Raw genomic sequence first — 57,671 nt, 5'->3', positions numbered from 1 at the left:
GCATGCAGTCCGACACGATCTACGTCGAGGACCTCGAGCAGACCGCCATCTCCGCCACCGCCGGGACCTTCCGGCTGGCTGACCTGAGCCTCGGCATCAGCAGTGGGAGCAACGAGTGCTTCTGAGGTCCTTCCGGAGCCTGTGGACCGCCTGGCGCAACTGGTCCAGGCGGCGACCCTTCGCGGGAGGGCTCCTGATGATCCTCGCCGGGATCGAGATGGGCGCGCTCGTGGCGATGCCGGTGGAACTGATGATCCACACCGGTGTCGCCGGGGTGTCCTCCCTGGTGTTCAGCGGGATGCTGATCGTCCTCGGAGCGGTCACCTGGTTCACCCCGAACCAGCACGTCATCACCGGTTCGCTGGCCGGGTTCCTCGGGTTGGGCGCACTCATCCTGTCCAACCTCGGCGGCCTGGTGATCGGCACACTCCTGGCGTTGGTCGGCGGCGGCCTGGCCTTTTCCTGGCGGCCCGTCGCACGCCCGCCCCGGAAACGGCGGTTCGGGCGGAAGGGAACCCGGAGAAGGGGGCGCGGGGGAGAGTCGTCGGAGGGTGAAGCCGAAACGGTGCCCCTCCCGGCCTCCACCACGGCCGAAGACTGACCGCTCCCTGTTTCCGGGCGCTTCGGGGCTACTGATCCTCCGGAGGCGCGCGGGGCAGTATCCCGCCCCGTGCGTCTCCGGTTGTCCTCCGGCAAGTGACATCTACCTACGTCGGCGCGAACAACACCCCCAGTTGCCGCCGGGCGCCCGCAGTGTGCCGTCCGGCCGTCACACACAAGGAGTACTCATGTCGGTTCCGCAACCGAGATCCCGCAACCGCTCCTGCCTCGCCGTCGCTGGTGCCGGGGCGCTCGTCCTGGCCTGGGGCGGCCCCGCCCTCGCCGCGCAGGCGAACCCGACCACCGTCGAGCCCGCCGGCGCCGCCTTCTCCGCGTCCATGACCGGAACGGCGACCCTCTCCGCCGGTTCCACCATCGTCACCTGCGAGGTCTCCGCCACCATGCCCGGCGGCGGGCACAACCTCGTCCCGGACGCCCCGGACAACCACAACCCCGACGGCCCTGTCTCGGGGACCATTCAGGCACCGAACTTCGACGACTGCGACACGAACATGGCCTTCGTGGGCGCGGACGTGACCGTGAACGACGCGGTGTGGGAGATGTCGATGCAGGCCGGATCGCCCTCCACCGGAACGATGATGGTTCCGGCCGGAGGCATCGTGGTCACCACCAGCGGCCTGGCTTCGTGCACCGCCACGGTCAGCCCCGAGGCCGAAGCCGCCATCAGCGGCACCTGGACCAACGGCGACCCGGCCTCCACGCTGGCCTTCGACACCTCGGCTCCGGTCGTGGTCGAGGGCGGTTTCGGGTGCCCGACCAACGCGACGGAGTCGGACTTCACCGCCACCTACGAGGTGACCAACGCCGACAACCCGTCCGCGCCGATCACCGTTTCCTGAGAAGCCGTGTTCCGGGGCCGCTGACGTGAGTCAGTGACCCCCGGAACCGGTCACCCGGGACCATGGCTCCTCGGCCCCGTGCCGAGGAGCCATGGGACCGGCGCGGCGTCAGCTGTCGTCGTCCATCTCCTCGTCCATCTCCTCGTCCATGTCCTCGTCCATGGACTCCTCGTCACCCATGCCGTCGTCCATGGAGTCCTCGTCCTCCCCGTCCTCCATGGAGTCCTCCTCCATGGAGTCCTCTTCCTCCATCTCCTCGTCCTCCATCTCCTCGCTCTCCACAGCGGGATCGTCGGAGGAGGTGTTCTCACAGGCCGCCATGGTCAGGGCCGCGGTGAAACTGATGGCCCCGGCGACGAGGAGCCGGCGCACAGTGCTGGTGGCGGAAGCGGTCATCATCTCTCCTGCTGTTCGGTTCTCGTACCTTCGTACCGGTTCTTGGGCCGGCACTCCCCGCGCCTGGTGCGCGGGAGCTCTGTGGGGACGCCGTCATTCGACGGTGACCCGGACGGTGTGGTGGCCGGTCGCCCCGTCGGGGGCCGGGGGAGCGGAGTCGGCGGTCTGGGTCCTGTCCCGCCGGTCGGTCGCACGCACGGTGATCTCATGCTCCCCCGGTTCGGCAGCCCAGTCGAAGACCCACTGGCGCCAGGTGTCGGCGGTGTCCTCCGCCGCCAGGCCCGCCCGCTGCCACTCTCCGCCGTCCACCCGGACCTCGACCTCGTCGATTCCGGTGTGCTGCGCCCAGGCCACCCCCGCGACGGTCACCGTTCCGGCCCCGACGGTGGAGGACGCACGGGGCGTGTCGATGCGCGACTGCGTCTTCACCGGACCCCGCGCGGACCAACCGCGCGGTACCCAGTAGGCGTCGAACGCGTCGAACGTGGTCAGCTCGATCTCGACGATCCACTTGCACGCCGACACGTAGCCGTAGAGGCCCGGGACCACCATGCGGGCGGGGAATCCGTGCTCGTGGGGGAGCGGGCGTCCGTTCATGCCGACAGCGATGAGCGCGTCCCGGCCGTCCATCACGTCGGCGACGGGCGTTCCGATGGTCATCCCGTCCTGTGAGCGCGACACCAGTTGGTCCGCACGCCCGCCGTCCCGGGGAGAACGCACCCCGGCCTCCGCCAGCAGGGCCGCCAGGGGGACCCCGATCCACCGGGCGTTGCCCACGTAGTCGCCGCCGACCGGGTTCGAGACACAGGCCAGGGTGATGTCGCGTTCGGTGAGGTCGTTCCGGGCGAGCAGGTCGGCGAAGGTGTACACGCGCTCCCTGGCGCCCAGACCGTGGATCCGCAGCTCCCAGGCGGCGGCGTCCACGCGGGGGACCGACAGGGCGGTGTCGATCCGGTAGAAGTCCGAGTTGGGCGTCAGGAAGGGGGCGAGCCCGTCGATCTCCAGGTCCGCGCCGTCCGGGACGGGTGCCGCCGGGAACGCCGGGCGCGGCAGCAGGACGTCTGATCTGGACAGCTCCGCACCGGAGCCGGCGAGTGCCCGGGCCGCGGCTCCCGCGCCCGCCGAGGCGGCAGCGGCGACACCCGCGACGAGGGCGAACCGTCGGCGGTCGAAACCCTGAGGGGGTGGTCCGTCACCGGTCGGCTCGGCCGGGCCGGTCCCGGCGATCCGGAGGAGCCAGAGCAGGACGGCGGCGCAGGCGAGGGCGCCCGCGAGGGTCGGTAGTGCGTCGAGCACGTCGCTGTCGGGCCGGGTGAGCGCGGCGGCCAGGCCCACGGCCGCGAACACAGCGATGCCCGCGTATCCGATCCGGCGCCGTTTCCCGGACCAGGCGCCCAGAACGGCCGCGAACGCGAGGAGGATGACGCCCATACCGACGAACAGGGCGATCTTGTCCGCGGTGCCGAAGGTGTCGACGGCGAACTGCTTCAACGGCTGCGGCGTCAGGTCGACGACCGCGTCACCGACTGCCAGGACCGGGGTCGACCCCGACCGGGAGACGAGGGCGCCCACGACCTCGGCGACGGCGAGTGCGGCCCCGGTCGCGACGAGACCGGCGATCGCTCCCGGGACCGGGCCCGTGGTGCGGTTGGTGTCGAACATGCCCCTGGTTCGGAGCCGTCGGCGCGAAGGAGACGTACCATATGATCACGAAAAGGTAACCATCCCTCTCCGGGGGCGTCTCCTCCGGGCGCCTGGCACCGAATGCCGGGGTGACGGCGCTGGGAGGAAGATGGCAGTGGAACAGGTGAGTGGTATCAGGACGGGTGCCAGAGGGCCCGGCCGCGGATCCGCCCTGTCGGACGAGGACCTGGCGTCCTTGGTGCGGCAGACGGCCCTCGGCGACTTCGCCGCGTTCGAGCGTGTGTACCGGGAGCTGAGCGGCCCGGTGTTCGGGGTGGTCCGCAGGGTGCTCCTGGACGAGGCTCAGTCCGAGGAGGTGGCCCAGGAGGTCTTCCTCGACGTGTGGCGGAACTGCGGGCGTTTCGCTCCGGAACGGGGCACCGCACGTTCCTGGGTGCTCGTCATAGCCCACCGCAAGGCGGTCGACCGCGTGCGGTCGGAGGAGTCGGCGACCGCGCGGGTGGCCGCGGCCGGCCGGCTGGAACCGGAGACGACACCCGCCGACGGTGTCGAGAGGCACGTGGAGAACACCCTCGAACGGGAGAAGGTCCGGCGCTGTCTGCGCCGGCTCACGCAGTTGCAGAAGGACGTGGTCCGCCTCACCTACTACACGGGGCACACGCAGCGGGAGGCGGCCGAGCTCCTCAAGGTGCCGCTGACCACCGTGAAGGGTCGTCTGCGGGACGGCCTGATCCGGCTTCGGGACTGCTTGGGGGTGATCACGTGAGCGACATGCGAGCGCACGGCCTGATCGCGGGTTACGCGGTCGACGCGCTGGAGCCCGAGGAGCGGGCCGAGGCCGAACGCCACCTTGCCGCCTGCGACGAGTGCCGCCGCGACCTGGAGGAGTTCCGCGAGACCCTGGTCCGTATGGCCTACGCGGAGTCGGAGGAGCCCTCGGCCGAACTGTGGTCGCGGATCAGCGCGTCCGCTCGGCGGACCAGGCAGAACCCCCCGCCCACCGTTCCCGAAGGGGTCGTTCCGGGACCGGGCCGCTGGTGGTACGGGCGGTTCCCCTGGCTGGTGGCCGCCGCGTGCGCCCTGGTGGCGGTGGTGCTCGGCGCCGCCCTGGTGGCGGTCGACCGCCACCGGGACGACGTGAGCCGGCACACCGCCGAGGTCGAAGCCCTCCTCGCGGCGCCGGACACGCACATGCACGAGGGCTCCCTGGGGGACGAGGCGAGGGCGACGGCCTTCACGTCCTACGAGATGGACGCTCTGATGCTGGTGGTGGAGGGTCTGCCCGACACCCCGCCAGGGATGGCCTACCAGGTCTGGTACGTGGACGAGGACGGTATGCGTTCCGCGGGGATGCTGGAGCCGTCTCCGGACGGGCGGTACTCGGCGATGTCCCACGACATGGGCGAACCCGTCCAGGTGGGTGTCACCTTGGAGCCCGAGGGAGGCATGCCCGAACCCAGTAAGCCGCCGATGAAGTTCGACCTGTAGTGACAAGTACGCGCGGGTAGTCACTCACTCCGAGGAGAAGAAACGGTACGGGTCCCTCGCCTACGGTCGCAGTACTCCGTGGAGTCACGAGGCGAAGGCTTCCCGGAGGGCGCGGACCGCTTCGCCCGTCCCATACGCCCCTTCGGAGTCCCCATGGCCGCCCAGACCGGCAGTCCGCCCGCACCGTCGAAACTGCGCCACACCCTCCGGGTCGTGAGGGTGCTCGTCAGGGCCGGGGTCCTCGCCCCCGGCCGCCCGGACAGGGTGGTCCGCCAGCTCCGTGCGCTGCGGACCTGGGGGGCCACCATCGCGGGCGGTTACGCCGCCGCCGGTGAGCGGGTCCCCCGGCAGGTCTCCGTGATCGACGACGCGGGGAGTACCACGTTCGGGCAGATGAACCTGCTCGGCCGTGCCCTGGCGCGGGAGCTGCACGGCATGGGGGCGGGGCAGGGAACCCGGGTCGGGATCCTGTGCCGCAACCACGCCGGGATGGTGCAGACCATGGTGGCCTGCGGGCGCCTGGGCGCCGACGCCGTCCTGCTGAACACCGGTCTGGCCGCCGGGCCGCTGGTCGACGTGGTGGAGCAGAACGAGATCTCGCTGCTCGTCGCGGACGCCGAGTTCGAGGAGCTGTGCGGCGGGCTGCCGCCGGAGCTCCCGCGGGTGACGGCCTGGGGGGAGTCGGGCGCCCCCGGGCCCCGGTTCCCGGAGGGGGAGCGGGGGTCCGACGCGGTGGACCCCGAGCCTCCGGAGCGGCCGGGCAGGCTGATCGTGCTGACCTCGGGGACGACGGGGACGCCGAAGGGCGCGCGCCGTCCCACCCCGAAGGGTCCGCAGGACGCGGCCTCGGTGCTGTCCCGGATTCCGCTGAACTCCAGGGACCGGATCCTGGTGTCCGCACCGGTCTTCCACACCTGGGGGCTGGCCGGGGTCCAGCTCGGCATGTCGATGCGGGCGAGCCTGGTGATGCGCCGGTTGTTCGAACCGGAGGACGTGCTGCGGACGATCCAGGAGCACAGGTGTACGGCGCTGTTCGCGGTGCCGGTGATGCTGAGGCGGATCATGGACCTGCCGAGGTCGACCCGGGACAGGTACGACACCTCCTCGCTGAGGATCGTGGCGTGCAGCGGTTCGGCGATGAGCCCGCAGTTGATCAGTGACTTCATGGACGTGTTCGGGGACGTCGTCTACAACCTGTACGGGTCGACCGAGGTGTCGTGGGCGACGATCGCGACCCCGGAGGACCTGCGGTCGGCCCCGACCACCGCGGGGCGGCCGCCGCTGGGCACCCGGATCGCGGTACTGGACGAGCAGGGCCGGGAGGTGCCGCAGGGGAGCAGGGGTGCCATCCACGTCGGCAACGAGATGCTCTTCGACGGCTACACGAGCGGCCGGAGCAAGCGGATGGCCGACGGGCTGATGGAGACCGGGGACCGCGGTTACGTCGACGTCCACGGGCTGCTCCACGTGTCCGGCCGGGACGACGACATGATCGTTTCGGGCGGCGAGAACGTCTTCCCGCGCCCGGTGGAGGAGGCGATCGTGACGATGCCCGCGGTGCGCGAGGTGGTGGTGACGGGGGTCCCGGACGAGGAGTTCGGGCAGCGGTTCGCGGCGTACGTGGTGCCCTACGAGGGTTCCTCCGTCGATCCGAACGAGCTCCGCATGCACGTGCGCGAGGTGTTGGGCCGGTTCTCCGTTCCGCGCGACGTGGTGGTCCTGGCGGATCTGCCGCGCAACGCCACCGGCAAGGTGGTCAAGCGCCGGTTGCCGAGCAGCGTGCGGGCTCGGGAGTAGTCGGGCAGGGTCGAGCAGGCCCCGTTCGGGGTGTGGCGCCGGTGCGGTCCGTCCGCACCGGCGCTTTCCTGTGTACTTCTGAACACTTGTGAACACCCCTGTTCCCGACGTCCCTTTTTTGCTTGTGCACAAGGCAATTGTGGGCTTTGACATCGGGTGCGCGGTTACTACGATGTTGTGTGATGCCCGACCGATCCCCAGCCCCCGCGGGCGACTTCGAACTCCCGGCAGTCGACGAGCAGATGTGCTTCGCGCTGTACGCCGCCTCGCGTGCCGTCACGAACCTCTACCGTCCTCTCCTGGCTCCGCTCGGCCTCACCTATCCGCAGTACCTCGTGATGATGCTGCTGTGGGAACGCGGGGAATGTTCGGTCAAGGAGATCGGGGCGGTGCTCCAACTCGACTACGGAACGCTCACACCGCTGCTCAAGCGCCTGGAGACCAACGGCCTCCTGCGCCGGGACCGGGATCCCGCCGACGAGCGCTCGGTGCGGGTCCTGCCCACCGAGGAGGGGGCCGCGCTACGGGTACGCGCCCGCGGCGTCCCGGAGGCCGTCGGGCGGGTCATCGACCTGCCCGAGGAGGAGTTCGAGGCCACCAGACTCTCCCTGCGCCGACTGACCGCCCACGTCCTCGCGGGGGAGGCCCGCGTCGTCGAGGAGCCCTGAGGGCTGGGCGTTCCCGCTCCGCGGCCGCCGTCGGGGGACGCTGACGGCCGCGGACACGGCAGGAGACGGACACCACGGGGGTCGTGCCCGTCCTCTCCCTGCCTGCGGAAAGCCGGTGCGGGCGGACTTCGGAGCCCGCCCGCACCGGTTCTTCCGGACCGTTCCGGGTTAACGTGGTCACATGTCGATCTGGGCGTCAGACAACCGCACCGGCCACGTCCGCGAGGCCCTGACCCTCCTGCTGTCCCAGGGGGTGATCGACGACTTCCGGATCCGACCCGAGGACGACTTCCCGTTCAGGGTCCAGATCCCCGCGGGGATCGTCCCGATGACCGAGCACCAGGCCGCGCACTTCGCCCTGGGGGCCGCGGTCGCCCACTTCGGCGAGCTGGCCCGGGACGCGGAGGGTCTCTAGGGCTTGCCGCCGTCGGGTGCGCCGCCTCCGCCGGGACTTGACCTCAACATTGGTTTAGGCAGTTGTGTGGTCCGTGGGCGCCTCCGGGGCGCCCGGCCGGGGAGACCCCTCCCGGCCCACCGAGAGGAGACGGACCATGACACAGCCGATTCTGGTCACCGGAGCCACAGGGAACACCGGACGCCACGTGGTGTCGGGGCTGCTCGCGGAGGGCGTCCCGGTACGCGCCCTGACCCGGGACCCGGCACGTGCGGGGCTACCGGAGGGGGTGGAGGTGGTCGCGGGTGACACCACCAGCCCCGAGGACGTCTCCGCCGCCGCCGAGGGCGCTTGTGCCGCGTACCTGGTGTGGCCCGGAACCGACGAGGCCGCCGAGGGCGCGGCGGAGGTCGTCGCCGCTCTGGGCGGGCACGTCGACCGGGTGGTCCACCTGTCCTCGACCGGCGCGACGGAGGGGGACGGCGGGGTCTGGGGGAGCGTGGAGCGGGCGGTCCGGAAGTCGGTCCGCGAGTGGACCTTCATCCGCGGCGGCGGGTTCGCCGCGAACGCGCTGGCCTGGTCCGACCAGGTCCACCGCGGGGTGGTCCGCGCGCCGTTCGGAAGCATCCGGCGCTCCGTGGTGCACGAGCGGGACCTGGCCGCGGTGGCGGTACGGGCGCTGATCGACGACGCGCACGTCGGCCGGGCCTACGTGGCCACCGGACCCGAGGTGATCAGCCAGGCCGAGCAGGTGCGTGTGCTCGGCGAGACGATCGGCGTCCACGCGCGCTGGGAGGAGCAGCCGCTGGACGAGGCCCGGGCCGAACTGGCCGAGGCGGTGGGCGAGGACTTCGCTGACCAGATCATCGGGCACTGGTCCGAGAACGGCGACGTCCCGGAACCCGTCTCCGAGGACGTCTCCCGGGTCCTCGGCCGCCCCGCCCTCACCTTCCGGGACTGGGCCCGCGACCACGCCGCCGACTTCGCCCCCGGGGGCTGACGCCGGACCCGTGCCGCGGTGGACGGCGCGGCGGCCTCAACAGGGCCCCTGGTCGGACCAGGCACCCCACTCCCCGCCGACGGTCGGCGGAATCCCCTGGATCCACCAGCGGGCCTCGTACACCCGGCCCCCGAAGTGCACCCGGTCACCCTCGTCGTAGACCGTCCGGGGGTCCCAGGACTCACCGGAGCAGGAAGCTCCCTGAGACTCCTGCTCAGCGTCGTCGTCCGGCCCCTCCTCGGGCTCAGCCGGCTCCTCCTCCGCTTCCTCGGGCTCCTCGGGTTCCACCACGACCTCCTCGGGCCCGGTGGAGACGGTGATCGTGACCGTGCCGTCCTCGGGCAGGATCGCGCCGGGTTCGGGGTCCTGACCACTGATCCCGCCCTCGGGGACGGAGCCGCTGGGGGCCTCCACGACGGTGACGGACAGACCGATCCCGCCAAGCGCGTCGGACGCCTCCGTCCGCCCCATGCCCATCAGGTCGGGGACGATGACACCCTCACTGACGTGCAGGGTCACCGTCTCCTCGCGGTCACCGGTCTCGCCCGCCTCCGGCTCGGAGGACAGCACGGTCCCCGGGGTCTCCTCCGCCGAGTGCTCCTGCACCACTTCCACAACGGTGAAACCGGCCTCCCGCAGGAGGTTGCGGGCCTCGTTCTCGGTACCGCCCACGACGTCCGGGACCCCGACGTGCCGGGGGCCGACGGAGAGCGCCAGGACGACCGACCCGCCGGCCTCCAGCTCCGTGCCCGCGGCGGGGTCGGTGGAAGCCACCTCGCCGGGTTCGACACCGTCGCTGTAGGCGTCCTCGTAGGTGAAGGAGAGGTCGAGTTCGAGGGCGGCCAGTTCCGCCTCCGCCATCTCCGGGGAGAACCCGGCGAGGTCGGGGAGTTCGACCGCCTCGTCGGGGGCCAGGGCCCACCCCGCGGCGAAGAGCGCCAGCACGAGGACCCCCGCGGCCGCCAGTACCGGGAAACGGCGCCAGGGGGCGGGGCGGTCCTCGTCGGTACCGTCCCCGGCCCGGTGCGCGGACGGCCCGGTCTCCGCGTCGGAACCCGCCACCGGGATCGGCTGGGTGGCGGCGGCCGGGTCCTGGGGCCGGGGGAGTGACCTCAGGACCTGCTCGACCAGGGTGAGGTACTGTCCGGCGTCACGCGGACGGTAGCGCGGGTTCGGTTCGGTGGCGTTGGCGACCAGCATGTCCAGGTCCGGCGGCAGGCCGGGGACCGTGGCCGAGGGGCGCAGCGGAGCGCTGTCCGCGGCCCGGAGCGCTCCCGTCAGCAGGGTGTGCAGGAGCATCCCGACGGCGTGCACGTCCGTGCGCGGGGTCGCCTCCTCGACCCCCACCAACCGGAAACCGGTGACCGTCACCCCGCCGTCGTCGTCCAGGACGACGTTGTCCGGGCTCAGGGCGCCGTGCACCAGCCCCTCGTCGTGCGCCGGGTGGAGGGCCGCGAGAACGTCGGCGACGATCGAGAGCGCCATGTGCGGGCTGTAGCGCAGTCCCCGCTCACCCCCGCCGAGCACCTCGGCGAGGGTGTCCCCCGGCGTGTGCTCGGTAACCGCGTACACGTGCTCCCCGTCCTGTCCGTCTCCCAGGACACGCACGAGGTTGGGCGCGGTGAGGCCCGCGAAGGTCTGGGCACGGCCGAGGAAGGCGTGCGCGATGGCTGGATCGGCGGCCGGTTCCGGACCGAGGAGGGTGACCGTGACGGGCTGGTCCGCCACCGTGTCGTGCCCTTCGTGGACGGAAACCGAGCCGTCGCCGCCGACCCGCGCGCCGATGAGCACACGTCCGTGCAGCGTGACGCCGGAGAGGGGGGAGGGGGTGGGGGACTCCATGTGTCGGATTGTACGGTGACAAATCCCCGCACAGAGCCCTCTATCAGGCCGGATACGGACAGTGAGCGTCTCGGTGGAGTCAACCCGCGACCACCCCGCCCTGGTCCTGCTCGGCGCCGCATCGCGCCCCGCCGCGTGCGGCATCATGGTGGCGCACGGAAGCGGGAACGCGGATCGGTACGGGAACGGGGAGCGGCCATGGCGGAGCGGATCGAATGGGTAGCGGCACACGACCACCCGGAACTGACGGCCGAGCCGGTGCGCGAGGCCATCGCCCCCTTCGACGGTTCGGTCCGGGCCGCCTCGATCGACCCGGACCTCGCGGACACGGCGGAGTTCTGCGAGGCCTACGGGCTGGCCCTGGACACCAGCGCGAACTGCGTGGTGCTGTCCGCCAAGCGCGGCGGTGAGGTGACGTACGCGGCGTGCATGGTGCTGGCCACGGACCGGGCCGACGTCAACGGTGTCCTCCGGCGCCACCTGGGCGCACGGAAGGCCTCGTTCGCCCCGATGGACGAGGCCACCGGACTGACCGGCATGGAGTACGGCGGCATCACCCCGTTCGGGGTGCCGCGCGGCTGGCCGATCCTGGTGGACAAGAGGGTGTACGACACCCCGTGGGTGGTGGTGGGCAGCGGGCTGCGCGGGTCCAAGCTGCGGGTCCCCGGGCCGCTGCTGGCCGAACTGCCGGGCGCCGAGGTACTGTCCCTGACACGTTAGGGACCGCGCGGGTACGAGGCGCCCGGACGGGGCGGGGGAGGGAACCCGCCGCCGGGGGTCCTCTCCCGGTCGGTTTGTCGACAAATCCATGAATGGTTTCGGCTTGGTCGTCCCGGTTTTCGGTGCGCCCCCTTGCCTGCTCGGGCACCGGGTGTCGCCGCCTTGCCCGTGCAGGTACCCGGTCCGTGCGAGTACCCGTAGCTGCGCCGGACCCGGGGGCGCCCTCACACGGTGCGGTGGTCCGGGACCCGCCGGTCCCGGGGCCCGTCGTCGGACGCTCGGCGAGGCCCTACGGCTCCGGCGTCCTCGGCCGGGACGGGGCGTTGAGCCGGGCTCCCACCAAGAGGACCGCTCCGATCACGATCAACGCGATCGCCCACGACCCCGCCGGAGCCATGGCCGCTCCACACGTCACCATCACCAGGTCGGGCGCCTCCCCCATGACGAACCACCCGTGGAGCTCGTCAGTACCGGCCGGGAGGGTCAGCCACCCCGACCCGCACGGCCCGCTGGGCACCAAGCCGAGGGCTGCACCACCGGCGACCAACGCGAGGGCCGCCAGGCGGATGATCTGGACGGGGGACATGGGACTCTCCTCGGCTTCGGGGGTGTCCACGTAGGACGACCGCGTCACCCTCACGGTTGCCCCACCGGAAGGCCTCCGGGTCATCCGGTCCCCTCCGCGGTCCGCTGAGCCGTGTCGAGCCCCTGGAAGCAGCCGATGTCGACAAAGAGATCGAAGGCGCCCAGGTCGGCCGCGTCACCGACGACGTAGGCGACCTCCGTCGGCCCCTTGCGCCGGGCGGCCCCGATCGCCTCGGGCACGAGGTCGGCGCCCACCGCCTCCCAGCCGTACCGGGCGATCTCGGGGGTGAACTGCCCGTGTCCACAACCGATGTCCAGTGCCCAGCCGGGGCCGTTCGGGCGCTCCTCGGCCTCGCGGTCGAGCCAGGACCGGAGCTGTGCGTCGGCTGCGGGGCCGTAGCGCTCCCAGGGCGTGAAACCAAGACGGTACATCCGGGCGTAGCTGGTCACGGGGCCACGCCAAGCACCCCTGCACGGGCCAGGCGGGCAGCCCGGACCTGTTGGTGAAAGTGCTGGTGAGGCGTACTTCCGCAGCTGCGGGGCTATTTACTGACCGATCGGTCTGTAATACTGTTCCCAGAGACCCACACCGAGGAGAGGACCGTCACGTGTCCGAAGTACTGGAGAGCTACGCACAGGGGTCGTGGTTCGCCCCCGCGGACGAGGGCGCGCCCCTGGCCGACGCGAACACCGGTGAGACCGTCGCACGGATCTCGAAGAACGGCCCCGACGTGGCCGCGATGGTCGGGTACGCGCGTGAGGTCGGCGGGCCCGCGCTGCGCGCGCTCACCTTCCACCAGCGGGCGAACGCCCTCAAGGAGGTCGCCAAGCACCTCATGGGGTACAAGGACGAGTTCTACGCCCTCTCCCACCGGACCGGCGCCACCAAGCGCGACACCGCGGTGGACGTCGACGGCGGTTTCGGCACCCTCTTCAGCTTCTCCAGCAAGGGCCGACGCGAACTCCCCAACTCCACCGTCATCCTCGACGGGCCCCTCGAACCCCTCAGCAAGGGCGGCACCTTCGTCGCCCAGCACGTCTACACCTCCCGCCCCGGCGTCGCGGTGCAGATCAACGCGTTCAACTTCCCCGTCTGGGGGATGTTGGAGAAGCTCGCGCCGGCCTTCCTCGCGGGCCTGCCCAGCATCGTCAAACCCGCCGGCCAGACCGCCTACCTAACGGTCGCCGTCGTGAAGCGGATGGTCGAGTCCGGTCTCATGCCGGAGGGCTCGATCCAACTCCTCGTCGGCAGCCACCGGGGCCTGCTCGACGCCCTCGGCCCGCAGGACGTCGTGGGCTTCACCGGGTCCGCCGCCACCGGAGCGATCCTGCGCAACCACCCGAACGTGGTCAGCGGCGGCGTCCAGCTCAACGTGGAGGCCGACTCCCTCAACTGCTCGATCCTCGGCCCGGACGTGACCGTCGAGGACCCCGAGTTCGACCTGTACGTCAAGCAGGTCGTGACGGAGATGACCGTCAAGGCCGGACAGAAGTGCACCGCCATCCGCCGGGTCATCGTGCCCTCCGCCATGGCCGGAGCCGTCACCGAGGCCCTCACCGACCGCCTGTCCAAGGCCGTGGTGGGCGCCGCCGACAACCCCGACACCCGCGTGGGCGCGCTGGTCTCCCTCGACCAGCGCGAGGAGGTCCGCAAGGCGGTCAAGGCCCTGCGCACCTCCAGCGAGCTGGTGTTCGGCGACCCCGAGCGAGTCGAGGTGACCGGCGCCGACGACGAGTCCGGCGCCTTCATGTCGCCGATCCTGCTCCGTGCCGAGCCCGGCGCGAAGGAGCCGCACGAGGTCGAGGCCTTCGGCCCGGTCAGCACCGTCATCACCTACGACACCGTGGACGAGGCGGTCGAGCTCGCCGCACGCGGCCGGGGCAGCCTGGTCGGCTCCCTGGTCACCAACGACGAGGACGTCGCCCGCGAGGTCGTCCTGGGCGTCGCCCCCTGGCACGGCCGCATCCTGGTGCTCAACCGGGAGGACGCCAAGGAGTCCACCGGCCACGGTTCACCGCTGCCCGTCCTGGTGCACGGCGGCCCCGGCCGCGCCGGCGGCGGCGAGGAGATGGGCGGTGTGCGCGGCGTCAAGCACCACATGCAGCGCACCGCCGTCCAGGGTTCGCCCGACATGCTCACCGCGATCACCGGGCACTGGACCACGGGTTCGCGCCGCATGGTCGGCGAGGTGCACCCGTTCCGCAAGGACCTGACCGAGCTGCGAATCGGCGACACCGTCGAGTCCGCCGAACGCACGGTGACCCGCGCGGACATCGACCACTTCGCCGAGTTCACCGGTGACACGTTCTACGCGCACACCGACGAGGAGGCAGCCGCCGCCAACCCGCTGTTCGGCGGGATCGTGGCACACGGGTACCTGGTGGTGTCGCTGGCCGCCGGCCTGTTCGTCGATCCGGCCCCCGGGCCGGTCCTGGCCAACTTCGGCGTCGACAACCTGCGCTTCCTCACCCCGGTGAAGGAGGACGCGGTGATCAGGGTGAAGCTGACCGCGAAGCAGATCACCCCGCGCACCAACGCGGACTACGGCGAGGTGCGTTGGGACGCGGTCGTCACCGACCAGGACGGTGAGGCGGTCGCCACCTACGACGTCCTCACCCTGGTGGCCAAGGGCGAGGAGTAGACACGGGGACAGGTCGACCCGTCAACTGATCGACCTGTCGCCTCGTCGCCCTGTCGACAAACCGACAGGGCGGTATGGCTGCGTGGCGGTATGACGTCAGGTCCACGGACCGCTGTGCGGACACGGCGGCGCCCCCGGGACCGGGGGGCGCCGTCGTGCTCGGAACCGGGCGCCGAGGGCCGGTCAGACGAGGCCGCCGACGTCCCACTCGGTGAACACGTTCTCGGCGTCCACCGTGCGCAGGGCGCCGCCGTCCTCAGTGAACGCCACCGGTGCGGGTCCTTCGGGGACCTCCATGGTGGCGACCCGCTGCGCGGACGGGACGTGCCAGACGTTGACCGCGCCGGTCTCCCCGGACGCGGCGGCCAGGGTCCCGTCAGGGCTCAACGCGAGCGATCCCACGACACCGTCGCCCGCGCCCCGGGGCAGGGGTTCGGCGGTGTCGTCACCGGTGTTCCACCGGAAGACCGCCGTGCCGACCGCGAAGACCACCACCGCGCCGTCGGGGCCGATTTCCATCGCGGTGACCTCGTCACCCGCGTCCGAGGCCTCGCCGGGCCCGCCCGGGCTACCGTCCGCCGCCTCGCCGGTGGGCAGGAGTTCGGCTTCCCGGACCTGTTCCGGGCTGACGTACAGATCGTCTCCCGCGTTGCGGTCCTGCCCCTCCAACGGCACCACCCGGATGCTGCGGTCGTTGCCCACCGCGGCGGCGCCGGCCATGTACTCGCCCTCCCGGTCAACGGCGACGGCGTCGACGGCGGCCGGCACGGCCCGGGATCCGTCCGGGTTCCGGTGGGTGTGGGCCAGACGGCCCTCTCCGAACCTCGTCCCGAAGGTGCCGTCCCCGGCGCCGACCACCGGAACATGCCCGAGGGCGTCGATGTCGACAGCGGTGTACCCATGGTGGGCGTCCCCGTCGTCGGACTCGGGATAGCCGTCCGAGGATATGTTCATCACGGAGGAGCCGTCCTCGTAGACCGTGCCCCAGAACCAGGGGCGGTCGGCTACCGCGAGGTGGCGCGGGACTTCGTAGGAACGGTTGTTACCCGCCGTTTCCACCTCTGGCACCGAGGGCAGGGAGACGAAGTGCACCGGCTCCAGTTCTTCCGGTGGAGCCCATGCGAAGACCTCGCCCGACGGTGAGATCCCCCGGGTCAGGTCCGCGTCGAACTCCACGTCCAACGGGTTGGCCTCGACCGGTTCCAACACGCTGAGGGGGAGTTCCGGGTACTCGACTTCCTCGTCCCCGGCCCCGTTCCCGGCATCGGCCTCTGCTTCGTTCCCGGCTTCGGGTCCGGAATCGGCCTCGGCTCCGACCGGTTCCGGAACACCGTCGGACGCGAGGGAGACCACGAGCGCGACCGAGACGACCACGGCCAGCGCACCGTCGGCGTAGGCCGCGGCCCGCCCCCTTCCGACCCGTGGTCCGGGCGTTTGTCCGGTGGACCGGTCAGTCGGCCGGACCGGCTCCGGCGGAGGCTCGGTGAGCCGCTCGGTCTCCCACTCGCTGTCCACGACCAGGCGGTCGACCGCCCCCTCCGGTTCCCAGCGAATCGCTTCCGGGGCTCCGCCCAGGGCGCGTACCGCTTCACGAGCGCTCGGCCGGTCCTCGGGATCCTTGTCGAGAAGGGCCGCCAGTGGTGACCGCAGCCCCTCCGGCACGCGTTCCAGGTCCGGTTCCCGGTCCACGATCCGGTGGATGACGGAGGCCTGCGGTGCGGTACCGAAGGGCGGCTCGCCCGTCGCGGCGAAGAACAGTACGGACCCCAGCGAGAACACGTCGCTGGCCTCGGTCGCCGCACCACCCAGCGCCTGTTCCGGTGACACGTAGGCCAGGGTCCCGAACCCCCGGGCCGTGTGGGTGGCCTCCACCGCGTCGAGCGCCTTGGCGATCCCGAAGTCGATCACGCGCGGCCCGTCCCCCACGAGCACGATGTTGCCCGGCTTGAGGTCGCGGTGGACCAGACCGGCACCGTGGATGGCCGCGAGTCCTTCGGCCAGGGCCGCCGCCAGCCCGTGAAGCTCCCGCTTCCGCAGGGGGCCTCCCTCGACCACCGCCTGCCGCAGGGTCGGCCCGGCCAGGTACTCGGTGGCCATCCACGGCACCTCGGCTTCGGGGTCCGCGTCCACGACGGCGGCGGAGAACGCTCCGCTGACCCTCCGTGCGGTCGCCACCTCGCGGGCGAAACGGGAACGGAAGCCCGGTTCACCGGCCAGGTGCGGGTGGATCACCTTGAGGGCGACCTTCCGATGCCCCGGAGTCCTGGCCAGGTAGACGCGGCCCATCCCGCCCGCTCCCAACCGCCCCAGAACCAGATAACCGCCGATCTCCCGGGGATCGTCCTCGTCGAGCCGCTCCATGCGTGTCAGTTCTCCCCGTCAGACCCGTTCCCAGACGTACAGGTGGTAGTCGTCCAGTTCCTCGTTCTCCTCCTGCGGTCGGTGCCCCAGGCGCACCAGAACTCCGCCGTCGGCGGACAGGCCCACGCCGGAGGTGTTGGCCGCCAGATCCGCACGGGCACTTTCCTCCGGCACCGTCACCGGCCCCAACGAGACACGGGCGTCGAGATCCACGTCCACCACGGTGCCCCCGAGCGACCAGGCCAGCAGCCTCCCGGTCCCCTCGTCGACAGCACCCCGCGGCGCGATGCCCAGTTCGTGCTCGAAGCCACCCAGCTCTTCTCCGGTGGTGGCGTCCCACATACTCACACTGTTCTTGCCGATCGCGGTCAACTGGGTCGTGCCCGGTTGGAAGGACAGGTGTCCGTAGCGTTCGTCCGCCGTCGCGTCGATCTCGGCCACCTGTTCCCCGGTCGAGGTCCACACCTCGATGCGCGCGGGTTCGTCCGCCGAGTCCTCCATCAGCGTCGGCTCCCTGAGGAAGGCAACGAGGGAGCCGTCGGAGCTGAGTGCGAGACTCTGACCGCCGTTCGGCGCGATGACCCTGACTCTCCCGCCGTGCTCCGTGTCCCACAGGGCGGTATCGCCCCAGGGACTGGTGACGACGAGCCGGCCCTCGGGGGTGAAGGCGACCTCACCTCCCCTCGCCCCCACCGTCGTCCGCGCAAGGGTCGCACCGCTCTCCGGGTCGATGACGACGACGGGTTCCGCACTGTCCCACGTCCCCTCACGGGGCATGGTCTCCCCCCAGGCCTGGACTGCCAGCATCGTCCCGTCCGGCGCCACGGTGATCGCTCCGGTACCGGAGAACTCACTGGCGTGGAGGGGAGCGCCGCTGCCCGTGTCCACCGCGAGCACCGGGGTGGACGACCCCTTCATGTAGGCGGTGCCGCCGTCGGGGGAGAGCGCTATGGACTGGTACCAGGTCGTCTCCGGAATGGGGACGTCGATCTCGTGCGCCGCGACCAGGGTGTACGCGGCGGGTTCACCGGGCGGCTCAGCGCCCTCCGAAGGGGGAGCGAGGCCGCCTGCGAACGCAGGATCGCCGGAACCGGAGCGGGCGCCCGAGTCGCTGATGCCGGACCACACACGGGGGATCAGGAACCCGGCCACGACCACCAGCGCGACCACGGTCGCGGCCACGATGAGCGCGAGGCCGGAGGGGCGCCGCCGGGGCCGGGCGGGCGGCCGTCCCGCGCCCGGCTCCTCGTCCTCCGGGTTCGTCTCCCCCGGCACCTGCCCCGGTGTTCCGGGGGTCGGCGAAGCGGGCCCCGGTGGTTCCCCGTACGGGACCTCCGCCAGGCGCTCCGCCGCCCAGGCCTCGCGTTCGGCGATCAGGTCGGTCACCGTGTGGGGCAGCGGGGCGGGCCCGCCGCCGGTCCCGGTGCCGCCGAACGCGCCGAGCAACTCGTCAGTACGCGGTCGCGCCCCGGGGTCGACACTCAGGCAGGCGGCCAGGAGCTGACGCAACCCGGGCTCGATCCCCGCCAGGTCCGGTGGCTCCCGCAGGACCCGCCGCAGGATCGCCACCACCGGACCCTCCCCGTAGGGATGGCGCCCGGTCGCGGCGAAGGCGAGCAGCCCGCCCAGGGCGAACACGTCCCCGGCCGGACCGGCCTCCCCGCCCTCCAGGACCTCCGGCGGCAGGTACCCGGGGGTGCCCACGGCCTGCCCGGTGTCCGTCAACGCGGTGGCGTCCTCGGCCCGGGCCAGGCCGAAGTCGATGACCCGCGGCCCCGAGGCGGACAGCAGCACGTTGCCGGGTTTGAGGTCCCGGTGGGTCAGCCCCGCACCGTGGATCGAGAGGAGCGCCTCGGCCAGTCCGGCCCCCACCGTGCGGACCGAACCGCCGGGCAGGCGGCCGGCTGCCGCGACCGCGTCGGTGAGGGTGGGCCCGGCGACGAAGGCCGTGGCCAGCCAGGGCACGGTGGCTTCGGGATCGGCGTCCAGCACCGGGGCGGTGAAGGTCCCGCCGACCCGTGCGGCGGCCTCGGACTCGCGGGCGAATCGGCGGCGGAACTCCGGGTCCCGCGCGAGGTGGGCGTGCACCGTCTTGACCGCGACCGCCCGGCCGCCCGCCGAACGGGCCAGGTACACCTCGCCCATGCCCCCGGCTCCCAACCGGCTGACCAGCCGGTACTCGCCTGCCCACCCGAAGTCGCCGGACTCTGCCACTACTCCTCCAGCACCTCGTCGCGGTCGTCCCGTGCCGCGCGGTTCATGGCGGGGCGAAGCGACAAGACCCTACCAACCACGCGAAACACCGGCCCGGGCGAGCTCTCCGGCACGGTGCTCCCTGCCATGCTGGAGCTCGGTCCAGGAGACGGGGGAGGGCATCCGTGCGAGGACGTGACCCGAGGGTTCGGCCGAGGCGCACCACGAAGCTGCGGGTGGTCGAGGACTTCGACGCCCCGGCCGACCGGGTGTTCGCGCTGATCCTCAGCAGGGCCGGATTCCTGGACGCCATGCCGCCGGGGGTGGAGGTCCTGCGCTGGCCCGAGCGCTTCGGGGAGGGCGAGGTCCTGGACCTGCGCTGGGGCGCGGCCGGGTTCCACCCCGTGCGGTGGACCGCCGTCATCGACGGCTACGAGGCAGGGCGCTCGTTCAGCGACCTCCAGGTGCGCGGACCGTTCCGGTACTGGCGGCACACCCACACGGTCGAGCCGCACGGGACGGGCACCCGGCACACCGACCTGGTGGAGATCAGCACCGGGCTGGGCCCGGCGGGCGACCTCGCCGCCGCGATCGGCATCCGGGGCGCTTTCGGACCGAGGCTGCGCCGGATGCACACCGCTCTGGAGGGTTGACCGGAGCGCACGGACCCCGGACACGGGAAACGCCTCGGGGGTGCCGACTCCCCCGAGGCGCTCCGTTCCGGGGCCGCCGGGTTCCCCCGGCGGCCCCGGTCTACAGGCGGGCGATGGCCCTGGCCGGGTTCTCCATGGCGTCGGCGACCACGCGCATGAAGCCCGCCGCGGCTCCGCCGTCGCAGACGCGGTGGTCGAAGGCGAACGACAGCTGGGTGATCTTGCGGACCGTCAGCTCACCGTCCACCACCCAGGGGCGGTCGATGATCCGGCCGATGCCGAGGATGGCGACCTGCGGGTGGTTGATGATCGCGGCACTGCCGTCCACGCGGAGCGACCCGAAGTTGTTCAGCGTGAACGTGCCCCCGGTGAGCTGGGCGGGGGTGGCCTTCCCCGCCCGTGCCAGCCGGGTGAGCTCCTTGATCTCGGTGTCCAGTTCGGCGGTGGTGAGCTTGTGGGCACCCATGACGGCGGGAGCGACCAGGCCGCGGTCGGTCTGGACGGCCAGGCCGAGGTTGACGCCGTCGTACTGGACGAGCTCCTCGCGCTCGGTGTCCACCAGCCCGTTGAGCTCGGGGTAGGCGTGCAGGCCCGCGAGCACGAACCGTGCCACGTAGGCGAGCAGGCCCGGCCCCTCCGGGTCGGACCGGCGCAGACGCACCAGTTCCGTGGCGTCCACGTCCACCCACACGGTGGCCTCGGGGATCTCGCTGCGGCTGCGCGAGAGCGAGGTGGCCACGGCCTTGCGGAAGGCGCCCATCGCCTCCCGCTTCGACTCGGCCAGGCCCGTGCGGGCGTCGACGGCACCCGGCTCCGCCTGGGCGGGGGCCGCCGGGGTGGAGGCCGCGATCGGGGCGGACGGGGCCGGAGCGGTGTTGGCACCGGCCGCCTCGATCGCGGAGCGTACGTCGCGGCGGGTGATGAGCCCACCCGGGCCGCTGCCCTCGATGTCGGCCACGCGCAGCCCGGCCTCCCGGGCCAGTTGGCGGACCAGCGGTGAGGTGACCAGCGGGACCCGGCGCGCCGGTGCGGGGACCGGAGCGGCCGCGGGGGCCGACGGCTGGGAGCCGTGCGACGGCGGACGGTTGCGCGGACGGCGGCGACGACCCGAGCCCGTGGACTCGGGGGTGCCGTAGCCGATCAGGACGTTGCCCGAACCCGCGCGCTCCTCCTCGCGGTAGCGCTCACCAGCGGTGTCGGCCTCGGCCCCCGTGGCTGCCGGGGCCGGTGACTTCGTCTCCGCGTCGGGTTCCTCCGCCGCGGGGGGCTCCGCGGCCGGAGCCTCGGCCGGGGAGCCGGATCCGACGGTGATGAGCGGCTTGCCGACCTCCAGGACCTCGCCCTCCTCGCCGTGCAGGACGCTGACCGTCCCGGCGAAGGGGGAGGGGACCTCGACGATCGACTTGGCGGTCTCCACCTCGGCGATCGGCTGGTCGACGGCGACGGTGTCGCCGACGGCGACCAGCCACTTCACGACCTCGGCCTCGGTGAGGCCCTCTCCCAGGTCGGGGAGGTCGAAGGTCTGGGCGGTCACTGGTCCTCCCACTGCAGGTCGTCGACGGCGTCGAGGATGCGGTCCACGCTGGGCAGCTGGAAACGCTCCAGCTTGGGCGGGGGGAAGGGGATGTCGAAGCCGGTGACCCGTCGGACCGGGGCGGCCAGGGAGTGGAAGCAGCGCTCGGTGACGCGGGCGACGATCTCCGAGGCGACGCTCGCGTACCCGCTGGCCTCGGCGACCACCACGGCGCGGCCGGTGGAGCGCACCGCCGCGCACACGGTCTCGTCGTCGAAGGGCACGACCGAGCGCGCGTCCACGACCTGGAGGCTGCGGCCCTCCTGGGCCGCGGCCTCGGCGGCCTCCAGGGCGGTGGGCACGGCCGGCCCGTAGGCGATGAGGGTGGCGTCGGTCCCCTCGCGGCGGACCACGGCCCGGCCGATCCCGGGGGAGGGGCGGTCGAAGTCCACCTCGTCCTTGGCCCAGTAGAGCTTCTTGGGCTCCATGAAGACCACGGGGTCGGGGGAGGCGATGGCCTCGCGCAGCAGGTGGTAGGCGTCCTCGGGGGTGGCGGGGGTGACGACCTTCAGGCCCGGGGTGTGCGCGTAGTAGGCCTCGGAGGAGTCGCAGTGGTGCTCGACCCCGCCGATACCGCCCGCGAAGGGGACTCGGATGACCATCGGCAGCCCGACCCGGCCGCGGGTGCGGTTGCGGGTCTTGGCGACGTGGCTGACGATCTGTTCGAAGGCCGGGTAGGCGAAGGCGTCGAACTGCATCTCGACCACCGGGCGCATGCCGTTCATCGCCATACCCACGGCCATGCCGACGATCCCGGACTCGGCGAGCGGGGTGTCGAAGCAGCGGTCCTCGCCGAACTCCGCGGTCAGGCCGTCGGTGATCCGGAAGACACCGCCGAGAGGGCCGACGTCCTCACCGAAGACGTACACGGCAGGGTCCTCGGCGAGGGAGTCGCGCAGCGCCCGGTTGAGCGCCTGCGCCATGGAGAGCTTCTCGGTCGCCATGTCAGTTGCCCTCTCTGCTCAGTTCGTCGGCCAGGAAGGCGGCCTGTTCGGTCAACTGCGGGGTGGGGGAGGCGAACACGTGCGCGAACAGCTCGGCGCCGTCGGGCTGCACGTCCCGGTTGACCCCCTCGCGCATGGCGGTGGCGACGGCCTCGGCCCTCTCGGTGATCTCGGTCTGCCTGGCCTTGGTGAGCACCCGCTTCTTCCGGAGGTAGGCCTCCATCCGCAGCAGCGGGTCGCGGGCCACCCAGGGGTCCACCTCGTCCTCGCTGCGGTAGCGGGAGGCGTCGTCGGCGTTGGTGTGCGCCTGCATCCGGTAGGTGTGCGCCTCGACCAACCGGGGGCCCTCGCCGGAGCGGGCGGCCCCGACGGCGTCCTCCAGGACGGTGAGGACGGCGGCGGCGTCGTTGCCGTCCACCCGCTCGCCGTTGACTCCGTAGCCGACGCCCTTGTGGGCGAGGGAGGGGGCGGCGCTCTGCTTGGCCAGGGGGACGGAGATCGCGTACTCGTTGTTCTGCACGAAGAACACGACCGGGGCTCTGAAGACGGCGGCGAAGTTCAGGGCTTCGTGGAAGTCGCCCTCACTGGTGGCGCCGTCGCCGCACAGGGCCATGACCACGGTGTCCTCGCCGCGCAGGCGGGCCGCGTGGGCCACGCCGACGGCGTGCAGGAGCTGGGTGGCGAGCGGGGTGGCCTGGGGCGCGACGTTGTGCTCGTAGGGGTCGTAGCCCGCGTGCCAGTCGCCCTTGAGGAGGGTGAGGACCTCGACCGGGTCGACGCCGCGCGCGACGACGGCGGCGGTGTCGCGGTAGGTCGGGAACAGCCAGTCGCCGTCGGCCAGGGCGAGCGCGGCGCCGGTCTGACAGGCTTCCTGGCCGTGCGAGGAGGGGTAGACGGCGAGGCGGCCCTGGCGGACGAGGGCGCTGGCCTGGTCGTTGACACGGCGGCCGATCACCAGGGAGGCGTAGGCCTCGAGGAGGCGCTGGGAGCCCGGCATCCGCAGGTCGGTCTCGCTGACCGGGACTCCGGACTCGTCGAGCAGCCGTAGCGGCTGCTCGGAGGGGAGAAGGCCCTGGTGTTCAGCCATGCTGCAACCTCCTGGTTCACGGAAGATCTGTACAGGGACATGGTGCTATTTACGACCATCTGTTCGCCACAAACCAGGAGAGATCAAGAAAATGTCATGGGAGTTCGCCGATATCCGAGCATTTTGTCCATGCATGTGACCCGGGACACGGGGTGCGGTGGACATGTGGCCGGGGACACCTGCCCCCGTGACCGTGGTCGCACGGGTCGACCTGTCGACCTGTCTCCATGCCGACTCCCCGACCGTCCGCCCTCCGGGGCCCGCCCCGCCGCCGTTCGGGCCCGGTCGTCGTTAGCATGTACCGGTGCCGCGAGCGGCCTGACCTGCGAGGCGCCGGGCGCACTTCACACCGAGAACACCGGGGGGACCAGACCGTGAGCGACGAGCGCGAGAACCTGAGCTACGAGCTCTTCGGCACCGCGATGCGTGACATGGCCCAGGCGATCGCCGACGACGGGTACGAGCCCGACATCATCCTGTCCATCGCCCGGGGCGGCCTCTTCGTCGCCGGCGGACTGGGGTACGCACTCGACGTCAAGAACCTGCACGTGATGAACGTGGAGTTCTACACCGGGGTCGGCACCACGCTGGACATGCCCGTCATGCTGCCGCCGGTGCCCAACGTGGTCGACCTGAGCAAGAAGAAGGTGCTGGTCGCCGACGACGTCGCCGACACCGGCAAGACGCTCAAGCTGGTGCACGACTTCTGTGCCGAGCACACCGCCGAGGTGCGCAGCGCGGTCATCTACGAGAAGCCGCAGTCACTGGTCAAGTGCGAGTACGTGTGGAAGCACACGGACCGCTGGATCAACTTCCCCTGGTCGGTGGAGCCCCCCGTCGTCCACCGCGAGGACCAGGTGCGCGACGCCTGATCCGCACGGCACCCTCCCGCCGGCCGGCTCGGCGCCCTCTCCGCCCTCCGGCCGGAGGGCACGGCACCTCCGGTGTTTCACGTGAAACGCCCGCCCGGCGAACCGCGTCGGCGCCTCCCCGCGAATCGGCCTGTCGGCGAAGCGACCTGTCGACACTCCGCCCCGGCCCCTTCCTTGGCAATGTTTCCGCCATGCGCGTATCACCCAGCGTGATCACGGGCAGTGGCAGGGGTGAGGAAACCTGACCCGCAGGGAGAGGACCAGCCGCATGACCGACGTATCCGGCCGGGGGCCCGCGCCCGAAGACGAGCGCGGAGTGCTCACCAACCGCCAGGGCCACCCCGTCTACGACAACCAGAACCAGCGCACTGTGGGCGAACGGGGCCCCGCCACCCTGGAGAACTACCAGTTCCTGGAGAAGATCAGCCACTTCGACCGCGAGCGGATCCCCGAGCGGGTGGTGCACGCCCGGGGGGTGACCGCCTTCGGGTACTTCGAGTCCTACGGCAAATGGGGCGATGAGCCCGTCGACCGGTACACGCGCGCCAAGCTGTTCCAGGGCAAGGGGAAGCGCACCGACATCGCGCTGCGCTTCTCCACGGTGATCGGCGGGCGAGACTCCTCCGAGTGCGCGCGGGACCCCCGGGGCTTCGCCGTCAAGTTCTACACCGAGGACGGCAACTGGGACCTGGTGGGCAACAACCTCGCGGTGTTCTTCATCCGCGACGCCATCAAGTTCCCGGACGTGATCCACGCCCTGAAACCGGACCCGGTGACGTTCCGGCAGGAGCCCAACCGGATCTTCGACTTCATGTCCCAGACCCCCGAGAGCATGCACATGCTCGTCAACCTCTTCAGCCCCCGCGGCATCCCCGCGGACTACCGGCACCAGCAGGGGTTCGGGGTCAACACCTACAAGTGGGTCAACCAGACGGGCGAGACCGTCCTGGTCAAGTACACGTGGATGCCCAAGCAGGGGGTCCGCAGCATGACCGAGGCCGACGCCGCGAACATCCAGGCGTCCGAGACGGGGCACGCGACCAGGGACCTGCACGAGGCCATCGACCGCGGCGAGTACCCCGAATGGGAGCTGCTCGTGCAGATGATGAGCGACGAGGAGCACCCCGAACTCGACTTCGACCCCCTGGACGACACCAAGACCTGGCCCGAGCAGGACTTCCCACCCAAGCCGGTGGGGCGCATCGTGCTCGACCGGAACGTCTCGGACAACTTCGCAGAGAACGAGCAGATCTCCTTCGGCACCGGCGTACTCGTGGACGGGCTGGACTTCTCCGACGACAAGATGCTGGTCGGCCGCACCTTCTCCTACAGCGACACCCAGCGGTACCGGGTGGGCCCCAACTACCTGCAACTTCCGGTCAACCAGGCCAGGAACGCGTCCGTGCGCACCAACCAGCGCGACGGGCTGATGGCCTACCACCAGGACACCGGGGGCGAGAACCCGCACGTCAACTACGAGCCCTCCATCACCGGCGGGCTGCGGGAGGGGCAGTATCCCACCCATGACGAACAGGGCCCCGAGATCAGGGGGCGGCTCACCCGCAAACGCATCAGCCGCACCAACGACTACCGGCAGGCGGGTCAGCGGTATCTGCTGATGGAGCAGTGGGAGCGCGACGACCTGGTGCACAACTTCACCGGCCTGCTCTCCCAGTGCGACCGCGCCGTCCAGGAGCGGATGGTCTGGCACCTCCTCCTGGTCGAGGACGAACTGGGCACACGGGTCGGCAAGGGGCTGGGGATCGAGCCCGGGGACGTGTCCCACCTGGAACCCCTGCGGGGCCAGGACCTGACGGACGAGGACCGGGAGCGCCTGGCGAACCTGGGCGCGAACGGCCCCCGGGACGTCTCGGGTCTGACCATGACCCACTGCGTACCCAACGAACGCCGTGTGACCGAGCGCTGAGGCGGGCCCGGCCGGAAGCCGGTGCGGCCCCGGACCCGCGGAGGTCCGGGGCCGCACCGCGTTTCCCGGACACTCCTCGCCCCTGCTCCGCGCAGAGGGACCGCGGCCCCGCGGCCGCATGGAACGGGGAGCTCACCCGGGGTCGTGCCCCCGCTCCCGTGGAACGCCGATCAGCTGGGAGAGCTCGACCCGGGAGCGGATCCCGAGCTTGCTGTAGATGTTGCGCAGATGGTGGTCGACCGTGCGGGTGCTCAGGAAGAGCCGCGAAGCGACCTCCCGGTTGGTGGCGCCGTCAGCGACGTGCCGGGCGATCCGGAGCTGTTGCGGGCTGAGCGGCTCCAGCCCGGTTCTCCGGCGCGCCACCGCGCTGCCGCGGGCCGCCCGCAGCTCCTCCCCGGCCTGTCGCGCCCACGGCCGGGCGCCCAACCGCTCGAAGGCCTCCATCGCGGTGTACAGGTGCTCGCGGGCCCGGCCCGGATGCCGGGAGCGGCGCAGGTGTCCGCCGAACAGCAGACGGGTGCGGGCCTCCTCGAAGTCGCAGTAGCCGGAGGAGTGCAGTTCGAGCGCGCTCTCGAAGAACACGCTCGCCTCCTCCCCCTCGCTGAGCAGGCCCCGGCAACGCATCACCAGGGCCCGGGCGGTGTCGTTCCCGGTCGCCTCGGCCCAGCTGGCGAAGGTCTCCACCCCGGAGCGGACCCGCACCCGCACCCCGCCGCGCACGGACGCCTCCACCAGGTAAGGGGTGAGCAGCAACCGCACCGCCGCGTGTCCGCTGCCGGGGCCGGACCGGGCCAGCACGCGCAACCGCATGGCGGCCTCGGCGGTGCGTCCGGCACCGAGGTCGAGCAGGGCCAGGGCCCAGGCCGCCAGCCCGGCGGGGAGCCCGACGTCGTGTTCCACGGCCATCGCCAGGGCGGTTCCGGCGTGCTCCCGGCACGTGTCCTCCTCCCCGCGGATCGCGGCGACGAAGGCGAGGGCACCCCGGTGGTGGCTCGCGCAGTTGTCCTGTCCGGAGTCGAGTGCCAGGCGCAGCCCCTCGGTCGCGCTCGCCTGTGCCAGGGACAGGCGGCCGAACCACATCTCGGCGTAGGTCAGGAACTCCAGGGCCTGGGGTACGAGGGTGAGTGCCCCGGTTCGGCGGGCCACCGCAGCGGCGCGCCCGGCCAGGGACCGGGTGCGCACGTGGTCCCCGCGGAGCAGGCCCGCGATCCCGCCCAGTACGAGGGCCTGCGGGTCACCGATGAGCTCCGCGGCCTCCTCCGCCCTGGCCAGGAGTACGGCGCCCTCACGGTGACGCCCCTGGAACATGGCGGCCTTGCCCGTCATGTAGTCCAGCACGAGCCGGTCCCAGGGCCGGGCGGGGCCGGTCCCGGAGCCGCGTCCCGGACCGGGTTCCGCCCCCGTACCGGGTCCTGCCCCGGCCACGAGGGCGCGGGCGCGCTCCGCGGTGGCGAAGAAGCGCGTGTGGTCGCCCGAGAGGCAACTCGCCTCCCCGGCTTGGAAGAGCATCCGCAGTGCGGCCCCGGGGTCGTTCCCGGCCAGCCGGTCGGCGGTGGCCCCGAGTCGTTGGGAGGCGTCGATGGCCACCCCCGAGCGCAGATCCATCTCGGCGCGGAGCAGGTCCGCGTGGTCGGGGGCGGAGCGCACGCGTTCGAGCACGCGGCGGGCCCGGACCGGGTCGCCCGACAGCCAGGCGGAGCGGGCGGCCTCGGTCAGGCGCAGGCCACGGGCGGCGGGATCGGGGGTGAGCCGGGCGGCGTGTTCGTGGAGCAGGGCGGCGTGGGCGTGGCCGCGCCGGTCGGCGGTGCGCTGGGCGGCCCGGTGGAGGGCTGCGGCGATCCGCTCGTCGGGAGCGCTCCCGGCCATGGCCCGGTGCCAGGCGGCGCGGTCCTCCTCCTGTTCGGCCTCACAGACACGGGCGAGCGCCAGGTGGACGGAACTCCGTTCGGCCGGGCGGGCCCGGTGGTAACAGGCGGAGCGGGCCAGCGGGTGGGTGAGAACCACGTGTCGGCCCTCCTCGGCGACCAGGCCGGCCGCCCGGGCGGGTTCGAGGACGTCGGGGTCCGGCGGCAGGGGGCCTCGTCCGTGTTCGGCCGCCAGCCGGACCAGGGCCAGGCGTGTGGTGCCGGGGAGCCGGGAGAGGGTTCGGGCGAAGGCCTCGGTGAGCTCGCCCCGAGAGAGCGGCGGCTGTTCGAGCGCAACCGAACCGGATCGCTGTTCGGCGGTGGTCCCGTCCAGCAGTTCGAGCGCGGCCCGGGGGTTGCCCTCGGCCGCGGCGGCGATCTCCCCGGCGACCGAGCCCACCAGGCCCTCGTCGGACAGAACGCACAGGAGGGCCTCGCGGTCCAGGGGACGCAACCGGAGCACGGGGATCCCGGCCAACCGGTCCGCGTCCCCGTCCGGGGCGCTGAGCAGGACCGCCGTCCCCTCCTGGTCCAACCTGCGCGCGGCGAAGGCCACGACCTCCCGGGAGGGCCGGTCGAGCAGGTGGAAGTCATCCACGCAGAGCAGGAGGGGGCACTGCGCCGCGATCTCGCAGAGCAGTTCCAGGGCCGCGCTGGCGAGCGGGAAGGGATCGCCCGGTTCTCCGGTGTCCAGGGCGCGGGTGAGCGCCTCGCGCTGCGGTTCCGGCAGGCGCGGGAGATAGGGGAGTGCGGGCCGTAGGAGCTGGTGCAGCCCGGCCAGGGGGAGCAGGCCCTCACCCGGCGCGGCGAGGGACCGGAGCACCGTGAAATCGCGGGCTTCCTCAGCGGCCCGGTCCAGCAGCGCGGTCCGGCCCGCCCCGGGGGCGCCCGTCACGAGCAGGCCGCCGCTCACTCCGGAGCGTGCGGCCTCGATCAGGTGGCGGAGGGCGGACAGTTCGTGGGCGCGCCCGTACAGGGGCGTGGTGCGTGTGAGCGGGTTCACGCTGATCACCCCCATAAGTTACCCACCGGTTAAACAAGAGTAAAGGGACCGGCTATTCAGCCGATGCGCCCCCAGTGACGCAGAGCACACAATCGAGTTCCCCCCGATCCCCCACCGACGGAGCTCACATGAGACCTCTGCTCTCTCTGCTGTGCGGCCTCGTACTCGTCCTGAGCGCGGCCCTGCACGCCGCCCCCGCCTCCGCCAACACGCACACTCCGGTCGTCTTCGTCCACGGATTCATGGGCAAGGGCGGCCAGTGGAACTCCATGCGGTCCGCCCTGGTGGACTCCGGCTATCCGCAGGAGCGCCTGCACGTCTTCTCCTACGACTGGGCGCGCTCGAACACCACCATCGCCCGGCAGCTCGCCGCCCGCGTGGACGAGGTCCGAGGACAGCACGGCACCGACCGGGTACACCTGGTGACCCACTCCATGGGCGGCCTGTCCTCGCGCCACTACATCAAGAACCTCGGCGGCACCGAGGCCGTCGACCAGTGGATCTCCATCGGCGGCCCCAACAACGGCACCGACGTCGCCAACCTGTGCCCGTCCCTGCTCACCCCCTGCGGGGAGATGCGGCACGGTTCGAACTTCCTGAACGACCTCAACAGCGGGGACCCCACACCCGGACCGGTCTCCTACACGACCATCCGTTCGCGCTGCGACCTGGTCATCTCGCCGGTGAGCAGCACCTCGCTGCCGGGCGCGGACAACATCGGGGCCGGCTGCGTGGAACACATCTCGATGATGTGGAACGGCGGCGTCATCGACCACGTCCGCGGCGCCCTGGGCTGACCCGCTTCCGGCCCAGGCCCCCTGTCGACGTGCCGACAGGTCCCCGGATCGCCATGTCGACAGAGGGACTTACCGGCACGGCCCCGTCGACCGGACGGGCAGGGGAGTCGACGGACGCAGAGCGGGGGCGGTGGTCCGCGGCCGCGGACCACCGCCCCCGCAGGGAGGGCCCACCCCGTGATCAGGTCACGGAGGTGGGTTCGTCCTCGTCAGCGTGCAGGTCGACGCCCTGGATGTTCTTCTTCACCAGGGAGACCGCGACGAAGGAGATCAGCGAGAGGAAGACGACGTAGACACCGATGGTCCACGAGGCGCCGAAGTTGGTCAGCAGCAGCTCGGCGATCATCGCGGCGAAGGCGCCGCCCAGGATCGCCCCGAGCGCGTAGCCGATGGACACGCCCGAGTAGCGGACCTCGGCCGGGAACATCTCCGCGTACAGCGCCGACTGGGGGCCGTAGCTCAGGCCGAAGGTCAGCGTGAAGACGAAGAGGCCCAGGAAGTACATGTAGATGTTCGCGGTGTCGACCATGAACCACATCGGCACCGCCCAGGCGGCGAGCAGGACGTAGCCGATCTGGAAGGTCCGCACCCGGCCGACCCGGTCGCTGATCCAACCGCCGTACAGCGTGGAGACCAGCCAGCCGAAGGAGGCCAGGGTGGTGGCCAGCAGGACCGGCCCCCGCTCCATGCCCAGGCCGAACTCCTCGACCGGCCGCGAGGCGTAGGTGGCCATGAAGGCGATCACCAGGTAACCGGCGGCGTTGTTGGCGACGAAGATCAGCGCGGAGAGGATGACCTCCTTGCTGTTCTTGCGGAACAGCCGGCCCAGCGGGGCCGAGGACTTGGCCCGGCGCTGCTGCATGAGCTTGAAGACCGGGGACTCCTCGACCGTCTTGCGGATGAGGTGGCCGACGATGATCAGCAGGAAGGACAGCAGGAACGGGATGCGCCAGCCCCACTCCAGGAAGGCCTCGTTGCCGATGACCGCGGTGATGACCCAGACCACGAAGGTCGCCAGGATCATGCCGCACGGCACACCGATCTGCGGGTAGGCGCCGAAGTAGCCGCGCTTGTCGACCGGAGCGTGCTCCACCGACATCAGGGCCGCGCCGCCCCACTCACCGCCGGCGGAGAAACCCTGGATGATGCGCATCAGGATCAGCAGGACCGGTGCCGCCACGCCGATCTGGGCGTAGGTGGGCAGCAGGCCGATCGCGCAGGTGGCGGCCCCCATCATGACGAGCGTGAAGACCAGGATCCGCTTGCGACCGAACTTGTCCCCGAGGTGCCCGGCGACGATCGCGCCCAGCGGGCGGAAGAGGAAGGAGATTCCGATGGTCGCGAAGGAGAGGACCTGCGCCACGGCCGGGCTGGCGTCCGACAGGGGCGCCAGGAAGAGGGGTGCCAGCACCAGGCCCGCGGCCTGGGCGTAGATGAAGAAGTCGTACCACTCGATGGTGGTACCGACCATGGTCCCCGCGAGGACCTTGCGCTTCTCCTTGGGGTCGAGGGTTCCACCGGGTCCTGGGACCGTGGCGTCGGGTGTCGCCATTGCTGCTCCGTAGTTCTCTACCGGCTCGAGGGGGCCGGGTTCGCTGTTGGGCCCGGGCAGGTCGGCCCACGGCCCGAAGGCGGAACGGGGGATACCGGGACAGACCATGAGCCCCAGGACACCATGCCATGTGATGCAGGGCACTTTCTACATCGGGTCACGCTTTTCCCAGCTAGATGCATGTGTCCTGACCGAACGGTCGGTGAGAAATCCCCCTCTGACAAGGGAGCTTTCCGGCATGCGACCGCCCGGTCACGACCAGAAAGAAAAATTCTCCGCCGTCCATCCTTCGAGACGGGGGCGGCCGCGTGGCGACAGGTCGGCCTGTCGACATGTCCCCTCGGATCCCCTCGGGCCGGGAGGCGCCCGGAGCGGGAGGCCTCAGCCCCCGCCGGGATCCGGACCCGCGATCACGCTCTCCGCCTCGGCGCGTGTGGTCACCTCGGGGAAAGGGCGTGGCGCATCAGAGCAGCCCCTTCAGATAGGTGCCGGTCCGGCTGTCCGGGGCCGCCGCGACCAGCGCGGGCGCGCCCTGCGCGACGATCCGGCCGCCCTGCGAACCACCGCCCGGGCCCAGGTCGATGACGTGGTCCGCGGTGGCCACGACCCGCATGTCGTGCTCGGCCGCCACCACGGTGGCGCCCGCGCCGACGAGGTCGCGCAGGCGGCTGACGAGGACGTCGGTGTCATGCGGGTGGAGGCCGGTGGTGGGTTCGTCGAGCAGGTAGACCGTGTCGGCGACCCGGCGGCGCTGGAGTTCGGTGGCGAGCTTGATCCGCTGGGCCTCGCCGCCGGACAGCTCCGTGGCGGGCTGGCCCAGGCGCAGGTAGCCCAGGCCGACCCCGGAGAGGGTCTCCAGGGAGCGCCGTACCGACGGCTCCCCGGTGAAGAACCCCGCCGCCTCCTCGACCGACATCGCGAGCACGTCCGCGACAGTGCGCCCCCGGTACTCCACCCGGAGGGTGTCCTCGTCGTAGCGCGAGCCGCCGCAGGCCGGGCAGGGCGCGTAGGTGGTGGGCAGGAACATCAGCTCCACCGAGACGAATCCCTCCCCCTCACAGGTGGGGCAGCGCCCCGCCGCGACGTTGAAGGAGAACCGGCCGGGCCCGTAACCGAGCGAGCGGGCCTTCTCGGTGGCCGCGAACAGCTTGCGCACCGTGTCGAAGAGCCCGGTGTAGGTCGCCAGGTTGGAGCGCGGTGTCCGCCCGATGGGCTGCTGGCTGACCCACACCACCCGGCCGTGTTCGGCGGCCCGGTCCCCGACCTCCGCCAGCAGGGAGGACTTGCCCGAACCGGACACCCCGGTGACGGCGGTGAACACGCCGAGGGGGATGTCGGCGTCCAGTCCCCGCAGGTTGTTGCGGGTGGCTCCGCGCAGCCGCAGCTGCCCGCCCGGGGTGCGGGGCCGGTACTCCGGGAGGACGTCGTGGAACAGGTAGCGGCGGGTCACCGACTCCGGGACCTCGCGCAGGCCGGCCACCGGGCCGCTGTACAGGACGCGCCCGCCGTGCTCGCCCGCCTCCGGTCCGACGTCGACGATCCAGTCCGCGCCGCGCACGATGTCCAGGTCGTGCTCGACGAAGCACACGGTGTTGCCGCCGTCGCGCAGGCGCCGGAGGATCCCGGTGAGCGCCTCGCAGTCGGCCGGGTGCAGGCCCGCGGAGGGCTCGTCCAGGACGTAGACCACCCCGAAGAGCCCCGTGCCCAGTTGGGTGGCCAGACGGATCCTCTGGAGCTCACCGGTGGACAGGGTCGGAGCCGGCCGGGCCACGCTCAGATAGCCCAGGCCCAGCTCCGCCAGCACCTCGACCCGCCCGGTGATCTCCCCGACGAGCGCCCCGGCGGCCCCCGTCTCCTCCCGCCAGGGGTACAGCAGGGTGACCAGTTCGGTCAGCGGCAGCGCCGCCAGTTCGGCGATGGTGTGCCCGGCGAAGGTGACCCGCAGCGCCTCCTGCCGCAACCGTCGGCCGCCGCACTCGCGGCAGGTCCGGTTGACCATGAACTCGGCCGCCCTGCGCCGCCGGGCCTCACTGGCGGAGGAGGCGTAGGCCTTGAGCACCAGTCGCCGGGCGCTGCTGTACTTTCCCTGGTAGGGCCGGTGGACACGGCCCGCCTCACGGACCGGGTGGACGGTCACCACGGGCTGTTCCCCGGTGAACAGGATCCAGTCGCGCTCGTCCTGGGGGAGCTCCCGCCAGGGCCGGTGGATGTCGTACCCGAGGGTGTCGAGGATGTCGCGCAGGTTCTTGCCCTGCCAGGCCCCGGGCCAGGAGGCGACGGCCCCGTCGGCGATGCTCAGCCCGGGGTCGGGCACCAGCGAGTCCTCGGTGACCTCGTGCTCGACCCCCTCCCCGTGGCAGACCGGGCAGGCACCGGCCGCGGTGTTGGGGGAGAAGGAGTCGGAGTCCAGGTGCTCCGACCCGGGCGGGTAGGTGCCCGCCCGGGAGAAGAGCATGCGCAGCGTGTTGGAGAGCGTGGTGAGGGTGCCCACGGTGGAGCGGACCGAGGGCGCCGAGCGCGGCTGGGCGAGCGCCACGGCCGGCGGCATCCCGGTGACGTCGTCCACGTCCGGGGCCGGGAGCTGCTGGAGCAGGCGCCTCGCGTACGGCGCCACCGACTCCAGGTACCGGTGCTGGGACTCGGCGTAGAGGGTGCCGAAGGCCAGCGAGGACTTTCCCGACCCGGAGACACCGGTGAAGGCGACCAGGGAGTCCCGGGGCAGCTCCGTGTCCACGTTCCTCAGGTTGTGGATGCGGGCGCCGCGCACCCGGATGCGGTCGTCGTGGTTGTCCATGGGACAAGCCTTACCCGGTCACGGCCCCGGAGGGGTCCATGGGCCGTCCGGGTACGGCAAACACCGGTGCGCGCCGGTCCACCTGTGGGGCCCTGTCGACGGATCGGTCAGTCGACATGTCGCCGTGTCGGCCTGTCAACGAATCGTCCTGTACCGGCACAGCACATCCGCACCACGGGGACCGGCCGCGCTCCAGCGCGGCCGGGAAGGTACGAACCCAGGAAGTCGGGAAAGGGTCGGTCCGCACGTGCCCGTCCTTCCAACAGCACGAGCGCGTAGGGACCCGTGCTCGCGTTCGAGGCCACGTGGCGTGAGCTCGTCCGACTTCTCCACCAGGTCCACCATGAACCCGCGGTCGCTGAAGAGCGCCCCTAAGGACGGTCCCGTTGGACACACGGAAGATCCCGACGCCGACGGCCCGTTTAGGCTGACCGCCTCGGGCGATCACTCTGATGTGCTTAGACCCTCCCGAGTCCGAGGGTGGAAATGAGGAGTTAGACGATGGACGGTAAGCCGACGTGGCACAAGAGCACGTACTCCGACGGCGGCTCGAACTGCGTGGAGGTCCGGGAGAGCGCGAGCAGTGCGGACGTGCGTGACACACAGAACCGCGAGCTCGGCCACCTCAGGGTTCCCGTGTCCGATTGGGTGGCGTTCCTCGGGCTGACCCGGTAGACCCACACGTAAGCTCCCGGGGTTCTTCCTCTCCAGGACCTTCGCTGTTCGCACCGACGCCCCTGCTGACAGCCGCACGCGCCCTGCGCACGGGGAGGACGACGGCGCACGGGCTCGCCGGAAGCGGCCAGTTCCCCTGCCGGCTGCTCCGCTACGGCGGGACCTACTGGATGGCCACCGCGGAGCTCCTGGAGCTGTCGGGCGTTCCTCTTCCCACCGGGGGCGCGTCGGCTGGGGTCGAGTCGACACAGCGATTCGACCTGTTGTCGACTCGGCGTCCTGTCGATACCGCTCAGTGCCTGGGAAGCACAGGATCGGACAGGGGACGGGCGTGGGGTCCCGCGGTCGGATGACGGCCACAACAGAAAGAGCCCTGCTCTCCGAGTGGAGAAGCAAGGCTCTGACCAGATGAAACTGGGTGGGCGTACCAGGACTTGAACCTGGGGCCTCATCCTTATCAGGGATGCGCTCTAACCGACTGAGCTATACGCCCTTGTTCCGACGAGAACTCTACCGCATCCCGGGGGCCGGAGCGAACCGGTTCCCTCGGGGCTGGCAGGAGGCGACACGGGCCTGCCGCGTCCCTCTTCACCTCCCATTTTAGCGGGTTTCACGAGTGCTCGGGACAGCCCCGGACAGACGTCGGGCCCGGCTCAAACCAGGAGAGCCGGGCCCGACGGGCGCTCGGGGACTACTCGGCCTCGGAGAGGGTGACGTCAACGCCGCCGACCAGGTCGGCGACCAGGTTGTACAGCATCGCACCCACCGTGGACAGGGCGGTCAGGAGCACGACGTTCAGCGCGCCGATGACACCCGTGTAACCCAGCACACGGCCGGGGGAGAACCAGGCGGCCGGGTTCAGACCCAGCTCGTCCTCCGCCCCGTCACCCTCCAGGAGGGCACCGATCATGTTGGTCAGCTCGTCGAAGACACCCAGCATCGACAGGGTCGCGTAGATGACGGCGACCGCGACGAACAGGATGATGAAGCAGACGAGGGCGACCACGAAGCTGAACTTCATCACCGACCACGGCTCCACCCGGGAGACCGTCAGGTGGGCCTTGCGGCTCGTCAGGGACGCCTTGACGGCGCCCGCCCCCTCGGACTTGGCGGCTTCGGGCTCCGGCTCGGATTCGGTCTTCACCGTCGTTCCTTCCGGTTCCGACTCGGTCGGCGCGGTCGGCTCAGATGCGCTCTGAGCGGTCGGCTCCGCCGTTTCCACGTCCGTGTCACCGGCGGTCGCAGCCGCATCGGACTCGTTGCTGGTGGTGTTCCGCTGGTTCTCAGACATAGAAGCGTTACCGCTGGACTTTCGTTGAGACGGGTCGATCCGTGTGACCCGCGGGGCTCCGGAAAAGAACCCCGCGGGACTTACTGGGCTTAACGCGCAGTCTATGCCTCAGAGTTGCCATCCCCGGCGACCGTCTCCCCACCCGTGTCGGGTGTCTCGGCGGCCTCGACGGCATCGGCGACCTCCTCGGCCTCGGCCTCCTCGGCGGCCTCGGCGTTGGCGGCGACGGCCACGATCTTGTTGCCCTTGCTCAGGTTCATCAGCCGGACACCCATGGTGGTACGTCCGGACTGCTTCACCTCGGCGGCACCGGTGCGGATGACCCCGCCTGCGGAGGTGATCGCGAAGATCTCGTCCACCCCCGGGTCCACCATCAGGGCGCCGACCAGCTTGCCGCGCGCCTCCACGACCTTCGCCGTGAGCACGCCCTTGCCGCCGCGGTTCTGCACCGGGTACTGCTCCGAGGGGGTGCGCTTGGCGTACCCGTTCTCGGTGGTGACCAGGACGTCGGTGGAGCCGTCCCCGGGGCGGATGACGTCCATGGAGAGCAGGTAGTCGCCCTCCAGGAACCGCATCCCGATCACACCGCTGGTCGCCCGGCCCATGGGGCGCAGCGACTCGTCGGCGGCCGGGAAACGGATCGCCTGGGCGTCGCTGGAGATCAGCAGCAGGTCGTCGTCGGGGAAGACCAGACGCGCCGCGATCAGCTCGTCCTCCTCACGGAGGTTGATCGCGATGATGCCCGCCGCGCGCGCGGAGTCGAAGTCCTCCAGGCGCGACTTCTTGACCAGGCCCTCCCGGGTGGCCAGCACCAGGTAGGGAGCGGCCTCGTAGTCGCGCAGCGCCATGATCTGCGCGATCTCCTCGCCCGGCTGGAAGGGCAGCAGGTTGGCGACGTGCTGGCCGCGCGCGTCGCGGGCGGCCTCCGGCAGCTCGTACGCCTTCGTCCGGTACACCCGGCCCTGGTTCGTGAAGCACAGGATCCAGTGGTGGGTGGTGGTGACGAAGAAGTGCTGGACGATGTCGTCCTGCTTGAGCTGGGCGCCCCGCACCCCCTTGCCGCCGCGCTTCTGCGCCCGGTAGTTGTCGATCCGGGTGCGCTTGGCGTACCCGCCGCGGGAGATCGTGACGACCACGTCCTCCTCCGCGATGAAGTCCTCCATGCGCATGTCACCCTCGAACGGGATGATGTGCGTGCGCCGCTCGTCGCCGTACTTCTCCACGATCTCGCCCAGCTCGTGGCGGATGATGCTCCGCTGGCGGACGTCCGAGGCGAGGATGTCGTTGTAGTCGGCGATGAGCGACATCAGCTCGTCGTACTCGGCGGTCAGGGCGTTGCGCTCCAACGCGGCGAGCTTGCGCAGCTGCATGTCGAGGATGGCGCGGGCCTGGATGTCGTCGATCTCCAGAAGGCCCATCAGGCCGGTGCGCGCCGCGTCGGCGGAGGCGCTGCTCCGGATGAGGCTGATGACCTCGTCGATACGGTCCATGGCCCGCAGCAGGGCGCGCAGGATGTGCGCCCGCTCCTCGGCCTTGCGCAGGAGGTACTGCGTCCGGCGGACGATGACCTCGACCTGGTGCTTGACCCAGTGGCGGATCATCTGGTCCAGGCGCAGGGTGCGCGGCACCCCGTCGACCAGGGCCAGCATGTTCGCGCCGAAGGTCTCCTGCAGCTGGGTGTGCTTGTACAGGTTGTTCAGCACGACCTTGGCGACGGCGTCCCGCTTGAGCACGATCACCAGGCGCTGACCGGTGCGACCGCTGCTCTCGTCGCGCACGTCGGCGATGCCGGTGATCTTGCCGTCCTTGACCAGGTCGGCGATCTTCAGCGCGAGGTTGTCCGGGTTGACCTGGTAGGGCAGCTCGGTGATGACCAGGGTCTGGCGGCCCCGGCTGTCCTCCTCGACCTCGACCACGGCGCGCATGGTGATGGAGCCGCGCCCGGTCCGGTAGGCCTCCTCGATGCCCCGCTTGCCCACGATGAGTCCGCGCGTGGGGAAGTCGGGACCCTTGACCCGGGCGATGAGCTGGTCGAGCAGCTCCTCGTCCTCGACCTCGGGGTTGTCCAGGTACCAGTTGACGCCGTCGGCGACCTCGCGCAGGTTGTGCGGCGGGATGTTGGTCGCCATACCGACCGCGATACCCGAGGAACCGTTGACGAGCAGGTTCGGGAAGCGGGCCGGGAGCACGACGGGTTCGGCGGAGCGGCCGTCGTAGTTGGGCCGGAAGTCGACGGTCTCCTTGTCGATGTCCCGGAGCATCTCCATGGCCAGCGGCGCGAGCTTGCACTCGGTGTAGCGCATGGCGGCGGCCGGGTCGTTGCCCGGCGAGCCGAAGTTGCCGTTCGGGTCGACCAGCGGCATCCGCATCGACCACCACTGGGCCAGCCGGACCAGGGTGTCGTAGATGGCGCTGTCACCGTGCGGGTGGTAGTTACCCATCACGTCACCGACGACGCGGGCGCACTTGAAGTACCCGCGGTCGGGCCGGAAGCCGCCGTCGTACATCGCGTAGAGCACGCGCTGGTGTACCGGCTTGAGGCCGTCACGGACATCGGGCAGAGCGCGGCCCACGATGACCGACATCGCGTAGTCGAGGTAGCTGCGCTGCATCTCGACCTGGATGTCGACGGGTTCGATCCGGTCGGTCAGGCGTGGCAGGGACTCCACCGGGGAGTCACCGCCCTCAGGGGTGTCGGGGCTGTTCGCATCCGTCACGGATGTCGATCCCTTCTAAAGCTTGCTCGGGCACGGGTGGGAGGAACGCGGGAGGAACCTAGATGTCCAGGAAGCGGACGTCCTTGGCGTTGCGCTGGATGAAGGCGCGTCGCGATTCGACGTCCTCACCCATGAGCACGCTGAACAGCTCGTCGGCCTGGGCCGCGTCCTCCAGGCTCACCTGGAGGAGGACACGGCGGTCCGGGTCCATCGTGGTGTCCCACAGCTCGTTGGCGTTCATCTCGCCCAGACCCTTGAAGCGCTGCACCATGTCGCGCGGGCGCGGGTCCCTCTTCCCCTGGGCGATCCCGGCCTCGATCAGCCGGTCCCGCTCCGCGTCGGAGAAGGCGTAGCTCGCGTCGGAGCCCTTCTGGTCCCACTTGATCTTGTACAGCGGCGGCGCGGCCAGGTACACGTTCCCGGCCTCGACCAGCGGCTTCATGAAGCGGAACAGCAGGGTGAGCAGCAGGGTGCGGATGTGCTGACCGTCGACGTCGGCGTCGGCCATCAGGATGACCTTGTGGTACCGCAGCTTCTCGGCGTCGAAGTCCTCGTGGATACCGGTGCCCAGGGCGGTGATGATCGCCTGGACCTCGTTGTTCTTGAGGATCCGGTCGATCCGGGACTTCTCCACGTTCAGGATCTTGCCCCGGATGGGCAGGATGGCCTGGTTGTGCGGGTTGCGCCCACCCTTGGCGGAGCCACCGGCCGAGTCACCCTCGACGATGTAGACCTCGCACTCCTCCGGGTTGGTGGACTGGCAGTCCGAGAGCTTGCCCGGCAGGGAGGTGGTCTCCAGGAGGGTTTTGCGGCGGGTCAGGTCGCGGGCCTGGCGGGCGGCCACGCGGGCGCGGGCGGCCTGGCTGGCCTTGGACACGATGTCCTTGGCCTCGCCGGGGTTGCGCTCGAACCAGTCGCGCAGGTGCTCGTTGGTGACCTTCTGCACGAAGGACTTGGCCTCGGTGTTGCCGAGCTTCGTCTTGGTCTGGCCCTCGAACTGCGGGTCGGCGAGCTTGACCGAGATGATCGCGGTCAGGCCCTCGCGGATGTCGTCGCCGGTGAGGTTGTCCTCCTTGTCGCGCAGCAGCCTCTGGTCCCGGGCGTACCGGTTGACCAGTGTGGTGAGCGCGGAACGGAAGCCCTCCTCGTGGGTGCCGCCCTCCGCCGTGTTGATCGTGTTGGCGAAGGTGTGCACCGACGAGGTGTACGACTGGTTCCACTGCATGGCGATCTCGACCGAGATGCCTTCGCCGTCCTCCTCGAAGGAGATGATCGACGCGTGCGCCGGCTCCTTCTTGGCGTTGATGTGCCGGACGTAGTCCGACAGCCCCTCCTCGTAGTGGAAGGTGTTGACGGTGGGTCCGCCGTCGGTGTGGTCGGGCCGCTCGTCGCGGATGGTGATGGACAGCCCCTTGTTGAGGAAGGCCATCTCCTGCATCCGGCGGGCCAGCGTCTCGAACGAGTACGTGGTGGTCTCGAAGATGCCGCCGTCGGCCCAGAAAGTGGTCTGGGTACCGGTCTCGTCGGTCGCCTCACCCTTGATGAGATCGCCGGTCGGGGCGGTCATCTCGTAGTGCTGGCGCCACACGTGGCCGTCTCGGCGGATCTCCACGTCCAGCGCTGTGGACAGCGCGTTGACGACGGAGACGCCGACACCGTGCAGACCGCCGGAGACCGCGTAGGACTTTCCGTCGAACTTGCCGCCCGCGTGCAGCGTGGTGAGGACGACCTCGACGGCCGGACGCTTCTCCACGGGGTGGAGGTCGACCGGGATACCCCGGCCGTTGTCGGCCACCCTGACTCCGCCGTCGGCGAGCAGGGTCACCTCGATGGCGTCGGCGTGACCCGCCAGCGCCTCGTCGACCGAGTTGTCGACCACCTCGTAAACCAGGTGGTGCAGACCCCGCTCCCCGGTGGAGCCGATGTACATGCCCGGGCGCTTGCGTACTGCCTCAAGCCCCTCGAGAACCGTGATTGATCCTGCGTCGTAGGCCAAGTGGGAACACCCTCCTGCTGGGGACGCCTGTCGGCCGCGGCCGAGCGGACTACGGTCAACCCACGGCAGGGTGATCGCAGGGTCGACATGCCGCGACACCCGGGGATCACCGTTCGCCGCACGGGCCGTCCGCCCACCCTCTACATGGGGGCGTGGTACCGGCTACAGGCGTCTGAAGAACCGTCTCCATGATACCCCGCGCGGTGCGACAAAGTGGCATTGGCGGCCCTGTGCCGCTCCAGAACGAACGTTTGGGGCGGGAGCCGAGTCCCTACACGCGGGGGACCCCTTGCGCAAGTCCCGGCGCGGTTGAGTGCCCTGGGAGGGCGGTCACCCCCTGTCCCCGGCCGCAGCCCCGCAGGTGGAGCGAGTGCACACTCGGGAGCCCAAACACCCCACAACGCCTGAAAAGACCCTCAGGACCCCCAGGTCACAGGCGTTCTCAGCGTCCCGGAACCCCTGCGGCAGGGGATCACCGGCGCCGGAAACCGGGCCCCCTGACCTTGATCGAGACGACGGTGCCGTCCCCCAGTTCCTCGTTGAGGCGGCGGACCAGATCACGCACCATCGCTCGCGCGTGGGCCGCCATCGTCGGCGAATCGGCGACCACGACGAGTTCGCCCTCCGAGTAACTCTCCGGCCGGAGGTGCTCGGCGTTGAACTCACCCACGATGTCCGCCCAGCGGCCGAACACCCCGCCGATGGCCACCTGTTCCTGCCAGCCGTGCTCGATCAGCCAGGTCCGCACCGCGTCACCGAACAGCTGGGGCTCGTTCCGTGACCGCAACCGGCCACGCCTGCGGGTGCGGTTCATCCCCCGGGGAACGGCTCCGCGCTCCCGCGCCTCCGCCTTGGCCCGGGCCAGGGCCTGGCGGGCCAGGTCCGCCCCGGAGGCCGGGGCCGCGGGCGGGTTCTCGTCCACAGGCTGTGGACGGGCCGCGTCGGCGGGGAACTCCGGAGCGCCCCGGCTCGATCCGGGGTCCACAGGCTGTGGATAACGGTCACTCACTCTCGACCACCCCCTGACGCACGCCGAACCTGGCACCGTCCAGTTCCTTCGGGATGTCCTCGCCGACCGCGGCGGTCACCAGGACCTGTTCGGCGTCACGCACCCGTTCGGCCAGCCTCCGGCGGCGCTCGGCGTCCAGTTCGGCGAAGACGTCGTCCAGGATCAGCACCGGGTCGTCGCCCTCCGCCCGCAGCAGCTCGAAGGCGGCGAGCTTGAACGACAGGGCGTAGGACCAGGACTCGCCCTGACTGGCGTAACCCTTGGCGGGCAGGTCGCCGAGTTGCAGGTGAAGTTCGTCGCGATGCGGTCCGACCAGGCTGATCCCGCGCTGCAGTTCGCGCTCACGCGCCTGGGCCATCGCCTCGCGGAGCGCGTCCACGAGCTGTGGACGCTCGCGCGGCACCTCCGCCCCCTCCGGGACCGCTGAGCTCCGGTAGGTGGGCACGGCAGGACCCCCGGAGTCGGTCAGCCCCGCGTAGGAGTGCGCGATCAGCGGACGCAGCTCCTCCACCAGGCCCAGCCGGGCGGCGAGGAGTTCGGCTCCGGTCTCCGCTAGGTGGGAGTCCCAGACCTCCAGCGTGCTCAGGTCGGGCGCGGCCCGCTGCCGCAACCGGGCCGAGGCCGACTTCAACAGGGCGTTGCGCTGCTTGAGCACCCGCTCGTAGTCGGAGCGCACCCCCGCCATCCGGGGCGCCCGCGCCACCAGCAGGTCGTCGAGGAAACGGCGCCGCTCTCCCGGGTCCCCCTTGACCAGGGCCAGGTCCTCGGGGGCGAAGAGCACCGTGCGCAGAATGCCCAGCACGTCGCGGGGGCGTCCCGCGGCGCCCCGGTTGACCCTGGCGCGGTTGGCCCGCCCGGGGTTGATCTCCAGGTCGACCATCATGTCCCGGCCGTCCCGGACGACCTTGGCGCTGACGATGGCGCGGGGCGCGCTCTGGCGGACCAGCGGCGTGTCGGAGGAGACCCGGTGGCTGCCCAGGGTGGCGACGTAACCGATCGCCTCGACCAGGTTGGTCTTGCCCTGGCCGTTGGATCCGACGAACGCGCTCACCCCGGGTTCGAGGCGCAGAAGAGCCGACTCGTAGGAACGGAAGTCGGCCAGTTGCAGGTGGGAGACGTACATCCGGCCTTCCTCCTGGAGGGGAGCGCAGAAGCGGAAAGGAGTGCGGAAGAGGAATCGGGGGCGGTCCGGGGTACACCGGACCGCCCCCGGAGGAGAGACGGTGGCTAGGCCTGCTCGTCAGCCTTGGTGACGGCGTGGCCGCCGAACTGGTTGCGCAGGGCGGCGACGACCTTCATGGCCTGGCTGTCGTCCTGCCGGGAGGCGAACCGCGCGAAGAGCGAGGCGGTGATCGCCGGAGCGGGCACCGCCAGGTCCACGGCGGCCTGGACCGTCCAGCGGCCCTCGCCGGAGTCCTGGGCGTAGCCGCGCAGCTCCGACAGGTCCGGGTCCTCCTCCAGGGCGCGGCAGAGCAGGTCCAGCAGCCAGGAACGGACGACCGTCCCCTCACGCCAGCTCTCGAAGGTGCCCGGGACGTCGTCAACCAGACCCGAGGCGACCATGAGCTCGTAGCCCTCGGCGAAGGACTGCATCATGCCGTACTCGATGCCGTTGTGGACCATCTTCACGAAGTGCCCGGCGCCGACCGCTCCGGCGTGCACGAAGCCGCCGCCTTCGTCGGGGGTCAGGGAGTCGAAGACGGGGCGCAGGCGCTCCACGTCCCCGGCCTGGCCGCCGACCATGATCCCGTAGCCGTTCTGGCGGCCCCAGACACCGCCGCTGACCCCGGCGTCGACGTAACCGACGCCCTTCGCGGACAGTGTCTCCGCGCGGGCGCGGTCGTCGGCGTAGTGCGAGTTCCCGCCCTCGACGATGACGTCGCCCTCGGAGAGGAGGTCACCGAGCTCGGAGATGATCGTGGCCGTCGGGTCGCCCGCGGGGACCATCACCCACACGAGGCGGGGGGCCTCCAGGCGGTCGACCAGCTCGGCCAGGGACTCGACGTCCCGGTCGCCGGGGGAGGCGTCGTAGCCGACGACCTCGTGCCCCTTCTCCCGGAGCCGGGCGGCCATGTTGCCGCCCATCTTGCCGAGGCCGATCATTCCGAGTTGCATGTGTGGACTCCCCCTTGGGCACCTGTGGACACGTGGAAGCCGACCGGCCCGGGCGCGGCGGACGCGTGCGGTCGGACGGGCGTTCGGGTCAGCCGGAGAGGCGCACCGGCATGATCAGGTATCGGTACTCGGGGGACGAGCCCTCCTCGGCCGGCTTGCCGGTGAGGATCGCGGGCTTGGTCGAGGTGGTGAAGTGCAGGCGTGCCACGTCGGTGCCGATGGCGCCGAGTCCGTCCAGCAGGAATCCGGAGTTGAACGCGATCTGGATGTCGTCGCCGTCCAGGTCCGCCTCCAGGGTTTCCACGGCCTGTGCGTCCTCGCCGGTACCCGCCTCCAGGACGAGGGCGCCCTGGGAGAAGGCCAGCCGCAGCGGGGTGTTGCGCTCGGCGACGAGCGAGACGCGCTTGACGGCCTCGACGAACTCGGAGCGGCTGACCTCGGCCACCGTGTTGAAGGTGTCCGGCAGCAGGGCCCGGTACTTGGGGAACTCGCCGTCGAGCAACCGGGTGGTGGTCCGGCGGCCGCCGCCCTCGAAGCCCATCATGCCCTCGCCGGAGTCGCTGCCCGAGAGGGCGATGGAGACCTCGGCGCCCGAGGTCAGCGTCTTGGCGGTGTCGTGCAGGGTCTTGGCGGGGACCAGGGCGACGGCGGAGAGGTCGGGGTTCTCCGGCTTCCAGCTCAGCTCGCGGACGGCGAGGCGGTAGCGGTCGGTGGAGGCGAGCGTGATCGTCTCACCCTCGATCTCGACCCGGACACCGGTGAGCATGGGCAGCGTGTCGTCGCGGCCCGCGGCCACGGCGACCTGGCTGACGGCCGCGGCGAACACGTCGCTGCCGATGGTCCCGCTGACCCCGGGCATCTCCGGGAGGGACGGGTAGTCCTCGACCGGCATGGTGTTCAGGGTGAACTTCGCGCTTCCACAGGTGACGACGGCCTTGGAGCCGTCCGTGGAGATCTCCACGGGCTGTGGAGGCAGGTTGCGGGTGATCTCGGCGAGGAGACGGCCGGAGACCAGGGTCTGCCCGGCCTCCTCGGTCTCGACGTCGACCGAGACCTGTGCGGAGACCTCGTAGTCGAAGCCGGACAGGCGCAGCCGCTGACGGCCGTCGGTCTCGCCGGCGTCCAGCAGGATTCCGGCGAGCACCGGTACCGAGGGGCGTGTCGGCAGTGTTCGCGCTGTCCAGGCGACAGCGTCGGCCAGTACGTCGCGTTCGACCCGGAACTTCACTTTCCGACTCACTTTCCGCACGACCGGTGGACCGGTCGCAGCCTCAACGTTGCAGCTCGTGGGTGTCTCGTGGGTCTGCCGGGCGGCTCCGTCAACAGGGTGTGGACGCTGTCCGCGACGAACGCGGACCGTGCCACTGGAGCGGCCTCGGTTCCCGTAGGGGTCACCGCTCAGATCTGGGCGGCTCAGGACAGGGGCGAGACCACACGTTACCCGGATTCACCGCCTGCCGCTGCCAGCTCGGGACAGGACCGCCGTCACCTCGATCTCGGGGCTTTGTCCACAGATTTGACGCGGAGCTGTTTTGAAGCCCCCTCTTGGTTAATCAAGGTGCGTAGTAGTAGTAGGGCCTGTGGATAATGTGGATAACCATCGTTTCCGCAGGTCATCCCGCGAATTTTTGTCCACAGGTCCTGTGGATGACCCTGTGTATAACTCGGCCTCCCTGTGGACGGAACAGAGGGCCCTCAGGTTGTCCACACCTCGTCCACAGGTTCGTCCACAGGTTTTCCCCAGGTTGTCCACAACAGCCTGTGGTTCGGTGATCCGATGACCCATGGTTGCGTCCACAGGGAGACCCCCGGTTACCCACAGGCTCGGGGTAGTTGTCCACAGATTATCCACAGGGTTGTCCACAGATTTGATGCTCTTCCTGTGGATAACTTGGCCGAGAAGCGCGAAAAGTTTTTTTCCGAACCGCGCGCAGACCTCGCGAACCTGGACAAACAGTCTGTGCACAGAGTTTTCCACAGGCCCTCGGCGAACTACGAACCCCGATCGTTGTCACGGTCTCCGACCAGGCTCCTTCGAGAGCGGTGTGGGCAGGGCAACAGACGCTGGAGGCCTGGGGAAACAGGGGAAGCAGGGCGTGTCCGGCACGGACAGTGCCGGACGGGTACGACACGGACGCACCCGGCCTCACGGGAGCAATGACCACACAAGCCTGTGGATAACTCGGTGTGGGCGGTTGAACCCCGGGGGGCGGGACGGCTCAGGGCCGCCTGCTGAGCCGTCGGGCCGGTACCGGCCACCGGAGGGAGGCGGGTCGACGGGTAGAGCTGTCGACACGGAGACACATCGACAGCGGCCGGGCCCGGGACCCGGGCCCGGAGGAGCAGAGGGGGCCGCCGTCCTCCGTCGGACGCGGCCCCTCTGTGCACCTTCGGCGTTCCTGCGCTCCCCTGCCCCCGCCCCGGAGTTCCCGCGCAGGGCACGGTCAGGTCAGCGAGGGCTGGTCCTTGATCCGGCTGGTCAGTTCGTGGACCTGGTTGTAGATGGAGCGGCGCTCCGCCATCAGGGCACGCACCTTGCGGTCGGCGTGCATGACGGTGGTGTGGTCCCGGCCGAACTGCTGGCCGATCTTGGGCAGGGAGAGGTCCGTGAGCTCACGGCACAGGTACATGGCGATCTGCCGGGCCGTGACCAGGACCCGGGACCGCGACGTCCCGCACAGGTCCTCCAGGCTCAGCCCGAAGTAGGCCGCGGTCTGGGACATGATCGCGCTGGCCGTGATCTCCGGGACCTCGGCGTTGGGGACCAGGTCCCGCAGGACCTGGCCGGTCAGGTCCAGGTCGACGGACTGCCGGTTGAGGCTGGCGAACGCGGTCACCCGGATGAGCGCGCCCTCCAGCTCACGGATGTTGGTGGAGATCTTGCTGGCGATGAACTCCAGGACCTCCGGCGGGGCGGCCAGCCCTTCCTGCGCCGCCTTCTTGCGCAGGATGGCGATCCGGGTCTCCAGCTCGGGCGGCTGGACGTCGGTCAGCAGGCCCCACTCGAACCGGCTCCGCATCCGGTCCTCCAGCGTGGTCAGCTGCTTGGGCGGCCGGTCACTGGAGATGACGATCTGCTTGTCGGAGTTGTGGAGCGTGTTGAAGGTGTGGAAGAACTCCTCCTGCGTCTGCTCCTTGTTCTCCAGGAACTGGATGTCGTCCACCAGGAGTACGTCGATGTCCCGGTACCGGCGGCGGAAGCCGTCCGCCTTCCCGTCCCGGATCGAGTTGATGAACTCGTTGGTGAACTCCTCCGAGCTCACGTACCGCACCCGGGAGCCCTCGTAGAGCCGGTGCGTGTAGTGGCCGATCGCGTGCAGGAGGTGGGTCTTTCCCAGCCCGGAGCCCCCGTGGATGAACAGCGGGTTGTAGGCCTTGGCGGGGGCCTCGGCGGCGGCCACGGAGGCCGCGTGCGCGAACCGGTTACTGGAACCGATGACGAACGTGTCGAAGGTGTACTTCGGATTCAGCCGCGCGTGCTCGCCCGGCGGGATCTCCGGGGAGCGCCCGGGGGGAGAGGCGGGGGAGTTGGCGGCCCCCTTCTCCTCCGACGGCTCCCGTGCAGGTGCCTGGGCCTCCTCGGCCGGCTGCTCCCGCCCCGGGGCCGGACCCTCGGGGCCGGGCGCCGCGGGCTCCGGCGCGGGAGCGGTCGCGGCCGGGGTCTCCCAGCGGTTGGGCTGGTCCCAGGAGGAGTCCCCCCAGGCCTGCTGCTGCCACAGCTGTTCCTGGGCGGGTTGTTCCCAGCGCGGGGAGCGGGAGGAGGGGGGAGGCCCCTGGGCGCCGGGCGCGGACGCCTCCGGCGGCGCGGGGTGGGAACGGGGGCCCTGGGGGTGCGTCTGCTCGGGCCGGGGCCGCGGGCTCTGCACGTGCTGCCCCTGCGCCGACTGGTCCTGGTCAGGTGCCCAACCCCCCGGGGCCGCGTACCACCGGTCACCGTTCTGGGGCGCGGGGTGGCTGGGCGCGGCCTGCTGTTGGGGCTGTTGGGGCTCCTGGGCCGGGGGAGCGGTGCCGAGCAGGTCGGCCTGGGCAGCCTGGGCTCGGGCGTGGCCGGGGTGCGCCCCCAGGGCTTCGGAGGGGTGCGGTTCGGCCGGGCGTGCGTGCTGGCCGCGGGACTCGTGCGCCGTGCCCTCCTGGGGAGAGGGCTCGTGTGCGGGGGGTTCGGAGCGCGGCGCGGTCGGGGCGGGACCCTGCGAAGCGGGGAGGGGGCCGTGCGCTCCCGGCGCCCCGCCGTACGGTGCGGGGGTCGGCGGCGGGGTCGGCACCGCGGTGGGGTCCACGGTCACCGCGACCCGGATCTCCCGGCCCAGGTGTGCGGAGAGGGCCTTGCTGATCGCCGGGTAGAGACGTGTCTCCAGGACCTTCTTGGTGAACTCGTTGGGCGCTGCGATCAGCGCCGTGTCCTCGATCAGACCCAGCGGACGGGTCTGCGGCAGCCAGGCGCGCTGGTGCGCGGGCAGGGAGTCGTTGTCGATCCCGTCCAGCACGCTTGACCAGACCATTGCGAGGTTGACCTGTGCTTCAGCCAAGGTGACCTGCCATGGTTGCTGTCCCTTCGGTGCGGATCTGTTCGGTGCGGATTGGTAGCGGTGAGGGGACGGGGGAGGTTGGTACGGCCTGTCACGGGCACGGTTGAGCCCCTGCGGGGCCCGCCCCTCCCATTGTCCTCCCCTCCAGGGGGTGCCGGGGCAGGGAGTCAGGGGGTGTGGTGGGTTCGTCTGGTCGTGCGGGGCCTGTGGACAGCGGGATCGATCAGCAGCAGCCAAGGGTTTGACTACCTCTGGGTATCCACAGCATCAGAGGGTTGTCCACAGGTTGTGCACAGGTTTATCCACAGGATGACAGCTGACTGTGCACTCTGTGGGGTTATCCACAATTTGCAGGTCAGAAGGTGTGTAAAGCGCTCGTCCACAGCTTCTGGGAGGCTGGGGGCGAGGCGAGGGGAGAGTTATCCACAGGTTGAGGTTATCCACAGGACACGCCCCACTGTGGAAGTTGCGCCCCCTGTGGACAACTGGTTGTCCACAGGGGTGGGGGTAGGCTGTGCGCAGTGGTGTCCGCCACCGGCCGGGCCGCGCCCGGCGGACTCGGGACCCGGTCCGGCGGGCGGTCTGATTTGACCACGGCCCGACCAGGTCGTATCTTCTTTATGCTTATGCCGATGATTCTGTCCGCGCTCATGTCCGACATGAGAGCGCGGCATCGACACATGCACAGCAAGGCCCCGCATATCCTGGGGGTCTGTCGTAGTACTTTCCTGACACGCCCCTGGAGCCAGTAGTGAGCAAGCGTACGTTTCAGCCGAACAACCGGCGTCGCGCGAAGGTCCACGGCTTCCGGCTGCGCATGCGTACGCGCGCCGGTCGCGCCATCATCGCCTCGCGTCGTCGTAAGGGACGCGCCGCGCTGACCGTGAGCCACTAGGGCCACGTAAGCCTCAAGTCTTCACTGGGACCGGTCCGGCCTTCTTGCCGGTCGGTCCCTTTGTCGTGGGGCACGGATCCGGTAGTCGAGGGCCGTGCCCCCTCTCCCGGAGGAACGCCGATGTTGTCGCCGGAGAACCGGATGCGTCACAGCGCCGAGTTCGGAACGGTCATGCGCTCGGGCCGGCGCGCATCGCGTGAGGCCCTGGGCGTCATCTACCTCGCCCCCCGACAGCCGTCCGACCAAGACACCGACGCCGCGGCACCGCCGCGCGTCGGTTTCGTCGTGAGTAAGGCGGTCGGGGGAGCGGTGGTGCGCAAACGCGTACAGCGGAGGCTGCGCCACCTGATGCGGGCACGGTTGGCTGTTCTGCCAAACGGTAGCCTGCTGGTAGTGCGGGCCAAGCCCTCTGCCGCGAACATGCGGCAGCAGGATCTGGCAGTACAACTCGACAGCGCGATCGCCGCGGCGCAGCGGCCCCGGGGGGCTGCCAAGCGTCGTCGGGGCCGTGGGGGCCCGCGCCCCGAACCGGCCGAGTCGGCGAGGAGCGAGGCAGACGGTGACCGTCGCCCACCCAGGGGCGGAGAACGGTGGGCGAAGCAATGACCGAGCACAGACCGACGTCGTTCGCACGGCTGCTGATCCTGCCCATCCGTGGTTACCAGCGCTTCATCAGCCCGCTCTTCCCCCCGGTCTGTCGTTTCTACCCTTCGTGCAGCGCGTACGCCGTCGAGGCGCTCCGCGTGCACGGAGCCCTGCGCGGGTTGTGGCTGGCTGTCAGGCGTATCGCCCGCTGCCATCCCTTCAACCCGGGGGGTCTTGATCCGGTTCCGCCGCCCAGGGGGCGCGGGAACGAGGAGTCCGAGGAGTCTGCGGGCGGAACCGGGAACACCGGCGCCGCTTCCGGGGACCAGTAGTTTCACTGAACTAGGAGTTGGCCGGTGCTGGACTGGCTTTACAACATCGTCGGCTGGACGTTGGTCCAGATCCACGCGGGTCTGTCCTTCGTCGGCCTGAACCCCGACAGCGGGTGGGCGTGGGGCCTGTCCATCGTGCTGCTCACCGTTGTCATGCGGCTCCTGCTCGTTCCGCTGTTCGTCAAGCAGATGAACACGCAGCGCAAGATGCAGGAAGTGCAACCGAAGATCATGAAGCTTCGGGAGCGCTACAAGCACGACAAGGAGCGGCTCCAGAAGGAGTCGATGAAGCTCTACCAGGAGAGCGGGACCAACCCCATCATGGGTTGTCTCCCCCTCCTCCTGCAGATGCCGGTGTTCTTCGCACTGTTCAGCGTGCTGCGCAGCGTCGCCGAAGGCCAGGCCCGGTACGGCTTCACCGAGGAACTCGCCAACAGCGCCCGCGAGGCGCTGATCTTCCACGCTCCGATCGCCGCGCAGTTCAACACCACCCCGGAGGAACTGCGTCAGCTCGGCGCGACCGACCCCGTCATGGCGAAGATCGTCATCGCGATCGCCTGTGTGGTCATGGGCACCACGACGTTCCTGACCATGCGGCAGAGCATCAAGCGCAGCATGGCGCAGCAGCCCGACAACCCGATGATGCAGACCCAGAAGATCATGATGTACCTGGCGCCCGCGTTCGGGCTCTTCGGTCTCGCGATGCCGGTCGGTGTGCTCGTCTACTGGGTCACGTCCAACGTCTGGACCATGGTGCAGCAGCACTACCTCTACCGGAACCAGCCCCTTCCCGGTGACGGGGACCAGTCGGGCAAGGGCAGCACCGCCAAGGGCTCGGCCAAGGGCATGCTCGGCCGGAAGAAGGCCCCGGAAACCGCTCCGGAGCCCAAGGAAGAGCCTAAGATCGAACGTAAGCAGCCGAAGAAGCAGCCGCGCTCCAAGCGCAGCGGCGGGCCCAACTGAGGGCCTTCCTGTTTCGTGTCGGCGGCGACGACTTTCTAGTACGCAGGCGACAATGCCCCTGAGGCGTACGGCGGCCAGGGACTGACGGATTGAGGAGACGGGATCGCTGTGGGAAGTAGCGAGGAAGAGAGCGGTGGCGTAGCGGTGGCTGAGGCACCCGAGGCCGGAATCGACATCGAAGCCCTGGAGAACGAGGGTGACATCGCCGCGGACTACATCGAGGGCCTCCTCGACATCGCGGACTTCGACGGCGACATCGACATGGACGTCGAAGGGGACCGCGCGATGGTCTCCGTTGTCGGCGCGACCCTGGACGAACTGATCGGTGACGACGGTGAGGTCCTGGAGGCCCTCCAGGAGCTGACCCGTCTGGCCGTGCACCGCGCGACCGGGGAGCGCAGCCGCCTCATGCTGGACATCGGCGGCTACCGCGAGGGCCGCCGCAAGGTGCTCTTCCAGATCGGCACCGAGGCCGCGAACAAGGTCAAGGAGAGCGGGGAGATTCACCCGCTGGAGCCGATGACCCCGTTCGAGCGCAAGGTCGTGCACGACGCGGTCGCCGCGGCCGGTCTGCGCAGTGAGTCCGAGGGCGAGGAGCCCAACCGCTACGTGGTGGTGCATCCAGCCGACTAGCGTTTCGGGTGGCAGATGTCAGGGGCGGTGTTTCACGTGAAACACCGCCCCTTCGTTGTGCGGGGCGGACTCTCGACACGGATGGCGTGGAGAGCGGACACGGGCGCGGGGCGGACCGCGGGGGCGGGGGCCGCGAGGGGTGCCGGGGGTGTTTCACGTGAAACCCGGGTGCGTCCCACACATAGGATCGTCTCCGGGGCCTTCCCGCCCACGAGCCGTTCCGCCCCGGCACTCCGGGACGACGCCGCGAGTGGATCCGCGAGCCACGCGGTCCGTGCGGGGGGAGGGGGCAACCCCGTGCGTGCGGGCGACCGTGATCCTCCGCGCGTTTCCCACGCCGGTCGACAATGCTCCGAATGGACAGGTCGACATGGCGACCCGACGGTTCATGGAAGTGATGATGGACGAGTTCCGACAGGTGGTGACCGATGACCTCGGGCACTGAGGAGCCCGGCGCTACGCTCCCCGCCCCGCCCCCGCAGGCCGGAGCGGTCTTCGGCGACACCTTGCCCACGGCTGCGCGCTATGCCGAACTCCTCGCGGACGACGGGGTGCGCCGGGGGTTGATCGGCCCCCGTGAGGTGCCCCGCCTCTGGGAGCGACACCTCATCAACTGTGCTGTCGTCGAGGAGTTGATCCCCGAGGGGGCGGAGGTGGTGGACATCGGATCGGGTGCTGGGCTGCCCGGTCTGGTGCTCGGTCTGCTGCGCCCGGATGTCAGGGTGACCCTTCTGGAGCCCCTGCTGCGACGGACGGTCTTCCTCGACGAGGCTGTCGAGACACTCGGCCTGGCCAACGTCGAGGTTCGGCGGGGGCGTGCCGAGGAGGCGCACGGCGAGCTGTACACCGACTTCGTCACCGCCCGCGCGGTCGCCCCGCTGGGCCGTCTCGCCGGTTGGTCGCTGCCGCTGCTCCGCAAGGGCGGGAGCCTGTTGGCCCTGAAGGGGGAGCAGGCGGAGGCCGAATTGGCCGAGGCGGAGAAAGACGTTTCGAAACTGCGTCCTGGCGTCTGCGATGTGATCAGGGTGGGTCGGGGTAAAGTCGATCCCGCTACCACGGTCGTTCGCGTCACGGTGACATCCGACGGTGGTCCGCCCGCGCCCGGAGGATCCCAGAAGAAGGCGCGGAGCGGCAAAAAGAAGCGCGGACGGAAGAGGTGAACTCATTCGTGCCCCAGAACCCAGCCGACAACGCCGGTGTTTCACGTGAAACCCCGGCGGGCGCCTATGGAGACCTGCTCGATGTTTCACGTGAAACAGCAGCGGACTCCACGGCGGGCCAGCCCTCTGTTTCACGTGAAACACAGAGTGGTGACACGGCCTCCGACGGCGTCCCCGACACTCCTCTTGCCCGCGCGGCCCATGCCGCGATGGCGGTTCGCGGGCACGAGGACCACTGGCCCCGCCCCAAGGCCTGCCGGGTGATCAGTGTCGCCAACCAGAAGGGCGGGGTGGGTAAGACCACCACGACGGTGAACATCGCCGCCGCCCTGGCCATGCACGGGCAGCGTGTCCTCGTGGTCGACCTCGACCCGCAGGGGAACGCGTCCACCGCGCTCGGTATGGAGCGTGACACCCAGACCCGGTCGATCTACCACTGCCTGGTCGAGGACGAGGAGATCCGGAAACTGGCCCAGCCGGTCCCGGACATCCCGAACCTGTGGTGCGCCCCGGCCACCATCGACCTCGCCGGGGCCGAGATCGAACTGGTCTCCCTGGTCGCCCGGGAGGCTCGGCTCAAGCGGGCCTTCGCCGCCTACGACACGTCGGACCTCGACTACATCCTCATCGACTGTCCGCCTTCGCTCGGCCTGTTGACGGTCAACGCGATGGTGGCGTGCGACGAGGTCATGATCCCGATCCAGTGTGAGTACTACGCACTGGAAGGGCTCGGTCAGCTTCTGCGCAACGTGGAGCTGGTCAAGTCGCACCTGAACACGGGCCTGTCCATCAGCACGATCCTGCTGACGATGTACGACGGCCGGACCAGGCTCGCCCAGCAGGTCGCGGACGAGGTGCGTTCGCACTTCGGTGAACTCGTCCTGGAGACCCTGGTGCCGAGGAGCGTCCGTGTCTCCGAGGCGCCGAGCTACGCGCAGTCGGTCATGACCTACGATCCCGCGTCCACCGGTGCGGTGGCCTACCTGGAGGCGTCCCGTGAGATCGCCTACCGGGCCGAGAGGATCTCCGGCTGACGCCGGTTGTTTCACGTGAAACACTCCGCCCGGCCGCGCTGCGGTCGGGCGGAACAGCACGCAAGGAGTGTGGAGGGAGTTGCCGGTGAGCCAGCAGCGGCGCGGACTGGGTAAGGGGCTGGGGGCGCTCATCCCGCAGGGGCCGACGGCCCCCGCGCCGGTGGAGAGCGTTCCCGAGGTGGAGCTGTCCGCCCCTGAAACCCCCGAGGTCCAAGGGCCGGCGGAGTTGCCGGACGGGACCTACCTGGAGGATGTCGAGCTCGCCTCGATCACCCCCAACCCCCGTCAGCCCAGGACGCACTTCGACGAGGAGGCCCTGGAGGAGCTGAGGGACTCGATCGTCGAGGTCGGTCTGCTTCAGCCCATCGTGGTTCGCAAGCTCGAGGGCCGCGGCGAGGACCGATACGAGCTGATCATGGGGGAGCGCAGGTTCCGGGCGAGCAAGCTCGCGGACCTCGACCGCATCCCCGCCATCGTCCGCAAGACGGACGATGACGAGCTGCTCCGGGAGGCGCTCCTGGAGAACCTGCACCGGCAGCAGCTCAACCCGCTGGAGGAGGCGGCCGCGTACCAGCAGATGCTGGACGACTTCGACACCACCCAGGAGGAGCTGGCCCAGAGGGTGGGCAAGTCCCGCTCGCACGTCAGCAACACGCTGCGCCTGCTCAACCTTCCGGGGAGGGTGCAGAACCGGGTGGCGGCCGGGGTGCTCAGCGCCGGCCACGCTCGCGCGCTGCTCTCGATCGATGATCCGGAAGCGCAGGAACGACTGGCTCAGCGGGTCAACAACGAGAACCTGTCGGTCCGGGCCCTGGAGGAGATCGTCGCCCTCCGGGAGATCCCCGGGGAGGAGGGTCCCGAGGGGGAGAAGCCCCGCCGCTCCTCCGCGGGTAGGATCAGCAACCCCCCTCAGGTCGAGGAGTGGGCGACCCGTCTGGGCGACCGGCTCGACACCACGGTGAAGGTGGACATCGGCCGGAAGAAGGGCAAGATCGTCGTGGAGTTCGCGACGATGGAGGACCTGGAGCGGATCATCAGCCAGATGGACCGGCAGGACTGACCCTCCACCCGGGCGTTGGCGGTGTTTCACGTGAAACACCGCCAACGCCGTATGCGGGCCCTTCGCGTGCACCCCCTGTTTCACGTGAAACAGGGGGTGCACGCGAAGGGCCTCGGCGGTCCGAGCCGCCCCGGCGCCCCTCGCCCGCCGGGGTGTCCCATGGAGGGGTGGCACAGGGGGCGTGGGGCGGTGTGGAGCGAGTGGGCCGAAGGCCGGTCGCATGAGAAGACGAGAGGCCCCCAGGGGTGACCTGGGGGCCTCTCGCGGGTTCGGTGCGGTTCCGGGTTACAGGAACTCGGCCAGTTCCTTCTCCAGGAGGCGCTTCGGCTTGGCCCCGATGATCTGCTTGACGACCTCACCGTCCTTGTAGACGTTCATGGTCGGCAGTGACATGACGTTGTAGGCGCGCGGGGTCTCGGGGTTCTGGTCGGTGTTGAGCTTGACGACATCGATCTTGTCGGCGTACTCCTCGGCCAGCTTGTCCAGGACCGGGGCCATCTGTTTGCAGGGGCCGCACCAGTCGGCCCAGAAGTCCACCAGGACGGGCTTGTCGCTGGCGAGGACGGTCTCCTTGAAGGAGGCGTCGGTGGCGGTCTTAACGGTGGACACTGCTTGGTTCTCCTTGGTTCGACGAAACCGGTGGGAAAGAGGACGGGGGAGGGGTCAGTTGCCCATCTCGGCGAGGTGGCGCTCGGCGTCCAGGGCTGCGGCGCAGCCGGTGCCCGCGGCGGTGATCGCCTGGCGGTACTGGTGGTCGACCACGTCGCCCGAGGCGAAGACACCGTCGAGGTTGGTCCGGGTGGACGGCGCGTCCACCTTCACGTAACCCTCCTCGTCGAGCTCGACCTGCTTCTGGAAGAGCTCCACGCGCGGGTCGTGGCCGATGGCGACGAACAGGCCGGTCACGTCCAGGGTGCTGACCTCGTGGGTCTTGTTGTTGATCAGCTGGAGTCCGCTGACACGGTCCTTCCCGAGAACCTCGGTGATCTCGGTGTCCCAGAGGAAGGAGATCTTGTCGTTGGCGAAGGCCCGCTCGGCCATGATCTTGCTGGCGCGCAGCTCGTCGCGTCGGTGGATGACCGTCACGGACTTGGCGAAGCGGGTGAGGAAGAGCGCCTCCTCCATCGCGGTGTCGCCGCCGCCGGCCACGGCGATGTCCTGGTCACGGAAGAAGAAGCCGTCGCAGGTCGCGCACCAGGAGGTTCCCCGGCCGGACAGCGCCTTCTCGCCGGGGACGCCCAGCTCGCGGTAGCCGGAGCCGGTGGCCAGGATGACGGTGTGCGCGAGGAAGGTCTCGCTGCCGACGGTGACCTCCTTGACCGGCTTGGTCAGGTCCACGTCGGTGACGTCCTCGGGGACCAGTTCGGCACCGAAGCGTTCGGCCTGCTTGCGCAGGTTGTCCATGAGGTCCGGGCCCATGATCCCGTCGGGGAAACCGGGGAAGTTCTCCACGTCGGTGGTGTTCATGAGCGCACCACCGGCGGTGATGGACCCCTCGAACACCAGAGGGCGCAGTTCTGCGCGCGCGGCGTACACGGCGGCGGTGTAACCCGCCGGTCCGGAACCGATGATGATGACATTGCGGACGTCACTCACGCTCGTAGGCCCTTCACACAGTCGCTGTCCTGGCCACGGGGGCGTGACCGGAGGGAAAGATGCTTAGCACAACCGATGGTAGGCGCAGGGCATTCCCCCTCGGGTGTCCGCCCGGCGCGCGGCGGGCGGGAGATGGGTCTCAGCGGCGGCGTCCGGTGCGGTCGGCCCCTCGGCGGACGGCCGGGGCGACCTCGCCTGCGGCGGCCCCCACGGGGCGTTCGTGACCAGGACCGCCACCGGGCCGAAGGGGTTGGTGGTCGGCCCCCGGAGCTCTCCCGTGAAGAACGGGGACAGCGCCGCGCTCAGCACGATCGGGAGGACCCCGTAGGCCGAGTCCGTGTACACGAGGGTGAGGAAGGGGCGGGGGACACGTGCCACGACCACCGCCACGATCCAGGTCGCGGTGGCGGCCAGGGTCGAGGCGATCTGCGCCGGCGGTGAACCGATCGCCTCCGAGACCCCGGTGGTGCTCATCAGGGGCGGACCAGGGCGAGCGCCTCACTGAGCTCCTCGCGGCAACCAACTGACCTCACGTGTTGCGACGACAGTTGGAGTTCGCCGATGGTTGCCCGGGGTCTTTCTGCGTTCGGGGTCAGGGCGGGCCGGGGTTGAAGACGGCGTGGCTACCCACCCGCCGCCAGATCACGTGCGGCTTGCCGGGAAAGCGCTCGTCCCCGTACTCCCATGTGGCTCGACCGTCAGGGGCCCAGGTCATCTCGTACACCCCCGGGGCGCCCTGGACGCCCTTGACCCGCAGGCCGGGCCGGAACTCCCCCTTCTGTACGTCG

General features: G+C 70.5%; 47 protein-coding genes, 1 tRNA gene and 2 pseudogenes (2 of these 50 running past the window's edge). 24 read left to right on the top strand and 26 right to left on the bottom strand.

Annotated elements, in window-relative coordinates; genetic code table 11:
- The 3 genes from IE195_RS04265 to IE195_RS04255 form a co-directional block, all read left to right on the top strand.
- Positions 1-125, top strand: partial view of a DUF6230 family protein gene (locus IE195_RS04265; RefSeq protein WP_191268009.1) — the final stretch only. The gene continues 526 nt to the left of window position 1, outside the view; only the last 125 of its 651 coding nucleotides appear in the window; its start codon lies off the left edge, out of view; it ends in the stop codon at positions 123-125.
- Positions 116-601, top strand: a complete 486-nt coding sequence (locus IE195_RS04260) for a DUF6114 domain-containing protein (RefSeq protein WP_191268008.1) — start codon at positions 116-118, stop codon at positions 599-601. Before IE195_RS04265 ends, IE195_RS04260 begins: the two co-directional genes overlap by 10 nt.
- Before the next feature lie 187 nt (positions 602-788).
- Entirely contained in the window at positions 789-1,460 is a 672-nt protein-coding gene (locus IE195_RS04255) for a hypothetical protein (protein WP_191268007.1), read from the top strand.
- A 108-nt stretch (positions 1,461-1,568) separates the two neighbouring features.
- Here IE195_RS04255 and IE195_RS04250 read toward each other — a convergent pair whose 3' ends face one another.
- Both IE195_RS04250 and IE195_RS04245 read right to left on the bottom strand, forming a co-directional pair.
- Positions 1,569-1,856, bottom strand: a complete 288-nt coding sequence (locus tag IE195_RS04250; protein WP_191268006.1) for a hypothetical protein — start codon at positions 1,854-1,856, stop codon at positions 1,569-1,571.
- Between the two features lie 93 nt (positions 1,857-1,949).
- Complete coding sequence (locus tag IE195_RS04245; RefSeq protein ID WP_191268005.1) at positions 1,950-3,518, bottom strand: molybdopterin-dependent oxidoreductase; 1,569 nt, start codon at positions 3,516-3,518, stop codon at positions 1,950-1,952.
- 130 nt (positions 3,519-3,648) lie between these two features.
- Between IE195_RS04245 and sigK the strand changes: the two genes are divergently transcribed.
- The 6 genes from sigK (at position 3,649) to IE195_RS04215 (ending at position 8,847) form a co-directional block, all read left to right on the top strand.
- Entirely contained in the window at positions 3,649-4,266 is a 618-nt protein-coding gene (sigK, locus tag IE195_RS04240) for an ECF RNA polymerase sigma factor SigK (RefSeq protein WP_191268004.1), read from the top strand.
- 5 nt (positions 4,267-4,271) lie between these two features.
- Entirely contained in the window at positions 4,272-4,988 is a 717-nt protein-coding gene (locus IE195_RS04235; protein ID WP_191268086.1) for an anti-sigma factor, read from the top strand.
- 153 nt (positions 4,989-5,141) lie between these two features.
- Positions 5,142-6,785 carry an AMP-binding protein gene (locus IE195_RS04230; protein ID WP_191268003.1) on the top strand — a complete coding sequence of 548 codons (1,644 nt, stop codon included), beginning with the start codon at positions 5,142-5,144 and terminating at the stop codon, positions 6,783-6,785.
- Between the two features lie 182 nt (positions 6,786-6,967).
- The gene (locus IE195_RS04225; protein ID WP_191268002.1) at positions 6,968-7,453 is read left to right on the top strand and encodes a MarR family winged helix-turn-helix transcriptional regulator; all 486 of its coding nucleotides are present in this window, start codon (positions 6,968-6,970) and stop codon (positions 7,451-7,453) included.
- Between the two features lie 181 nt (positions 7,454-7,634).
- Positions 7,635-7,868 (top strand): hypothetical protein, encoded by a 234-nt coding sequence (locus IE195_RS04220; protein WP_191268001.1) that lies wholly within the window; start codon positions 7,635-7,637, stop codon positions 7,866-7,868.
- Between the two features lie 136 nt (positions 7,869-8,004).
- On the top strand, positions 8,005-8,847 hold the full coding sequence (locus IE195_RS04215; RefSeq protein WP_191268000.1) for an SDR family oxidoreductase: 843 nt from the start codon (positions 8,005-8,007) through the stop codon (positions 8,845-8,847).
- A 36-nt stretch (positions 8,848-8,883) separates the two neighbouring features.
- Here IE195_RS04215 and IE195_RS04210 read toward each other — a convergent pair whose 3' ends face one another.
- A complete protein-coding gene (locus IE195_RS04210; RefSeq protein ID WP_191267999.1) occupies positions 8,884-10,689 on the bottom strand; it encodes a PASTA domain-containing protein in 1,806 nt (601 codons plus the stop codon).
- A 198-nt stretch (positions 10,690-10,887) separates the two neighbouring features.
- Between IE195_RS04210 and IE195_RS04205 the strand changes: the two genes are divergently transcribed.
- Positions 10,888-11,409 carry a YbaK/EbsC family protein gene (locus tag IE195_RS04205; RefSeq protein ID WP_191267998.1) on the top strand — a complete coding sequence of 174 codons (522 nt, stop codon included), beginning with the start codon at positions 10,888-10,890 and terminating at the stop codon, positions 11,407-11,409.
- Positions 11,410-11,698: 289 nt separating this feature from the next.
- Here IE195_RS04205 and IE195_RS04200 read toward each other — a convergent pair whose 3' ends face one another.
- Complete coding sequence (locus tag IE195_RS04200; RefSeq protein WP_191267997.1) at positions 11,699-11,995, bottom strand: hypothetical protein; 297 nt, start codon at positions 11,993-11,995, stop codon at positions 11,699-11,701.
- Between the two features lie 83 nt (positions 11,996-12,078).
- A pseudogene (locus IE195_RS04195) lies at positions 12,079-12,426 on the bottom strand (class I SAM-dependent methyltransferase); the annotation flags it as partial.
- A 176-nt stretch (positions 12,427-12,602) separates the two neighbouring features.
- Here IE195_RS04195 and paaZ point away from each other — a divergent pair.
- Complete coding sequence (paaZ, locus tag IE195_RS04190; protein ID WP_191267996.1) at positions 12,603-14,636, top strand: phenylacetic acid degradation bifunctional protein PaaZ; 2,034 nt, start codon at positions 12,603-12,605, stop codon at positions 14,634-14,636.
- Positions 14,637-14,819: 183 nt separating this feature from the next.
- On the opposite strand, the gene IE195_RS26065 is transcribed toward paaZ, so the two are convergent.
- Both IE195_RS26065 and IE195_RS26060 read right to left on the bottom strand, forming a co-directional pair.
- Positions 14,820-16,997: a WD40 repeat domain-containing serine/threonine protein kinase gene (locus IE195_RS26065; RefSeq protein ID WP_225942595.1), complete on the bottom strand. Its 2,178-nt coding sequence runs from the start codon at positions 16,995-16,997 to the stop codon at positions 14,820-14,822.
- 18 nt (positions 16,998-17,015) lie between these two features.
- On the bottom strand, positions 17,016-19,211 hold the full coding sequence (locus IE195_RS26060; protein ID WP_229826067.1) for a WD40 repeat domain-containing serine/threonine protein kinase: 2,196 nt from the start codon (positions 19,209-19,211) through the stop codon (positions 17,016-17,018).
- Positions 19,212-19,375: 164 nt separating this feature from the next.
- Between IE195_RS26060 and IE195_RS04175 the strand changes: the two genes are divergently transcribed.
- Positions 19,376-19,843, top strand: coding sequence for an SRPBCC family protein (locus tag IE195_RS04175; protein ID WP_191267995.1), 468 nt, complete (start codon positions 19,376-19,378; stop codon positions 19,841-19,843).
- Positions 19,844-19,943: 100 nt separating this feature from the next.
- Here IE195_RS04175 and IE195_RS04170 read toward each other — a convergent pair whose 3' ends face one another.
- Genes IE195_RS04170 through pdhA form a run of 3 tightly spaced genes read right to left on the bottom strand, consistent with a single transcriptional unit; the run spans position 19,944 to position 23,447 of the window.
- Positions 19,944-21,377: a dihydrolipoamide acetyltransferase family protein gene (locus tag IE195_RS04170; RefSeq protein WP_191267994.1), complete on the bottom strand. Its 1,434-nt coding sequence runs from the start codon at positions 21,375-21,377 to the stop codon at positions 19,944-19,946.
- Positions 21,374-22,360: an alpha-ketoacid dehydrogenase subunit beta gene (locus tag IE195_RS04165; RefSeq protein WP_191267993.1), complete on the bottom strand. Its 987-nt coding sequence runs from the start codon at positions 22,358-22,360 to the stop codon at positions 21,374-21,376. The genes IE195_RS04170 and IE195_RS04165 overlap by 4 nt, the downstream gene beginning before the upstream one ends.
- A 1-nt stretch (position 22,361) precedes the next feature.
- Complete coding sequence (gene pdhA / locus IE195_RS04160; protein WP_191267992.1) at positions 22,362-23,447, bottom strand: pyruvate dehydrogenase (acetyl-transferring) E1 component subunit alpha; 1,086 nt, start codon at positions 23,445-23,447, stop codon at positions 22,362-22,364.
- A 374-nt stretch (positions 23,448-23,821) separates the two neighbouring features.
- Here pdhA and IE195_RS04155 point away from each other — a divergent pair, with 374 nt between their 5' ends.
- Both IE195_RS04155 and IE195_RS04150 read left to right on the top strand, forming a co-directional pair.
- Positions 23,822-24,319 (top strand): phosphoribosyltransferase, encoded by a 498-nt coding sequence (locus IE195_RS04155; RefSeq protein WP_017588108.1) that lies wholly within the window; start codon positions 23,822-23,824, stop codon positions 24,317-24,319.
- Positions 24,320-24,587: 268 nt separating this feature from the next.
- Positions 24,588-26,246, top strand: coding sequence for a catalase (locus tag IE195_RS04150; RefSeq protein ID WP_191267991.1), 1,659 nt, complete (start codon positions 24,588-24,590; stop codon positions 26,244-26,246).
- A gap of 132 nt (positions 26,247-26,378) precedes the next feature.
- On the opposite strand, the gene IE195_RS04145 is transcribed toward IE195_RS04150, so the two are convergent.
- Positions 26,379-29,168, bottom strand: a complete 2,790-nt coding sequence (locus IE195_RS04145) for a helix-turn-helix transcriptional regulator (protein ID WP_225942594.1) — start codon at positions 29,166-29,168, stop codon at positions 26,379-26,381.
- A 113-nt stretch (positions 29,169-29,281) separates the two neighbouring features.
- Between IE195_RS04145 and IE195_RS04140 the strand changes: the two genes are divergently transcribed.
- A complete protein-coding gene (locus IE195_RS04140) occupies positions 29,282-29,950 on the top strand; it encodes an esterase/lipase family protein (protein WP_191267989.1) in 669 nt (222 codons plus the stop codon).
- Positions 29,951-30,131: 181 nt separating this feature from the next.
- Here the strand turns inward: IE195_RS04140 and IE195_RS04135 are convergent, their stop codons facing one another.
- Positions 30,132-31,502: an MFS transporter gene (locus tag IE195_RS04135; RefSeq protein WP_191267988.1), complete on the bottom strand. Its 1,371-nt coding sequence runs from the start codon at positions 31,500-31,502 to the stop codon at positions 30,132-30,134.
- Between the two features lie 463 nt (positions 31,503-31,965).
- Positions 31,966-34,296 (bottom strand): ATP-binding cassette domain-containing protein, encoded by a 2,331-nt coding sequence (locus IE195_RS04130; RefSeq protein ID WP_191267987.1) that lies wholly within the window; start codon positions 34,294-34,296, stop codon positions 31,966-31,968.
- A gap of 501 nt (positions 34,297-34,797) precedes the next feature.
- On the opposite strand from IE195_RS04130, the gene IE195_RS04125 reads away from it, so the two are divergent.
- A complete protein-coding gene (locus IE195_RS04125) occupies positions 34,798-34,971 on the top strand; it encodes a DUF397 domain-containing protein (protein ID WP_191267986.1) in 174 nt (57 codons plus the stop codon).
- A gap of 419 nt (positions 34,972-35,390) precedes the next feature.
- Here IE195_RS04125 and IE195_RS04120 read toward each other — a convergent pair.
- From IE195_RS04120 to dnaA, 9 genes and pseudogenes are all read right to left on the bottom strand, one after another.
- Positions 35,391-35,464 (bottom strand) — tRNA-Ile (locus IE195_RS04120).
- A 198-nt stretch (positions 35,465-35,662) separates the two neighbouring features.
- Positions 35,663-36,262, bottom strand: a complete 600-nt coding sequence (locus IE195_RS04115; protein ID WP_191267985.1) for a DUF3566 domain-containing protein — start codon at positions 36,260-36,262, stop codon at positions 35,663-35,665.
- A gap of 101 nt (positions 36,263-36,363) precedes the next feature.
- Complete coding sequence (gyrA, locus tag IE195_RS04110; RefSeq protein ID WP_191267984.1) at positions 36,364-38,979, bottom strand: DNA gyrase subunit A; 2,616 nt, start codon at positions 38,977-38,979, stop codon at positions 36,364-36,366.
- A 58-nt stretch (positions 38,980-39,037) separates the two neighbouring features.
- Positions 39,038-40,975 carry a DNA topoisomerase (ATP-hydrolyzing) subunit B gene (gyrB, locus tag IE195_RS04105; protein WP_191267983.1) on the bottom strand — a complete coding sequence of 646 codons (1,938 nt, stop codon included), beginning with the start codon at positions 40,973-40,975 and terminating at the stop codon, positions 39,038-39,040.
- A gap of 472 nt (positions 40,976-41,447) precedes the next feature.
- Entirely contained in the window at positions 41,448-41,897 is a 450-nt protein-coding gene (locus IE195_RS04100) for a DciA family protein (protein ID WP_191268084.1), read from the bottom strand.
- A gap of 79 nt (positions 41,898-41,976) precedes the next feature.
- Complete coding sequence (gene recF / locus IE195_RS04095; RefSeq protein WP_191267982.1) at positions 41,977-43,107, bottom strand: DNA replication/repair protein RecF; 1,131 nt, start codon at positions 43,105-43,107, stop codon at positions 41,977-41,979.
- Between the two features lie 104 nt (positions 43,108-43,211).
- Positions 43,212-44,102: pseudogene (gnd, locus tag IE195_RS04090) on the bottom strand (phosphogluconate dehydrogenase (NAD(+)-dependent, decarboxylating)); the annotation flags it as partial.
- Between the two features lie 85 nt (positions 44,103-44,187).
- Positions 44,188-45,327 (bottom strand): DNA polymerase III subunit beta, encoded by a 1,140-nt coding sequence (gene dnaN, locus IE195_RS04085; protein WP_191267980.1) that lies wholly within the window; start codon positions 45,325-45,327, stop codon positions 44,188-44,190.
- 1,216 nt (positions 45,328-46,543) lie between these two features.
- Positions 46,544-48,598, bottom strand: a complete 2,055-nt coding sequence (gene dnaA, locus IE195_RS04080; RefSeq protein WP_229826074.1) for a chromosomal replication initiator protein DnaA — start codon at positions 48,596-48,598, stop codon at positions 46,544-46,546.
- Between the two features lie 778 nt (positions 48,599-49,376).
- Between dnaA and rpmH the strand changes: the two genes are divergently transcribed.
- From rpmH to IE195_RS04040, 8 genes are all read left to right on the top strand, one after another.
- Positions 49,377-49,520, top strand: coding sequence for a 50S ribosomal protein L34 (gene rpmH, locus IE195_RS04075; RefSeq protein ID WP_014909187.1), 144 nt, complete (start codon positions 49,377-49,379; stop codon positions 49,518-49,520).
- A gap of 120 nt (positions 49,521-49,640) precedes the next feature.
- Positions 49,641-50,126, top strand: a complete 486-nt coding sequence (gene rnpA, locus IE195_RS04070; RefSeq protein WP_191267978.1) for a ribonuclease P protein component — start codon at positions 49,641-49,643, stop codon at positions 50,124-50,126.
- Positions 50,123-50,437 carry a membrane protein insertion efficiency factor YidD gene (gene yidD / locus IE195_RS04065; protein WP_191267977.1) on the top strand — a complete coding sequence of 105 codons (315 nt, stop codon included), beginning with the start codon at positions 50,123-50,125 and terminating at the stop codon, positions 50,435-50,437. Before rnpA ends, yidD begins: the two co-directional genes overlap by 4 nt.
- A gap of 24 nt (positions 50,438-50,461) precedes the next feature.
- Positions 50,462-51,400 (top strand): membrane protein insertase YidC, encoded by a 939-nt coding sequence (gene yidC, locus IE195_RS04060; protein WP_191267976.1) that lies wholly within the window; start codon positions 50,462-50,464, stop codon positions 51,398-51,400.
- Positions 51,401-51,544: 144 nt separating this feature from the next.
- Positions 51,545-52,033 carry a Jag family protein gene (locus IE195_RS04055; protein ID WP_191267975.1) on the top strand — a complete coding sequence of 163 codons (489 nt, stop codon included), beginning with the start codon at positions 51,545-51,547 and terminating at the stop codon, positions 52,031-52,033.
- 428 nt (positions 52,034-52,461) lie between these two features.
- On the top strand, positions 52,462-53,193 hold the full coding sequence (gene rsmG / locus IE195_RS04050; RefSeq protein ID WP_191267974.1) for a 16S rRNA (guanine(527)-N(7))-methyltransferase RsmG: 732 nt from the start codon (positions 52,462-52,464) through the stop codon (positions 53,191-53,193).
- A gap of 74 nt (positions 53,194-53,267) precedes the next feature.
- A complete protein-coding gene (locus IE195_RS04045) occupies positions 53,268-54,227 on the top strand; it encodes a ParA family protein (protein ID WP_373295630.1) in 960 nt (319 codons plus the stop codon).
- An 85-nt stretch (positions 54,228-54,312) separates the two neighbouring features.
- Positions 54,313-55,287 carry a ParB/RepB/Spo0J family partition protein gene (locus IE195_RS04040; protein WP_191267972.1) on the top strand — a complete coding sequence of 325 codons (975 nt, stop codon included), beginning with the start codon at positions 54,313-54,315 and terminating at the stop codon, positions 55,285-55,287.
- Between the two features lie 285 nt (positions 55,288-55,572).
- Here IE195_RS04040 and trxA read toward each other — a convergent pair whose 3' ends face one another.
- From trxA to IE195_RS04020, 4 genes are all read right to left on the bottom strand, one after another.
- Complete coding sequence (gene trxA, locus IE195_RS04035; protein ID WP_191267971.1) at positions 55,573-55,896, bottom strand: thioredoxin; 324 nt, start codon at positions 55,894-55,896, stop codon at positions 55,573-55,575.
- A gap of 54 nt (positions 55,897-55,950) precedes the next feature.
- Entirely contained in the window at positions 55,951-56,883 is a 933-nt protein-coding gene (gene trxB, locus IE195_RS04030; RefSeq protein ID WP_191267970.1) for a thioredoxin-disulfide reductase, read from the bottom strand.
- 63 nt (positions 56,884-56,946) lie between these two features.
- On the bottom strand, positions 56,947-57,357 hold the full coding sequence (locus IE195_RS04025) for a hypothetical protein (protein WP_191267969.1): 411 nt from the start codon (positions 57,355-57,357) through the stop codon (positions 56,947-56,949).
- 118 nt (positions 57,358-57,475) lie between these two features.
- Positions 57,476-57,671: the 3' portion of a hypothetical protein gene (locus tag IE195_RS04020; protein ID WP_225942592.1), read on the bottom strand. The gene runs 104 nt beyond the window's last position; only the last 196 of its 300 coding nucleotides appear in the window; its start codon lies off the right edge, out of view; it ends in the stop codon at positions 57,476-57,478.

The sequence above is a fragment of the Nocardiopsis terrae genome (genome assembly GCF_014651695.1).
GTDB classification, from domain to species: domain Bacteria; phylum Actinomycetota; class Actinomycetes; order Streptosporangiales; family Streptosporangiaceae; genus Nocardiopsis; species Nocardiopsis terrae.
Note: the sequence above shows the minus strand (reverse complement) of the source record. Positions and strands in the feature narration are given on the sequence as shown.

Excerpts from the sequence above, each read along its gene's own strand:
- yidD (WP_191267977.1), top strand. The coding sequence starts at position 50,123 with ATGACCGAGCACAGACCGACGTCGTTCGCACGGCTGCTGATCCTGCCC.
- IE195_RS04245 (WP_191268005.1), bottom strand. The coding sequence starts at position 3,518 with ATGTTCGACACCAACCGCACCACGGGCCCGGTCCCGGGAGCGATCGCC.
- IE195_RS04235 (WP_191268086.1), top strand. The coding sequence starts at position 4,272 with ATGCGAGCGCACGGCCTGATCGCGGGTTACGCGGTCGACGCGCTGGAG.
- IE195_RS04150 (WP_191267991.1), top strand. The coding sequence starts at position 24,588 with ATGACCGACGTATCCGGCCGGGGGCCCGCGCCCGAAGACGAGCGCGGA.
- rsmG (WP_191267974.1), top strand. The coding sequence starts at position 52,462 with ATGACCTCGGGCACTGAGGAGCCCGGCGCTACGCTCCCCGCCCCGCCC.
- IE195_RS04025 (WP_191267969.1), bottom strand. The coding sequence starts at position 57,357 with ATGAGCACCACCGGGGTCTCGGAGGCGATCGGTTCACCGCCGGCGCAG.
- dnaA (WP_229826074.1), bottom strand. The coding sequence starts at position 48,598 with ATGGTCTGGTCAAGCGTGCTGGACGGGATCGACAACGACTCCCTGCCC.
- pdhA (WP_191267992.1), bottom strand. The coding sequence starts at position 23,447 with ATGGCTGAACACCAGGGCCTTCTCCCCTCCGAGCAGCCGCTACGGCTG.
- IE195_RS04215 (WP_191268000.1), top strand. The coding sequence starts at position 8,005 with ATGACACAGCCGATTCTGGTCACCGGAGCCACAGGGAACACCGGACGC.
- IE195_RS04135 (WP_191267988.1), bottom strand. The coding sequence starts at position 31,502 with ATGGCGACACCCGACGCCACGGTCCCAGGACCCGGTGGAACCCTCGAC.
- recF (WP_191267982.1), bottom strand. The coding sequence starts at position 43,107 with ATGTACGTCTCCCACCTGCAACTGGCCGACTTCCGTTCCTACGAGTCG.
- IE195_RS04220 (WP_191268001.1), top strand. The coding sequence starts at position 7,635 with ATGTCGATCTGGGCGTCAGACAACCGCACCGGCCACGTCCGCGAGGCC.
- IE195_RS04115 (WP_191267985.1), bottom strand. The coding sequence starts at position 36,262 with ATGTCTGAGAACCAGCGGAACACCACCAGCAACGAGTCCGATGCGGCT.
- IE195_RS04230 (WP_191268003.1), top strand. The coding sequence starts at position 5,142 with ATGGCCGCCCAGACCGGCAGTCCGCCCGCACCGTCGAAACTGCGCCAC.
- IE195_RS04225 (WP_191268002.1), top strand. The coding sequence starts at position 6,968 with ATGCCCGACCGATCCCCAGCCCCCGCGGGCGACTTCGAACTCCCGGCA.
- IE195_RS04130 (WP_191267987.1), bottom strand. The coding sequence starts at position 34,296 with ATGGACAACCACGACGACCGCATCCGGGTGCGCGGCGCCCGCATCCAC.
- IE195_RS04255 (WP_191268007.1), top strand. The coding sequence starts at position 789 with ATGTCGGTTCCGCAACCGAGATCCCGCAACCGCTCCTGCCTCGCCGTC.
- sigK (WP_191268004.1), top strand. The coding sequence starts at position 3,649 with ATGGCAGTGGAACAGGTGAGTGGTATCAGGACGGGTGCCAGAGGGCCC.
- IE195_RS04205 (WP_191267998.1), top strand. The coding sequence starts at position 10,888 with ATGGCGGAGCGGATCGAATGGGTAGCGGCACACGACCACCCGGAACTG.
- rnpA (WP_191267978.1), top strand. The coding sequence starts at position 49,641 with ATGTTGTCGCCGGAGAACCGGATGCGTCACAGCGCCGAGTTCGGAACG.
- IE195_RS04165 (WP_191267993.1), bottom strand. The coding sequence starts at position 22,360 with ATGGCGACCGAGAAGCTCTCCATGGCGCAGGCGCTCAACCGGGCGCTG.
- IE195_RS26065 (WP_225942595.1), bottom strand. The coding sequence starts at position 16,997 with ATGGAGCGGCTCGACGAGGACGATCCCCGGGAGATCGGCGGTTATCTG.
- IE195_RS04145 (WP_225942594.1), bottom strand. The coding sequence starts at position 29,168 with ATGGGGGTGATCAGCGTGAACCCGCTCACACGCACCACGCCCCTGTAC.
- IE195_RS04210 (WP_191267999.1), bottom strand. The coding sequence starts at position 10,689 with ATGGAGTCCCCCACCCCCTCCCCCCTCTCCGGCGTCACGCTGCACGGA.
- IE195_RS04125 (WP_191267986.1), top strand. The coding sequence starts at position 34,798 with ATGGACGGTAAGCCGACGTGGCACAAGAGCACGTACTCCGACGGCGGC.
- IE195_RS04200 (WP_191267997.1), bottom strand. The coding sequence starts at position 11,995 with ATGTCCCCCGTCCAGATCATCCGCCTGGCGGCCCTCGCGTTGGTCGCC.
- IE195_RS04140 (WP_191267989.1), top strand. The coding sequence starts at position 29,282 with ATGAGACCTCTGCTCTCTCTGCTGTGCGGCCTCGTACTCGTCCTGAGC.
- IE195_RS04250 (WP_191268006.1), bottom strand. The coding sequence starts at position 1,856 with ATGACCGCTTCCGCCACCAGCACTGTGCGCCGGCTCCTCGTCGCCGGG.